At 72.5% G+C, this 57497-nt stretch carries 48 protein-coding genes and 1 pseudogene (2 of these 49 running past the window's edge); 25 read left to right on the forward strand and 24 right to left on the reverse strand.

Annotation, left to right across the window (positions count from 1 at the left end):
* The 3 genes from V1260_RS01010 to V1260_RS01020 all read right to left on the reverse strand — a co-directional run.
* Positions 1-257, reverse strand: partial view of a sugar ABC transporter permease gene (locus V1260_RS01010; RefSeq protein ID WP_329744931.1) — the beginning only. It extends 643 nt beyond the left edge of the window; only the first 257 of its 900 coding nucleotides appear in the window; the start codon lies at positions 255-257; the stop codon falls past the left edge of the window.
* Positions 258-277: 20 nt separating this feature from the next.
* Positions 278-1855 (reverse strand): ABC transporter permease subunit, encoded by a 1578-nt coding sequence (locus tag V1260_RS01015; protein ID WP_329744932.1) that lies wholly within the window; start codon positions 1853-1855, stop codon positions 278-280.
* Between the two features lie 208 nt (positions 1856-2063).
* The gene (locus V1260_RS01020; RefSeq protein WP_329744933.1) at positions 2064-3347 is read right to left on the reverse strand and encodes a sugar ABC transporter substrate-binding protein; all 1284 of its coding nucleotides are present in this window, start codon (positions 3345-3347) and stop codon (positions 2064-2066) included.
* Positions 3348-3507: 160 nt separating this feature from the next.
* On the opposite strand from V1260_RS01020, the gene V1260_RS01025 reads away from it, so the two are divergent.
* Together V1260_RS01025 and trpS are read left to right on the forward strand one after the other, a co-directional pair.
* Entirely contained in the window at positions 3508-4527 is a 1020-nt protein-coding gene (locus V1260_RS01025) for a LacI family DNA-binding transcriptional regulator (protein ID WP_329744934.1), read from the forward strand.
* Positions 4524-5600, forward strand: a complete 1077-nt coding sequence (gene trpS / locus V1260_RS01030; RefSeq protein ID WP_329744935.1) for a tryptophan--tRNA ligase — start codon at positions 4524-4526, stop codon at positions 5598-5600. The genes V1260_RS01025 and trpS overlap by 4 nt, the downstream gene beginning before the upstream one ends.
* 36 nt (positions 5601-5636) lie before the next feature.
* Here trpS and V1260_RS01035 read toward each other — a convergent pair whose 3' ends face one another.
* Positions 5637-7238 carry a DUF5129 domain-containing protein gene (locus V1260_RS01035; RefSeq protein ID WP_329744936.1) on the reverse strand — a complete coding sequence of 534 codons (1602 nt, stop codon included), beginning with the start codon at positions 7236-7238 and terminating at the stop codon, positions 5637-5639.
* Between the two features lie 193 nt (positions 7239-7431).
* On the opposite strand from V1260_RS01035, the gene cysK reads away from it, so the two are divergent.
* Both cysK and cysE read left to right on the forward strand, forming a co-directional pair.
* Positions 7432-8361: a cysteine synthase A gene (cysK, locus tag V1260_RS01040; protein ID WP_329744937.1), complete on the forward strand. Its 930-nt coding sequence runs from the start codon at positions 7432-7434 to the stop codon at positions 8359-8361.
* 66 nt (positions 8362-8427) lie between these two features.
* Complete coding sequence (cysE, locus tag V1260_RS01045) at positions 8428-8988, forward strand: serine O-acetyltransferase (protein WP_329745084.1); 561 nt, start codon at positions 8428-8430, stop codon at positions 8986-8988.
* A gap of 58 nt (positions 8989-9046) precedes the next feature.
* Here cysE and V1260_RS01050 read toward each other — a convergent pair whose 3' ends face one another.
* Genes V1260_RS01050 through V1260_RS01060 form a run of 3 tightly spaced genes read right to left on the reverse strand, consistent with a single transcriptional unit; the run spans position 9047 to position 11284 of the window.
* Complete coding sequence (locus V1260_RS01050; RefSeq protein WP_329744938.1) at positions 9047-9829, reverse strand: SIR2 family NAD-dependent protein deacylase; 783 nt, start codon at positions 9827-9829, stop codon at positions 9047-9049.
* Positions 9826-10665, reverse strand: a complete 840-nt coding sequence (locus V1260_RS01055) for an aldo/keto reductase (protein WP_329744939.1) — start codon at positions 10663-10665, stop codon at positions 9826-9828. The genes V1260_RS01050 and V1260_RS01055 overlap by 4 nt, the downstream gene beginning before the upstream one ends.
* A 43-nt stretch (positions 10666-10708) precedes the next feature.
* Positions 10709-11284, reverse strand: a complete 576-nt coding sequence (locus tag V1260_RS01060; protein WP_329744940.1) for a GNAT family N-acetyltransferase — start codon at positions 11282-11284, stop codon at positions 10709-10711.
* A gap of 209 nt (positions 11285-11493) precedes the next feature.
* Between V1260_RS01060 and gcvT the strand changes: the two genes are divergently transcribed.
* The 7 genes from gcvT to V1260_RS01095 all read left to right on the forward strand — a co-directional run bounded on the left by gcvT (position 11494) and on the right by V1260_RS01095 (position 19979).
* Complete coding sequence (gcvT, locus tag V1260_RS01065; protein WP_329744941.1) at positions 11494-12624, forward strand: glycine cleavage system aminomethyltransferase GcvT; 1131 nt, start codon at positions 11494-11496, stop codon at positions 12622-12624.
* 58 nt (positions 12625-12682) lie between these two features.
* The gene (gcvH, locus tag V1260_RS01070) at positions 12683-13054 is read left to right on the forward strand and encodes a glycine cleavage system protein GcvH (protein WP_329744942.1); all 372 of its coding nucleotides are present in this window, start codon (positions 12683-12685) and stop codon (positions 13052-13054) included.
* A gap of 119 nt (positions 13055-13173) precedes the next feature.
* Positions 13174-16134 (forward strand): aminomethyl-transferring glycine dehydrogenase, encoded by a 2961-nt coding sequence (gene gcvP / locus V1260_RS01075; protein ID WP_329744943.1) that lies wholly within the window; start codon positions 13174-13176, stop codon positions 16132-16134.
* A 96-nt stretch (positions 16135-16230) separates the two neighbouring features.
* Complete coding sequence (locus tag V1260_RS01080) at positions 16231-17442, forward strand: cobalamin-independent methionine synthase II family protein (RefSeq protein ID WP_329744944.1); 1212 nt, start codon at positions 16231-16233, stop codon at positions 17440-17442.
* 135 nt (positions 17443-17577) lie between these two features.
* Positions 17578-18723: a glycosyltransferase family 4 protein gene (locus V1260_RS01085; RefSeq protein ID WP_329744945.1), complete on the forward strand. Its 1146-nt coding sequence runs from the start codon at positions 17578-17580 to the stop codon at positions 18721-18723.
* A gap of 198 nt (positions 18724-18921) precedes the next feature.
* Positions 18922-19671: a gamma-glutamyl-gamma-aminobutyrate hydrolase family protein gene (locus tag V1260_RS01090; RefSeq protein WP_329744946.1), complete on the forward strand. Its 750-nt coding sequence runs from the start codon at positions 18922-18924 to the stop codon at positions 19669-19671.
* A gap of 65 nt (positions 19672-19736) precedes the next feature.
* Positions 19737-19979 (forward strand): hypothetical protein, encoded by a 243-nt coding sequence (locus tag V1260_RS01095; RefSeq protein WP_329744947.1) that lies wholly within the window; start codon positions 19737-19739, stop codon positions 19977-19979.
* Positions 19980-20122: 143 nt separating this feature from the next.
* Here the strand turns inward: V1260_RS01095 and deoD are convergent, their stop codons facing one another.
* Positions 20123-20848, reverse strand: a complete 726-nt coding sequence (gene deoD / locus V1260_RS01100) for a purine-nucleoside phosphorylase (protein ID WP_329744948.1) — start codon at positions 20846-20848, stop codon at positions 20123-20125.
* Positions 20849-20933: 85 nt separating this feature from the next.
* Here deoD and V1260_RS01105 point away from each other — a divergent pair, with 85 nt between their 5' ends.
* Positions 20934-22259, forward strand: a complete 1326-nt coding sequence (locus V1260_RS01105; RefSeq protein ID WP_329744949.1) for an MFS transporter — start codon at positions 20934-20936, stop codon at positions 22257-22259.
* Between the two features lie 95 nt (positions 22260-22354).
* On the opposite strand, the gene V1260_RS01110 is transcribed toward V1260_RS01105, so the two are convergent.
* Both V1260_RS01110 and V1260_RS01115 read right to left on the reverse strand, forming a co-directional pair.
* Positions 22355-22990 (reverse strand): L-threonylcarbamoyladenylate synthase, encoded by a 636-nt coding sequence (locus V1260_RS01110; protein WP_329744950.1) that lies wholly within the window; start codon positions 22988-22990, stop codon positions 22355-22357.
* A 73-nt stretch (positions 22991-23063) separates the two neighbouring features.
* A complete protein-coding gene (locus V1260_RS01115) occupies positions 23064-23429 on the reverse strand; it encodes a DUF952 domain-containing protein (RefSeq protein ID WP_329744951.1) in 366 nt (121 codons plus the stop codon).
* Positions 23430-23453: 24 nt separating this feature from the next.
* Between V1260_RS01115 and V1260_RS01120 the strand changes: the two genes are divergently transcribed.
* From V1260_RS01120 to V1260_RS01135, 4 genes are read left to right on the forward strand one after another with little or no spacing between them, the layout of a single operon-like run.
* On the forward strand, positions 23454-23813 hold the full coding sequence (locus tag V1260_RS01120) for a GNAT family N-acetyltransferase (RefSeq protein WP_329744952.1): 360 nt from the start codon (positions 23454-23456) through the stop codon (positions 23811-23813).
* Complete coding sequence (locus tag V1260_RS01125) at positions 23810-24304, forward strand: low molecular weight protein-tyrosine-phosphatase (RefSeq protein WP_329744953.1); 495 nt, start codon at positions 23810-23812, stop codon at positions 24302-24304. The genes V1260_RS01120 and V1260_RS01125 overlap by 4 nt, the downstream gene beginning before the upstream one ends.
* Positions 24301-25770 carry an amidase gene (locus V1260_RS01130; protein ID WP_329744954.1) on the forward strand — a complete coding sequence of 490 codons (1470 nt, stop codon included), beginning with the start codon at positions 24301-24303 and terminating at the stop codon, positions 25768-25770. The genes V1260_RS01125 and V1260_RS01130 overlap by 4 nt, the downstream gene beginning before the upstream one ends.
* Positions 25767-26237 carry an RNA-binding S4 domain-containing protein gene (locus V1260_RS01135; RefSeq protein ID WP_329744955.1) on the forward strand — a complete coding sequence of 157 codons (471 nt, stop codon included), beginning with the start codon at positions 25767-25769 and terminating at the stop codon, positions 26235-26237. Before V1260_RS01130 ends, V1260_RS01135 begins: the two co-directional genes overlap by 4 nt.
* 66 nt (positions 26238-26303) lie before the next feature.
* On the opposite strand, the gene V1260_RS01140 is transcribed toward V1260_RS01135, so the two are convergent.
* The gene (locus V1260_RS01140; RefSeq protein WP_329744956.1) at positions 26304-27767 is read right to left on the reverse strand and encodes a PrsW family intramembrane metalloprotease; all 1464 of its coding nucleotides are present in this window, start codon (positions 27765-27767) and stop codon (positions 26304-26306) included.
* A 305-nt stretch (positions 27768-28072) separates the two neighbouring features.
* Between V1260_RS01140 and V1260_RS01145 the strand changes: the two genes are divergently transcribed.
* The gene (locus V1260_RS01145; RefSeq protein WP_329744957.1) at positions 28073-30799 is read left to right on the forward strand and encodes an ATP-dependent Clp protease ATP-binding subunit; all 2727 of its coding nucleotides are present in this window, start codon (positions 28073-28075) and stop codon (positions 30797-30799) included.
* Between the two features lie 34 nt (positions 30800-30833).
* Here the strand turns inward: V1260_RS01145 and V1260_RS01150 are convergent, their stop codons facing one another.
* The 6 genes from V1260_RS01150 to V1260_RS01175 form a co-directional block, all read right to left on the reverse strand.
* Positions 30834-32015, reverse strand: a complete 1182-nt coding sequence (locus V1260_RS01150; RefSeq protein WP_329744958.1) for a WXG100 family type VII secretion target — start codon at positions 32013-32015, stop codon at positions 30834-30836.
* A gap of 203 nt (positions 32016-32218) precedes the next feature.
* Complete coding sequence (leuS, locus tag V1260_RS01155; RefSeq protein ID WP_329744959.1) at positions 32219-35140, reverse strand: leucine--tRNA ligase; 2922 nt, start codon at positions 35138-35140, stop codon at positions 32219-32221.
* Between the two features lie 262 nt (positions 35141-35402).
* The gene (locus V1260_RS01160; protein WP_329744960.1) at positions 35403-36815 is read right to left on the reverse strand and encodes an extracellular solute-binding protein; all 1413 of its coding nucleotides are present in this window, start codon (positions 36813-36815) and stop codon (positions 35403-35405) included.
* Positions 36812-37735: a carbohydrate ABC transporter permease gene (locus tag V1260_RS01165; RefSeq protein ID WP_329744961.1), complete on the reverse strand. Its 924-nt coding sequence runs from the start codon at positions 37733-37735 to the stop codon at positions 36812-36814. The genes V1260_RS01160 and V1260_RS01165 overlap by 4 nt, the downstream gene beginning before the upstream one ends.
* Before the next feature lie 13 nt (positions 37736-37748).
* Complete coding sequence (locus tag V1260_RS01170) at positions 37749-38762, reverse strand: carbohydrate ABC transporter permease (protein ID WP_329744962.1); 1014 nt, start codon at positions 38760-38762, stop codon at positions 37749-37751.
* A gap of 225 nt (positions 38763-38987) precedes the next feature.
* Complete coding sequence (locus tag V1260_RS01175; RefSeq protein ID WP_329744963.1) at positions 38988-39914, reverse strand: AEC family transporter; 927 nt, start codon at positions 39912-39914, stop codon at positions 38988-38990.
* A 245-nt stretch (positions 39915-40159) separates the two neighbouring features.
* Between V1260_RS01175 and V1260_RS01180 the strand changes: the two genes are divergently transcribed.
* A complete protein-coding gene (locus V1260_RS01180) occupies positions 40160-42136 on the forward strand; it encodes an oxidoreductase (RefSeq protein ID WP_329744964.1) in 1977 nt (658 codons plus the stop codon).
* Positions 42137-42242: 106 nt separating this feature from the next.
* On the opposite strand, the gene panD is transcribed toward V1260_RS01180, so the two are convergent.
* Complete coding sequence (gene panD, locus V1260_RS01185; protein ID WP_329744965.1) at positions 42243-42668, reverse strand: aspartate 1-decarboxylase; 426 nt, start codon at positions 42666-42668, stop codon at positions 42243-42245.
* Between the two features lie 69 nt (positions 42669-42737).
* On the opposite strand from panD, the gene V1260_RS01190 reads away from it, so the two are divergent.
* Positions 42738-44396: a DEAD/DEAH box helicase gene (locus V1260_RS01190; RefSeq protein ID WP_329744966.1), complete on the forward strand. Its 1659-nt coding sequence runs from the start codon at positions 42738-42740 to the stop codon at positions 44394-44396.
* On the forward strand, positions 44396-45799 hold the full coding sequence (locus V1260_RS01195; protein ID WP_329744967.1) for an L-serine ammonia-lyase: 1404 nt from the start codon (positions 44396-44398) through the stop codon (positions 45797-45799). The genes V1260_RS01190 and V1260_RS01195 overlap by 1 nt, the downstream gene beginning before the upstream one ends.
* Here V1260_RS01195 and V1260_RS01200 read toward each other — a convergent pair.
* The 3 genes and pseudogenes from V1260_RS01200 to V1260_RS01210 all read right to left on the reverse strand — a co-directional run bounded on the left by V1260_RS01200 (position 45780) and on the right by V1260_RS01210 (position 48900).
* Positions 45780-46901, reverse strand: coding sequence for an AMP-binding protein (locus V1260_RS01200; RefSeq protein ID WP_329744968.1), 1122 nt, complete (start codon positions 46899-46901; stop codon positions 45780-45782). The two genes, V1260_RS01195 and V1260_RS01200, sit on opposite strands and share 20 nt — an antisense overlap.
* Entirely contained in the window at positions 46898-47704 is an 807-nt protein-coding gene (locus V1260_RS01205) for an SDR family NAD(P)-dependent oxidoreductase (protein WP_329744969.1), read from the reverse strand. The genes V1260_RS01200 and V1260_RS01205 overlap by 4 nt, the downstream gene beginning before the upstream one ends.
* Positions 47701-48900 (reverse strand): annotated as a pseudogene (locus V1260_RS01210) (NADH:flavin oxidoreductase/NADH oxidase). The gene V1260_RS01205 and the pseudogene V1260_RS01210 overlap by 4 nt, the downstream one beginning before the upstream one ends.
* A 138-nt stretch (positions 48901-49038) precedes the next feature.
* Here V1260_RS01210 and acs point away from each other — a divergent pair.
* On the forward strand, positions 49039-51015 hold the full coding sequence (acs, locus tag V1260_RS01215) for an acetate--CoA ligase (protein WP_329744970.1): 1977 nt from the start codon (positions 49039-49041) through the stop codon (positions 51013-51015).
* A gap of 100 nt (positions 51016-51115) precedes the next feature.
* Here the strand turns inward: acs and V1260_RS01220 are convergent, their stop codons facing one another.
* The 3 genes from V1260_RS01220 to V1260_RS01230 are packed head-to-tail and all read right to left on the reverse strand — an operon-like array spanning position 51116 to position 54107.
* Positions 51116-52054, reverse strand: a complete 939-nt coding sequence (locus V1260_RS01220) for a DUF4097 family beta strand repeat-containing protein (RefSeq protein ID WP_329744971.1) — start codon at positions 52052-52054, stop codon at positions 51116-51118.
* Positions 52054-52707 (reverse strand): response regulator transcription factor, encoded by a 654-nt coding sequence (locus tag V1260_RS01225; RefSeq protein WP_329744972.1) that lies wholly within the window; start codon positions 52705-52707, stop codon positions 52054-52056. The genes V1260_RS01220 and V1260_RS01225 overlap by 1 nt, the downstream gene beginning before the upstream one ends.
* Entirely contained in the window at positions 52704-54107 is a 1404-nt protein-coding gene (locus V1260_RS01230; protein ID WP_329744973.1) for a sensor histidine kinase, read from the reverse strand. The genes V1260_RS01225 and V1260_RS01230 overlap by 4 nt, the downstream gene beginning before the upstream one ends.
* Before the next feature lie 97 nt (positions 54108-54204).
* Between V1260_RS01230 and V1260_RS01235 the strand changes: the two genes are divergently transcribed.
* The 4 genes in view from V1260_RS01235 to rlmB are tightly spaced (at most 59 nt apart) and all read left to right on the forward strand, a layout consistent with a single transcriptional unit that may run on beyond the window.
* Positions 54205-55311 carry a LacI family DNA-binding transcriptional regulator gene (locus tag V1260_RS01235; protein WP_329744974.1) on the forward strand — a complete coding sequence of 369 codons (1107 nt, stop codon included), beginning with the start codon at positions 54205-54207 and terminating at the stop codon, positions 55309-55311.
* Between the two features lie 59 nt (positions 55312-55370).
* Positions 55371-55853, forward strand: coding sequence for a phage holin family protein (locus V1260_RS01240; protein ID WP_329744975.1), 483 nt, complete (start codon positions 55371-55373; stop codon positions 55851-55853).
* Between the two features lie 29 nt (positions 55854-55882).
* Entirely contained in the window at positions 55883-57322 is a 1440-nt protein-coding gene (cysS, locus tag V1260_RS01245; RefSeq protein ID WP_329744976.1) for a cysteine--tRNA ligase, read from the forward strand.
* Between the two features lie 13 nt (positions 57323-57335).
* On the forward strand, positions 57336-57497 hold the 5' portion of the coding sequence (rlmB, locus tag V1260_RS01250) for a 23S rRNA (guanosine(2251)-2'-O)-methyltransferase RlmB (protein WP_329744977.1). The gene runs 792 nt beyond the window's last position; 162 of the gene's 954 nt are visible here — the first part of the coding sequence; the start codon lies at positions 57336-57338; its stop codon lies off the right edge, out of view.

Below are 57497 nucleotides of genomic sequence, written 5' to 3' on the forward strand. Positions count from 1 at the left end.
CAGCGCAGGAAGTTGGCGCGCTCGCCGCTGATCATGACCCAGTAGTGCTCGAGGGTCACGCCCTGGGTGGGCAGCAGCGAGGTCGAGGACAGCGAGCCGCTGGGGTTCACCGACGCCGACAGCACGAACAGGATCGGGAAGACCGCGAAAACGATCGCGAGCAGGCCGATGAGGTGACGCCAGCCGATCTCGGCGAGCCAGCGCCGCGGGGGCATGGGGCGCTGCGCGGTGACGTGGGGAGCGGTGGTGGTGCTCATGGGTGGGTCCTTCCGCGGGCTCAGTTGACGTCCTCGAGGACGTTCGTGAATCGGAACTGGATGGTGGCCAGCACGCCGGTCAGGATGAACAGGCACACGGACACCGCGGAGGCGAAGCCGAAGTCCGCCCCCGAGCCGCCGAAGGCGATGCGGTAGATCATCGAGATGAGGATGTCGGTCGCGCCGCGGGTGGAGCCGTCGGGGAACGGCCCGCCCTCGGTGAGCAGCTGGATGGCGTTGAAGTTGTTGAAGTTGAAGGCGAAGGACGAGACCAGCAGCGGGGCGACGGCCACCAGCAGCAGCGGCAGCACGATTTTCGAGGTGGTCTGGAAGCGGCTCGCGCCGTCCATGCGGGAGGCCTCCATGAGCTCGTTCGGGATCGCCTGGAGCGCCCCGGTGGAGACGATGAACATGTAGGGGAAGCCCATCCACAGGTTGGTCAGCAGCACCGCGACCTTGGCGAGGCTCGGATCTCCGAACCAGTTCAGGTCCAGTCCCAGCATCTCGTTGATCAGGCCGAAGTCGCGGTTGTAGAAGTTCGACCACACCAGCAGGGAGATGAAGCCGGGGATCGCGTACGGCATGATCAGGACCGACCGGTAGATCCGCCGACCCTTCAGCCGCTCGTCGTTGAGCACGAGCGCGAGGGCGAAGCCGACCACGAAGGTCAGCGCGACCGAGCCCGCCGCGAAGACGAGGGTCCACACGAAGGCGGCGCCGAACTGTCCGGCGATCTTCCCGTTGGAGAAGAGGCGCTCGTAGTTCGACATGCCCACGCCCTGGAGCCAGCCCTGTGAGAAGGCCTGCTTCCCGTCGGCGTCGACGAAGGCCTGCTCGGTGCCGACGGTGCCGACGGTGTAGACCTCGCCGGTCGCGGTGTCGGTGATGGTGTCGCTCGCCTCGTCGTACTGCAGCACCGTGGTGCCCACGAAGGCCTGGTTGACGCCGAGCGGCTGCACGGCGCTGGACTCGTCCACCGGGACCGCAAGCTCCATCAGCTCGTTGTAGACGGCATTGACCTGGTTCGCGTCGAGCACGGTCAGGCCGGCGACCTCGGTGACGCGGCCGTCGACGACGGTTACGTCCCCGGCGGGGACCTCCGCGAGGGGCGTCTCGGCGTCGCCGCTCAGCACGGCGCCGTCGGTCGGATCGACCAGGTAGAGGACGAAGGGCCCCTCGGTGGGGGAGCCGGCCGTCGCGACCGTCATCGCGTAGCGCGGGGCGTCGGGCGACTGCTGCACCGAGTTCGCGACGATCGAGGCGATCGCCTGCTCCTTGGAGCCGCGAGTGCCGTCCCCGTAGTTGGTGAAGGAGTACCCGACCGTCAGCGCGATCGGGATGATCAGGAAGACGGCGAGGAAGAAGGTGCCCGGGAAGAGGTACTTGCCGGGGATGTAGCGCTTCGTCGAGTAGAGGACGAAGATCGCGGCCGCGGCGAGCAGCAGCACGGCGAGCCACATCCAGGATTGCTGGGCGATCAGGACCGGGGTGATGAAGACCGTCACCGCGAGGGTCACGCCGAGGACCAGGATGCGGGCGATCACGGCCGGGACCGACGTGGACCGCGGGCGGTGCGCGGGGGCGTGCGTCGAGGTCATGAGGCGACTGTGCCTTTCGGATCAGGAAGGGGAGGCAGGACGTGCGGCGCTGCACGGCGCGCCGGGTCGAGCGGGCCGGGGGAGCGGGCCGGGTGGAGCGGGCCGGGAGGTGCGGTGGCCCGCCGCCGGGCGCGCGGAGCGCCGGGCGGCGTGTGTCGCCCTCCCCCTGTACGGCGGAAGGACGGGGGGTGGTCCCACCGACGGGGGATCAGCCGATCGCGGTGGCGATCTCCTCGCCCGCGGCCTCCATGGTCGGGTGCGGGTCCGCGCCGCCGACGATGTTGGCCTGGGCGATGCCGAGCGGGCCCCAGATGGCGGCCATCGCGGGGATGGCGGGCATCGGGTCGGCGGCCTCGGCCGCCTCGGCGAAGATCATCACGTACTCGTCGCTCGCGGCGATCTCCTCGCGCAGCTCGAGGTTCACCGGGGGCAGCGGGTTCGCCTCGTACATCGCCTTGGCGACGTCGGGGCTGCTCGCCACGTCGGTCATGAACTGCTGGGCGAAGCCGGCGTTCTTGGCCTGCGAGGCGACGTAGAAGGAGTTCACGCCGGCGAAGGGAGCGGCCGGCTGGCCGCCCTCGAAGCCGGGGATCGGGGAGACGGTGAACTCCACGCCGGAGTCGCGGACGGTCGCGAGCGCCCACGGGCCCGAGATCAGGTACGCGGACTTGCCCTCCGCGAAGAGGGTGATCGAGTTGTCGCCGGTGATCGAGTTCTTCAGCACGCCCTGCTGGCCGAGCTCGGCGATCTTGTCCGCCGCCGCGAGGGAGCCCTCTTTGCCGACGCCCAGGTCGGAGGGGTCGAGGTTGCCCTCGGCGTCCTTGCCGAACAGGTAGCCGCCCGCGGAGGTGTAGATCGGCTGCATGTGGTACGGGTCGCCGGACTCGCCCACGGGGAGGGACAGGATGTTCTCGGCGCCGCCCGCCTCGGCGGCGGTGATGAGCTCCTCGAAGGTGCCGGGGGTGGGGGCGTCGGTCAGCGCGTTGTTGGCGTACAGCGCGAGGGTCTCCACGGCGTAGGGGACGCCGTAGGTCTGGCCGTCGTAGGTGACCGCCTCGAGGCCGACCGCCGCGATGGTGTCGGAGACGTCCGCGGGCAGCTGCACCGGGGAGATGGCGCTGTTCTGCACCAGGTTCCCGATCCAGTCGTGGGCGCCCATGGTGATGTCCGGGCCGTTGCCCGCCTGGTTGGCGGTGATGAAGCTGGCCTGCAGCTCGTCGCCGGGGACGACCTGCACGGAGACCTTGAGGCCGTTCTGCTCGCCCCAGGCGAGGGCGGAGGGCTCGAGGGCGGGGGCCTTCTCCTCGTCGGCCCAGATCACCAGATCGGCATCGGCCGGGGCGGCGGGGGCGCCGCCGGCGTCCGAGGCGCCGCCGGCATCGGAGGACCCGGTGCCGGAGCTGTTCTCGTCCCCGCCGCCGCAGGCGGCGAGCAGGGCGGTGGCGGTGACGGCGCCGCTGAGGGCGAGGAAGTTCTTGCGACGAATCTGCACGTCTTCTCCTTCGAATCGTGTCGCAGCCGGCCGTCGGTGGACGGCTGCCCGATGCGGTCACTGTAGACCGGGACGGCAGGCGCGTGCAAGAATGTGCAAGTTCTTGCGAATGACGATCCGGTCACGGCGACGACGCCGACCGGGAGAGGGATGAGGTGTGATGGCGCGACTCATCGACATCGCCCAGCAGGCCGGGGTGAGCGAGGCGACCGTCTCGCGCGTGCTCAACGGCCGGGCCGGGGTCCACGAGGCGACGCGGCAGAACGTGCTGGACGTCGCCCGACGGCTGGGGCGCGGGGCGCTCCCCGGGGACCGCTCGGCCGAGCCCCTCGTCGGCGTGCTCGTCCCCGACCTCGACAACCAGGTCTTCACCGCCTGGGCCGAGCGCATCGAGGCCGAGCTCTTCGAGCGCGGGGCCTCCGCCCTCGTCGCCCTCCGGGCCCGGACCGCGGAGCGCGAGCGAGAGATCTTGCAGAGGTTCTTGCAGATCGGGGCGGAGGCGATCATCGTCATCTCCGGCCACCACGCCCAGCAGCAGGGGCCCGTGGACCACTACCGCGAGGTGACCGCCGCCGGGGTGCCGCTCGTGCTCGTCAACGGCGTCCGCGAGGATCTCGACGCCGCCTTCCTCTCCACCGACGACGAGCACGCCGTGCGCGCCGTCCTGGTGCACCTCCAGGACCTCGGCCACCGCCGGGTCGGCCTCGCCGTGGGCGACGAGCACACCTGGCCCGTGCGCGAGAAGCTCCGCGTCTTCGAGGACGTCACGGCCTCCTGGGACGAGGAGCCGCAGCCCGTGGCCTTCACCGACTTCTCCTATGCGGGCGGCTACGAGGCGGCCCGCGACCTCGTCGAGCGCGGCGTCACCGCGATCGTCTGCGGCTCCGACGTGATGGCCGCGGGCGCCCTCGAGGGCATCCGCTCCCTCGGGCGCGAGGTCCCCGGCGACGTCTCCGTGGTCGGCTACGACGACGTCTTCTGGGCCTCGCTGACCAACCCGCCGCTGACCACGGTGCGCCAGGCGGTCGGGTCGATCGCCCGGGCCGCCGTGCGCACGGCGCTGGGAGGCGGGGAGGAGAGCCGTCGGCCCGCGCGCACCGAGGTGGTCGTGCGCCCGCAGCTGGTCGTGCGCGGCTCGACCGCGGCCGCCCCCGGTGCGGCCGCTAGCATGGACCGGTGACCGCTTCGAACACCCCCCGCACCAGCTACGACACCGCCCAGGAGCGCAGCGACGCGATCTGGGAGCAGATTCGCACCGACCCCTCGGGTCTGCGCATGCTCACCGGAGACCGCCCCACCGGCGCCCTGCACATCGGGCACTACTTCGGCTCGCTGCGCAATCGCGTCCGCCTGCAGGAGGCCGGGGTCGAGACGTGGCTGATCGTCGCCGACTACCAGGTGATCACCGACCGCGAGGTGCTCGGCGACATCCGCGGCTCGGTGCGCGAGCTGCTCACCGACTACCTCGCCGCGGGCATCGACCCCGAGCGGGCCACGATCTTCACCCATTCCGCGGTCCCGGCCCTCAACCAGCTGATGCTGCCCTTCCTCTCGCTCGTCACCCAGCCCGAGCTCGAGCGGAACCCCACCGTGAAGGCCGAGCTGCAGGCCGCGGGCAAGACCGCGATGGGCGGGCTGATGCTCACCTATCCCGTGCACCAGGCCGCGGACATCCTCTTCTGCCACGGGAACCTCGTCCCGGTCGGCAAGGACCAGCTGCCCCACATCGAGCAGACCCGCGTCATCGCGCGACGCTTCAACGAGCGCTACGCCGGCGGGGAGGAGTTCTTCCCCCTGCCCGACGCCCTGCTCTCCGAGGCGCCGACGATCCTCGGCCTCGACGGTGCGGCGAAGATGAGCAAGTCCCTCGGCAACACCGTCATGCTGCGGATGACCCCCGACGAGACCCTCGCGAAGATCAAGAAGGCCAAGACGGACTCCGAGCGGCGGATCACCTTCGACCCCGAGGGCCGTCCCGAGGTCGCGAACCTGCTGACCATCGCCGGGCTGTGCACCGACCGCGACCCCGCGCAGATCGCCGAGGAGATCGGCGACGCCGGCTCCGGCACCCTGAAGATGCTCACCGCAGAGGCGCTCAACGAGCACCTCGCCCCGTTGCGGGCCCGTCGTGCGGAGATCGAGCAGAACCCCGATCACCTGTTCGCGGTCCTGCGCGCCGGCAACGAGCGGGCGAACGAGGCCGCCGAGGCGACCCTCGCGCGGGTCCGCGAGACCATGGGGATGGTCTACTGACCGCCGCCCGAGCCACCGCCCCCTGAGGCTGCCCGTTCAGAAGCGGCTCGAGCTGCCCGCCCCGGAGAAGCCGCCGGAGGACCCGGAGGAGAAGCCCGAGACGCTGCTCCCGCTCGAGCTCGCCGGTGGGTTGCGGTGCTGGTCGAGGCTCGTGTCGGCCGTGTGCTGCCAGCTGGTGTACCAGAGAACGGGATTGAGGTGCCAGGGCTGTCCCGCATCCGGGGAGGACGAGCCCTCGAGCGCATGCCGCCTCGCCCGCAGCGAGCGGTAGCGGCGGAGCTCGTGCGGCGACTCCTCGGCGCGTCGGAGCAGGTCCTCCTCGGTGTCGTCCTGCGCGAGACGGGAGATGCGGCTGCTCTGGAGCATCACCGTCGCGGCGGACAGCTCCCTCGTGAGGGTGTCGAGGCGCTCGAGCGCCTCGTCGGGCGTGGTGCGCCGCTGCTCGAGGGCCTCGGTCAGCTCGTCGATCTCGGTGCCCGCCTGCACGCCGAGCGCGTGGAGCGAGTCCGCGGCCGCCTGCTCCTCCGTCGAGGCGTCCCCGTCCGCGAGCGGTGCCTCCTCCAGGGAGGCGATGGCGTCGCGCAGCGGGGCGATCTCCCGCGCCCAGACGGTCTTCCACCCCTCGGTGCGGGTGAGCAGGTCCCGCGCCTCGACCACCAGGTCGTCCACGAGGTCCGCCTCGTCCACGGCGGCCTCCAGCTCACGGGCGAGCCGACGGTCGGCGCCGCGCAGCCCCCAGGACCAGTGCCGGGTGGTGGAGGTCGGGAGCTGCCCGCGCAGGGTGAGGGCGCGCTCGACGCTGTCCACGAAGGTCTCGTGGTCGGCGCGTGCGGCGCGCGCGTAGTCCGACGCGGTCGGCAGCGTGCGCGCGGCCTCCTCGGTGCGCAGTCGCGCCCCCTCGATCCCGGCGAGACGGGCGAGGGACTCGTCGGCCCGTCGCCGTGCCCCGCCGCGCGCTCCCAGCAGGCCGAGGCCGCCGCCGAGGGCCGAGAGGCCGGAGACCACGAGGACGCCGACGCCCGCCGGGCTCTGCCACCAGGGGCGCAGCAGGAGCTGGGCGTACCTCTCGGCGCCCGCCTCGAGGGCGCCGTCCCACGAGCTGGCGCGGGCCGGTTCCCGCATGGCGTCCTGCACGGCCTCGAACTCGGAGTCGGTGAGCTTCACGTCCTCCCCGGCGTAGGTGCCCAGGAAGCGGTTGCGGGGATCGAGGGCGAGGATGACCGTGCCCTCGGCCCAGACGTCACCGCCCGCGGCGATCAGGGACAGGTCCTGCTGTCGCGCGAAGTCCAGCACCGCGTCGTTCAGGGCCAGGTCGTCCGCCGGGTCGAAGCCGGCGTCGCTCACGTCGAGGACGAGCACCACGAGCCGCACCTCGGTGCGGAAGTCGGTGCTCGCGAGGGACTCGGTGATCCGCTCCTCGTCGAGCACGCCGACGGTGTCGTGGACGAGCACCTCGCGCGGTCCCTCGGCGCGGGCGGCGGAGAGCGGGGCCAGGAGCGCGCCGAGCAGGACGGCCAGGAGCACCGCCAGCAGGAGGAGCCCGCGCGTGTCGGCCGGAGCGGGCCGCGGCGGCGCGACCACGGCGGCAGGAGCCTCGAGCGGCGGGGCGACGGGAGCGGCGTCCAGGTGGGGAGACATGCCATGGAGCGTAGGGCGCTGGGCGGAGGTGCGCCCCCGACCTCCGTCGATCCCGGACCTGTCGATCGGGCACGGGGGAGGATGGCGGTGGACGGTCCCCGGGCAGACCCCAGGGGACGGGTTATGATCGCGCCAAGCAATGCTTTGCAGGGGCCGTGTGCCCACGGTCCTGCCCGGAATCGAGGAGGAACCCATGCCCGTGTACGAGAACGTCTCCGAGCTCGTCGGCCGCACCCCGCTGGTCAAGCTCAACAGGCTCGGCGACGACGTGAAGGCGACCGTGCTCGCCAAGCTCGAGTTCTACAACCCCGCCAACTCCGTCAAGGACCGCATCGGGGTGGCCATGATCGACGCCGCGGAGAAGTCCGGCGAGCTGCAGCCCGGCGGCACCATCGTCGAGGCCACCTCGGGCAACACCGGTATCGCGCTCGCCATGATCGGCAGCTCCCGCGGGTACACGGTGGTGCTGACCATGCCCGAGTCGATGTCCAAGGAGCGGCGCATGCTGCTGCGCGCCTACGGCGCCGAGCTCGTGCTCACCGAGGCCGCCAAGGGCATGAAGGGCGCGGTCGAGAAGGCCCAGGAGATCGCCGCCGAGCGCGGCGCCGTCCAGGTGCGCCAGTTCGACAACCCCGCCAACCTCGAGATCCACCGCACCACCACCGCCGAGGAGATCTGGGCCGACACCGAGGGTGCAGTCGATGCGCTCGTCGCGGGCATCGGCACCGGCGGCACCATCTCCGGCGTCGGCCAGGTGCTCAAGGAGCGCAAGGGCGAGGTGAAGGTCTTCGCGGTCGAGCCCGAGGAGTCCGCGATCCTCAACGGCGGCGCCCCCGGGCCCCACAAGATCCAGGGCATCGGTGCGAACTTCGTGCCCTCGATCCTGGACCGCGAGGTCTACGACGAGGTGCTCGACATCGACGCCGAGACCGCGATGGAGCGCGCGCGCTCCGTCGCGCGCACCGAGGGCCTGCTCGTCGGCATCTCCTCCGGCGCCGCGATTGAGGCCGCCGCCCGCATCGGCTCCCGCGAGGAGTTCGCCGGGAAGACCATCGTCGTGATCGTCCCGTCCTTCGGCGAGCGCTACCTCTCCACCCCGCTGTACGCGCAGTACGCGGACTGAGCCGGGGACGCCATGGCCCGCACGCGCGAGGCGAGCACGTTGCCGGGCCGGCTGACGGACCGGGTGATGGGCGTCGTCGCGACGGTCCGGGAGGACCTCGCGGCGGCGCACCGCCGGGACCCGGCGGCGACCGACGACCTGTCGATCCTGCTGACCTCACCCGGGCTGCACGCGATCTGGACCCATCGCCTCGCCCATCGGCTGTGGGCGCGGGGGGCGAGGCGCACGGCGCTCGTGATCGCCCAGGGCGCCCGCTCGGTCACCGGTGTGGAGATCCATCCCGGCGCGAGCATCGGCCGTCGCTTCTTCATCGACCACGGCATGGGCGTGGTCGTGGGGGAGACCGCCGAGGTCGGGGACGACGTCATGCTCTACCACGGGGTGACCCTCGGCGGCCGGTCGATGGAGCGGGTCAAGCGCCACCCCACCGTCGGCGACGGCGTGACCATCGGGGCGGGTGCCCGCGTGCTCGGCCCGATCCTCATCGGCAGCGGCGCCCAGATCGGCGCGAACGCCGTGGTCGTCAAGGACGTGCCCGCCGGCGCGACCGCCGTCGGCATCCCCGCGACGGTGCGCAGCGGCGCTGCGCATCCCGAGGACAACGTCGACCCGGCGATCTGGATCTGACGGGAGGTCCCGGATCCGGCGGGACGGCTCCGCGGGAGCGGTCGGGCCGCGGGACCGGTCAGAAGGGATCGAGGAACGAGGCGGTCGAGCGCCCGTTCATCGCGCGCTCCCAGGCCGGCAGCACCTCGTGGGCGTCCTCCGCGAGGACGTGGTCGAAGGCCGCGCGGAGGCCGCCGCCCGCGGGCGGGTCGATGTCGATCAGCACCGTGGTCGCCCCGTGCGTCCGGGCGAGCGGGGCGAGCTGCGCCGCGGGGAAGACGACCCCGCTCGTGCCGACGGCGACCAGCAGGTCCGCCCGCTCGGCCAGCCGCATCCCCAGCTCGAGGTCGGTCGCGGGCAGCATTTCGTCGAAGAGCACGACGTCGGGCCGGGTCCGCTCCCCGCAGCGCGGGCAGCTCCCGGGCACCCCGTGGTCCTCGGCGCGCGGGCCGTCCCCGGGGGTGAGCGGCGCCCGCCACGTGCACTCCGCGCCGAGGCACACCGCGTGCAGGGCGCTACCGTGCAGCTCGGCGACGATCTCGCTGCCCGCCGCCTGATGCAGGCCGTCGATGTTCTGCGTGATCACGGGCGCGCCCATCCGGGCGATCGCCCGATGGCCGGGCGTCGGCCCGTGATCGGTGGCGATCCGGGCCATCCGGCCCCAGACGCTCCACAGCTGCGGCAACGAGTCCGGCAGGTGCTCGGCATGCATCGCCCGCTCGGTCTCGGGCTCGAGGGCCCACAGACCCTGCGGGCCGCGGAAGGTCCCCAGGCCCGTGCGTGCGCTGAGCCCCGAGCCGGTGAGGAAGACGATCTCGCGGTGCTCCGGACCGGGGGAGAAGCGACCTCCCGGTCCGGTCACCACTCCTCGTGCTCCCGGGAATCCCAGGCGGCGTCCTCCCCGAGGTCCAGGCTCGCCAGCAGCGCGCGGTCCTCGTCGTCCAGGCGCACGTGATCCAGCGACGCGTTCTCGAGCTGGCGCTGGGCATCGCCCGACTTGGGGATCACGACGATGCCGCGGTCGATGGTCCAGCGCAGCGTGACCTGGGTGAGGGTCGCATCATGCTTCTGGGCGACCTTGCGCAGGGCGTACTGGGTGCCGAGGCCGTCGCGGCCGCCGAGCGGGCCCCAGGCCTCGGTGACGATGCCGTGCTCCTGGTGGAAGGCGACGGTGTCGTGGCGCGCGAGGGCGGGGGAGAGCTGGATCTGGTTGACCTCGGGCCACACGCCGGTCGCGTCGACCAGCTCCTGGATCTGCTCTGGGCGGAAGTTGGAGACGCCGATGTGCAGCGCCCGCCCCTCCTCCTTGAGGTCGACCAGCGTGCGCCACGTGTCGAGCGCGAGGCCGCGCGACGGGTTCGGCCAGTGGATCAGGACGAGGGCGGCGCGGTCGAGGCCGAGGCGGCGCAGCGACTCGAGATACCCCGTGCGTGCGGCCTCGCGACCCTGGTCGCCACCGGCGATCTTCGTCGTCACGAGCACCTCGTCGACGTCCAGCCCGGAGAGCCGGATCGCCTCGCCGACCGCCGCCTCGTTGCCGTACTGCGCCGCGGTGTCCAGGAGCCGGTAGCCGGCGCCGAGGGCGGTCGCGATCCGCTGCGCGCCGTCGGGGCCCTTGAGCCCTCCCGTGCCGAAGCCGATCAGCGGGAACGCGCTGCCGTCGGCGAGCGTGGTGGTGGGGATGGTCAGCGCGGTCATGGGGTCCTCCGTCGACGGGGGTGAGCGGACCCGGCCAGCCTACCTAGTGGGCGCGCGCGGGCGGCGGCGGGTCCTGCTCGGTCTGCAGGGAGTCGACGCGCTCGGGGAGCGGCTCCGCGAGGCTCCGCTCGAGCAGCAGCTGCTGCGTGCCGAACTCCTCGAGGCCCTTGCGGACGGTGAAGCCGAGCTTGCGCAGCAGGGCGACGCTGCGCTTGTTGCGGGTCTGGCTGACGGCGATGACGTGGTCGTCCTCGAGCGCCTCCCGCGCCCAGGCGAGCAGCGCGGCGCAGGCCTCCGCGGCATAGCCGCGGCCCGTCCACTCCGGCAGCAGCGCATAGGAGAGCTCGAGCTCGCCGCGGTCGTAGTCCAGGGTGATGGATCCGATCATCCGGTCGTCGTCGAGGGTCGCGAGCACCCAGCGGCCCCAGGTCAGTCCCAGGGGCGAGAGCTCGAGCGCCTGGCGGGACGCGTAGTCGACGGTGCCGCCCAGGTACTCCCGCGTGACGGGGTCGGTCATCAACCGGATCATGGCCGCGCGGTCCGCCTCGCCCGGCGCTCGGATCGCCAGCCTCTCGCTGCGGATCTCGACCGGCCAGTCGGGGGTTCCTTCACGTGTCACGGGGACCACCGTACCCGTCCCGCGGCGCTCGGCCCGGGCCGTTCGGGTCGGTTGCCGGGTGTTCCGCGGGGAACCGGCGAGAGTGCCGCCCGACCTCGCGACGGGCGGTAGGGTGACCCTGCGGCACGAGGGCGTGCTGCGGCGCCCGAAGACTCGGGAGGCGCACGGTGCGGGGCGGGAGTCCGTCCCGGTGAGGATGAAGGAGCACCATGGTCGAGGAGTCGCTGCGCAGCACGGCATTGGAGTCGGTCCACGAGGCGTCGGGGGCGACCTTCACGGACTTCGCGGGATGGCGGATGCCCGTCCGCTACGACTCGGATCTGCGCGAGCACGCCGCGGTCCGCGAGCGGGCCGGGATCTTCGACCTCAGCCACATGGGCGAGATCCACCTGCGCGGTCCGCAGGCCGGGGAGGCGCTCGACCACGCGCTCGCCGGGAAGATGTCCGCTATGGCCGTCGGCCGGGCGAAGTACTCGTTGATCCTCGCGGAGGACGGCGGCGTGATCGACGACGTCATCGCCTACCGCCTCGCGGAGGACCACTTCCTGGTGGTCGCCAACGCCTCCAACGCCGAGGTCGACGCCGGCGAGCTCATCGCCCGCGCCCACGGCTTCGACGTCGAGGTCGACGACGCCTCCGCAGCGACCGCGCTGATCGCCGTGCAGGGGCCGCTCAGCGAGGACATCCTGCTCGAGGCGCTCCTCGGTGACGAGGACGTCGCGGGGCTGACCGTCGAGGACCTCACCGCGCTGCGCTACTACCGCGTCCTCGAGGGCACTTACCGGAACGAGCAGCTGCTCGTCGCCCGCACCGGCTACACCGGGGAGGACGGCTTCGAGCTGTACGTGCCCGCCGAGCTCGCCGTCCCGCTCTGGGAGCGCCTCGTCGCCGTCGGCGGCGAGCGGCTGACCCCCTGCGGCCTCGCCTGCCGCGATACCCTCCGCCTCGAGGCCGGCATGCCGCTGTACGGGCATGAGCTGGGCCGCGCGCTGAAGCCGGTCCAGGCCGGTCTCGGCAAGGTCGTCGCCCTCGCGTCGAAGGGCGACTTCGTGGGTCGTGCCGCCCTCGAGGGTGCGGACCACGGGGACCTGCCCGTGCTCGTCGGCCTCTCCGCCGAGGGCCGGCGCGCCGCTCGCGCCGACGCGGTGGTCCGCGACGCCGACGGCGCCGAGGTCGGGGTGATCACCTCGGGGGCGCTCTCGCCGACCCTCGGGCACCCGATCGCGATGGCCCTCGTCCGCCCCGACCTGACGGAGATCGGCACCGAGCTGATCGCCGACGTGCGGGGCAAGGACCTGCCGGTCCGCGTCGTCTCCCTGCCCTTCTACTCCCGCGCCTGACGCTCCGCGCCGGACGCACCCCTCCCCGAATCCCGATCCCCTGACGGAAGGACACCCCATGACCGCAGAGCTCCTGTACAGCAAGGACCACGAGTGGGTCCGCGTCGAGTCCGAGGGCGTCGCCCTTGTCGGCGTGACCGACTACGCCGCCGAGCAGCTCGGCGACGTCGTCTACGTCGACCTGCCCGAGGAGGGCGCCGAGGTCACCGCCGGCACCGAGATGGGCGAGATCGAGTCGACCAAGTCGGTCTCGGACCTCTTCTCCCCGCTCACCGGCTCGGTCACCGAGGTGAACCAGGCCGTGGTGGACACCCCCGAGCTGGTGAACTCCTCGCCCTTCGAGGACGGCTGGCTGATCCGCGTGAGCTTCGCGGAGCTGCCCGAGGATCTGCTGTCCGCCGTGGACTACCAGGCCTTCACCGCCTCCTGAGCCGGCCGGCGGCGGCCGCCCCGTGCGGCCGCCGCCGAGCGCGCTCGCCCGCGCCGCCGCGGCGCCCGTCGGCCCCGTCGCCACCCATCCGCTCTCGCACCACCCAGGGAAGCCCGTCCATGACCTCCTCGTCCGTGTTCGCCCACGACTCCTTCGTCTCCCGCCACGTCGGCACCGATCCCGAGGCGCAGCGGCGCATGCTCGAGGTGCTCGGCTACGAGAGCCTCGACGAGATGCTGCGGTCCGCCGTGCCCTCCACGATCCTGCTCGAGGAGGACGTCGACACCGACGTCCCCGCGGCCGTGACCGAGCCTGCCGCGCTCGCCGAGCTGCGCGCCCTCGCCGATCGCAACACGGTGCGCCGCTCGCTCATCGGGCTCGGCTACCACGGCACCCACACGCCGGCGGTGATCCAGCGCAACGTGCTCGAGAACCCCGCCTGGTATACGGCCTACACCCCGTACCAGCCGGAGATCTCGCAGGGCCGCCTCGAGGCGCTCCTGACCTTCCAGACGATGATCTGCGATCTCACCGGCATGGACGTCTCCAATGCGTCCACCCTCGACGAGGCGACCTCCGCCGCCGAGGCGCTGATGCTCGCCCGCCGCACCGCGAAGCGCAACGGCGACGTCTTCCTCGTCGACACCGACGCCCTGCCCGCCACCAAGGCGGTGCTCCAGGGCCGGGCCGACGGGCTCGGCATCACGCTGCGCGAGGTCGACTTCGCCCGCGACGGCGCCCCCGAGGGCGAGTACTTCGGGGCCCTGATCCAGTACCCCGGCGCCTCGGGCCGCGTGTGGGACCCGCGCGAGGTCATCGCTGCGGTGAAGTCCACCCGGGCCGTCGCGATCGTCGCCGCGGACCTGCTCGCCCTGACCCTGCTCGCCTCCCCGGGCTCCCTCGGCGCCGACGTCACGGTCGGGACCTCCCAGCGCTTCGGCGTGCCGCTCGGCTTCGGCGGCCCCCACGCCGGCTTCGTCGCCGTCCGCAAGGGCCTCGAACGGCAGCTGCCGGGCCGTCTCGTCGGCGTCTCCCTGGACGCCGACGGCAACCCCGCCTTCCGCCTCTCGCTGCAGACCCGCGAGCAGCACATCCGCCGCGAGAAGGCCACCAGCTCGATCACCACCGCGCAGGTGCTACTCGCCGTGATGGCCGCGATGTACGCCGTCTACCACGGTCCCGAGGGCCTCACCCGGATCGGCCGACGGGTCGCGGATCGCACCACCGCCCTCGCCGACGTGCTGCGCCGCAGCGGGTACGAGCTGGTCTCGGACTCCTTCTTCGACGCCCTCGAGCTGCGCGTGACCGGGCGCGCCCGGGAGATCGCCGCCGGTGTCGCGGAGGCCGGCTATCTCGTGCACGCCGTCGACGACGACCTGGTCCATCTCGCCCTGGACGAGACGATCACCCGTTCCGATCTCGAGGACATCGCCGCCGCCTTCGCGCCCTACGCCCCGCAGCCCGGGGCCGAGCTCGCCGCCGAGCCCGCGGAAGGGGCCGACGGGGACGCCGGCGTCACCTCGGGTGCGGGCTGGGAGCGCCTGGTGCGCCAGGACGCGATCCTCCGCCACCCGGTGTTCTCCTCCTTCCGCTCGGAGACCGCGATGATGCGCTACCTGCGCCGCCTCTCGGACCGCGACTTCGCGCTCGACCGCGGCATGATCCCGCTGGGCTCCTGCACGATGAAGCTCAACGCCGCGACGGAGATGGCGGGCATCACCTGGGAGGCGTTCAACGGCGTCCATCCCTTCGCCCCGCGCGAGGACGTCGAGGGCTATCTCGAGCTGATCGGTCAGCTCGAGACCTGGCTGACCTCGCTCACCGGCTACGACACCGTCTCCCTCCAGCCCAACGCCGGCTCGCAGGGCGAGTACGCCGGCCTGCTCGCGATCCGCGCCTATCACGCCTCCCGCGGCGAGTCCGCCCGCGAGGTGTGCCTCGTGCCCTCCTCGGCGCACGGCACCAACGCCGCGAGCGCCGTCAACGCGGGTCTGCGCGTCGTGGTCGTCGACTCCGACGACCGCGGCAACATCGACCTCGACGACCTGAAGCAGAAGATCAAGGATCACGGCGACGAGCTCGCGGCGATCATGATCACCTACCCCTCGACGCACGGCGTGTACGAGGAGGAGGTGCGCACCGTGTGCCAGCTGGTGCACGACGCGGGCGGCCAGGTATACGTCGACGGCGCGAACCTCAACGCCCTGCTGCAGGTGGCGCGCCCCGGCGAGTTCGGCGGCGACGTCTCCCACCTGAACCTGCACAAGACCTTCTGCATCCCCCACGGCGGCGGCGGCCCCGGGGTCGGACCGGTCGCGGCCAAGGCGCATCTCGCGCCTTTCCTGCCCGGCCACCCGGCGATCCAGGAGGAGGAGCACCAGGTCGTGGGGCAGGGCGCGATGGTCCACGGCGGCGCCCCCGTCTCCCAGGCACCCTACGGCTCCCCGTCGATTCTGCCGATCACCTGGACCTACATCCGGCTGATGGGCCCCGATGGGCTGCGCCATGCGACCGCCTCCGCGGTCCTCGCCGCGAACTACATGGCCCGCCGCCTCTCCGAGGCCTACGAGATCCTGTACACCGGCGAGAACGGCTTGGTCGCCCACGAGTGCATCGTGGACCTCCGCCCCTTCACCGCCCGCACCGGGATCACGGTCGACGACGTCGCCAAGCGGCTCATCGACTACGGCTTCCACGCCCCGACCATGTCGTTCCCGGTCGCCGGGACGCTCATGATCGAGCCGACGGAGTCCGAGGACCTCGCGGAGATCGACCGCTTCGTCGAGGCGATGCTGATGATCGCCAAGGAGGCCGACGAGGTGCTCGCCGGCACCTGGCCCGCCGACGACAACCCGCTCGTCAACGCCCCGCACACGGCAGCGTCGATCGCGACGGGGGAGTGGACCCACCCCTACTCCCGCGAGATCGCCGTCTATCCCGGCTCCTGGACCGCGCCGGAGGACGAGTCGGTGCACGACAGCGCGCAGATGAGGATCCAGTCGAAGTACTGGCCGCCGGTGCGCCGCATCGACCAGGCCTACGGCGATCGCAACCTGGTGCCCACCTGGCCGCTGGACTGAGCCCGCGCGGCGCCTCCTCGGCCCGGGGAGGCGCCGTGTGAACGGCTGTGGCGCCGCGATTCCCGCTCTCGAGGACCGGGCTCCTACTCTCGGGGCATGACCGACATCCTCACCACCCACGCCGGCTCCCTGCCCCGCAGCCCGGAACTGATCGCCGCGAACGCCGCCCGCCCCGTCGGCGAGGACGGCCTGACCCCCGCCCCCACTGACGAGTTCCGCGAGGTGCTGCGCCAGGCCGTCGTCGACGTCGTCACGAAGCAGCGCGAGATCGGCATCTCGATCCCCAACGACGGCGAGTACGGGCACCTCATGGGCTCCGCCGTGAACTACGGCTCCTGGTGGTCGTACATCTTCGACCGCGTCAGCGGCCTCGAGATCACGGGCAGCGACATCTTCTCCTCCGAGCCGGTCCGCTCGAGCCCCGGGAACGTGCGCCTGACCACCTTCCCCGACCGCCGCGACTGGACGATCTTCGCCGACGCGTACCAGGACCCGACCTCCGGCATCACCGTCGGCTCCCAGCCGACCTTCCCGGCCGCGACCTCCCAGATCGCCTACTCGGAGACGGGCCGCGAGCTCGTCGCCCAGGACGTGGCGAACTTCCGCGCCGCCCTCGAGTCCGCCGGATACTCGGGCGGTTATCTCGCCGCGCTCTCCCCGGGCTCCGGCTCCCGCATCAACGACGACCACTACGGCGACGAGGACGCCTTCCTCGACGCCTGGGTCGAGGTGATGCGCCCCGAGTACGAGGCGATCGCCGCCGCGGGCCTCACCGTCCAGATCGACGACCCCTCGATCGCCGAGAACTGGGACCAGATCAACCCCGAGCCGTCCATCGCGGACTACGTCGAGTTCACCCGCAAGCGAGTCGACGCCGTCAATCGCGCGCTCGTGAACGTGCCGACCGAGCAGACCCGCTTCCACCTGTGCTGGGGCTCCTGGCACGGCCCGCACACGACCGACATCGAGTTCCGCCACATCGCGCCGTTGCTGCTCGAGATCGACGCGAAGTACTACTCCTTCGAGGCCGCGAACGTGCGCCACGAGCACGAATGGACCGTGTGGCAGGACCTCGAGCTGCCGGACGACAAGGTGATCGTGCCCGGCATCGTCTCCCACGCCACCAACGTCGTCGAGCACCCCGAGCTGGTCGCGCAGCGCCTCGAGCGCTTCGCCCGCATCGTCGGCCCGGAGCGCGTGATCGGCTCGACCGACTGCGGCCTCGGCGGGCGCATCCACCCGCAGATCGCCTGGGCGAAGCTCGCCTCCCTCGTCGAGGGAGCGGCGATCGCCTCGGCCCGCCTCTGAGCGGTCCCAGAACCCGTCGCGGAAGGGCTCGCCGAGCGCGGCACGACGGCCCGGTGGGCGAGAGTTCACCGGGCCGTCGTCGACTCGTCACGGGGACGTGGTCCGCGGGCGCGGCCGACGGCGCATGATCGAGGCGTGAGGATCCTTGTCGTCGCCGAGTCCTTCCTGCCGCACATGAACGGAGTCACCAACTCGGTGCTCCGCGTCGTCGACCACTTCGCCGCCGCGGGCGACGATCTGGCGATCATCGCCCCCCAGTGGCCCCGCGCGGACAAGTTCCTGCGCACGGCCTGCGGGCGCAAGATCCGGGTGCGCCGCATCGCTTCCGCGCCCCTGCCGGGCTATGCCGACGTGCGCATCGCCACCACCCGCGCGGGCACCCTGCGCCGCCGCATCGAGGACTTCCAGCCGGACGTCGTCCACCTCGCCTCGCCGACCATCCTCGGCGGGCGCGCCGTGGTCGCCGCGCAGAAGCTCGGGGTGCCGACGGTCGCCGTCTACCAGACCGACATCCCCGGCTACACGGCCCGCTACGGGATGCCCTTCCTGGAGGCCGCGTCCTGGCAGCTGCTCAAGGATGTCCACAACCGGGCGACCCTGAACCTCGCCCCGTCCACCGCGACCCGGGACCAGCTCGTCGAGCACGGCATCGAGCGGGTCTCGCTGTGGCGCCGCGGCGTCGACACCTCCCTGTTCTCGTCCTCGCTCCGCAGCGAGAGGCTTCGGGCCCGGTACGCCGATCCGGACGAGAAGCTCGTCGTGTACGTCGGCCGGCTCGCGCCCGAGAAGCAGGTCGAGGATCTCCGGGTCGTCCACGACATGCCCGGCGTACGGCTGCTGATCGTCGGCGAGGGCCCGGAGAGGGATGCCCTGCGCCGGGCCATGCCCCGGGCCCGCTTCGCCGGGTTCCGCTCCGGCACCGACCTCGCGACCCACCTCGCGAGCGCCGATCTGTTCATCCATCCGGGTGAGCTCGAGACCTTCGGGCAGACGATCCAGGAGGCCATGGCCTCGGGCCTGCCCGTCATCGCCCCCCGCCGCGGCGGCCCCGTCGACCTGGTCACTCCCAGCCGCACCGGCTGGCTCTACACCCCGGGCATGCTCGACGAGATGCGCGAGCATGCCGGGGACCTGCTCTTCGACGACGCCAAGCGCCGTGCCTTCGGGGAGGCCGCACTGGACTCCGTGCGCAAGCGCACTTGGCCGGTCCTCGCGGAGCAGCTGCGCGGCTACTACGGCCAGGCGATCGCGCAGCACGCCGCCGTGACGGCACCGAGCTGACCGCAGAGATCCGACCGCGCAGAGCCGGCCGCACCGAGCTGACCACACAGAGCTGACTGCACAGAGCGGACCGCTCAGAACTGACTGCGTCCCGTCGTCACATTCCGCCACAGAGTTCGCCCGGATCGGCCCTGCCGGGGTGGACTGGGTCCCGTCGCCGTCACCGGGCGGCAGGGATCTCCGCGGAAAGGACCACTCATGGCGCAGCGCACCACCACCCGTCGCCCGCTCATCGGCGTGACCGCAGGGACCCGCACCATGATGTCCGGCGCCTGGGCGGGCCATGACGCCGTGGTGGTCACCGAGCATTACGTCCGCGCGCTGCGCGAGGCCGGGGCCCGCCCCGTCATCATCGCGCCGCAGGACGACTGGACCGCCGAGGAGATCGCCGAGCTCGACGGCCTCGTGCTCACCGGCGGCACCGACCTGGACCCCGCGGTCTGGGGCGAGAACGCTCTTGAGACCGACATGACCCCGGACCCCGCGCGGGACGCCTTCGAGACCGCCCTGTACCGCACCGCCCGTGCGGCGGGCGTGCCGGTTCTCGGCATCTGCCGCGGCCTGCAGATCATCGTCGTCGCCGAGGGCGGCTCGCTGCACCGCCACCTCCCCGCGGACCTGCCGGCCCATCCCGTGACGGGGGAGCGGCCCACGGCCGTGACCACCGCCATCGAGGCCGCGAGCGATCTCGCGCTCGCCCTCGGAACGAGCGCGGAGGTCACCGCCTTCCACCACCAGGGGGTGCGCGAGGTCGCGGGGGATCTGCGCATCGTCGCGCGGCACGAGAGCGGTCTCCCGCTCGCCGTCGAGTCGGGGTCCGGCTCGAGCGTGCTGGGCGTCCAGTGGCATCCGGAGATCGACGGTGCCGAGGGCCTCGCCGTGTTCGGCACCCTGCTCGCCGCGGTCCGCCATCGCGCCGCGTCGGACGAGGTGCCCGCCCTGGTCTAGGATGGTGCCCGTCGCCCGCGTCCCGGACCGGACGCGATCGAGAGCCGAAGCGGAGGACACAGCAGATGAGCAACGAGCAGGTCGACGCCACGAGCGAGGCCGCCGCGCCGCGTGCGCGCAACCAGACCTCAGCGGGCAACAGCCTGCCCCTGTCGGTGGTGCTGTTCGTGCTGCTCTTCGGGCTGTTCGTCGCCGGTCTCTACGTGATGGCGATGTTCACCCCGGTGACCTTCCTGGCGGGCCTCGGCATGTGCCTCGTCGCCCTCTTCATCACCTTCGACCTGGTGCCGCGCTTTCTCACGAAGTGAGCGCCGCCCGTAGCGCGCGGGCCCTCGAACACAGCACAGTGCCCGGCACCTCGAGGTGCCGGGCACTGTGCTGTCCGGAGCCGTAGCGGCAGGGGGCGGCCGGGGGCAGCCGGTCTCCCGTCGCATCCCGCCCGCTCCGCGGGTCAGCTGGAGGAGTTCGCGTCCAGGCGGACGATCGTCTCGAGCGCCACCTCGATCATGTCCTCGAAGGACTCCTGCCGCTCGAGGGAGCTGGTCTCCTCGCCGGTGATCAGGTGGTCCGAGACGGTGCACAGGGCGAGCGCCCGGCGACCGAACTGCGCGGCGAGCGTGTACAGCGCGGCGGCCTCCATCTCCACCCCCAGGACGCCGTACCGCGCGAGGATCCCCGCGATCTCGGTGTCCGGGTTGTAGAACTGGTCCGAGGAGAACAGGCCGCCGGGGACCACCGGCAGCAGCCGCTCCTCGGCGACATCCGCCGCGAGGCGCAGCAGCTCGAAATCTGCGGCCGGCGCATAGGAGACGTGGCGGAAACGGGGCACGTTCATCGCCGAGTCGGTCGAGGCGGCGACGCCTAGGATCACGTCGCGCACCTTCACCCGCTCGGACAGGGCGCCGCAGGTGCCGACGCGGAGGATCGCCTGCACGTCGTAGTCGGAGAACAGTTCCTGGGCGTAGATGGCCATCGAGGGCTGGCCCATCCCGGAGCCCTGCGTGGAGATGCGCACTCCGGCGAAGGTGCCGGTGTAGCCCAGCATCCCCCGCACGTCGTTGTACTGGACGGGGTCCTCGAGGAAAGTCTCGGCGATCCACCGCGCACGGTAGGGGTCACCGGGAAGGAGCACGTACGGAGCGATCTGGTCGGGCGAGGCACCGATATGTGTCGACATGGCGCCAGCGTACGTCCGGGGCCGGCGCCGGCGGCGCGGACGCACCGCATGTCGCGGCCCCGGGAGTCAGGCACAATGGCGTCTCGTGAACGCTCACTCCGCGCCGTCCCGTCGGCCCGCCCCGGTGCCCGCCGATGCGCGCCGCGCGCGCTGGGCCGTGTCCCTGCTGTTCCTGCTCAACGGGGCGTCGTTCTGCGCGATCCTGCCCCGCTACCCGGAACTGGTCGAGAGCATCGGGCTGAGCAACACCGCCTTCGGGCTCGCCGTGGGCATCGGCCCGATCGGTGGGCTCGTCGCCGGTCTCGCGGCCGCGCGCCTGATGCGTCGCTGGGGGAGCGCTTCGGTCGCGGTGATCGCGCAGGTGGTCGCCTCGACCAGCCATCTGCTGGTGTACGTCGCGAGCTCCTGGCTGTGGCTCGCGGGGGCGCTGATCATCGCTATGGCGGCCGACGCGATCACCGACATCTCGATGAACTCGCACGGCATGCGGGTCGAGCGTCGCTACCGCCGCTCGATCATGAACAGCTACCACGGCTGGTGGTCCCTCGGCGCGGTGGGCGGCGGCCTGTTCGGCTCCGCCGCCGCCCAGCTGGGGGTGGCGCTGTGGCTGCAAGGCCTGGTGGGCCTCGTGGTCTTCGGCGCCGCCGCGGTGGTCTCCCGGTGGTTCATGCTCGCTGGGGACGACGCGACCGAGCGGACTGCGCCGACTCCCGCTCCCGCCGGCGCGGTCGCGGGCCCCGCCCCGGGTTCCGCGGGGGAGGTGCCCGCGGCGCCGGTCCCGGGCGGGATGCGGATCGCCGGGATGACGCTGCGCTCCCTCGGTCTGGTGTGCGCTCTGGGCACGATCCTGGTTTTCGCGGGCTCCACCGAGGACGCGGGCAGCACCTGGGGTGCGCTGTTCATGCTCGACACCTTCGAGGTGACGCCCTTCGCGGCCGGCCTCGCCTTCGTGGCGCTGCAGGGGGCGCAGACCATCGGGCGCTTCACCGGCGATGCCGTCGTCGATCGGCTCGGCGACCGCGCGACCGCTCGCCTCGGCGCGGCGGTGAGCGCCCTCGGCATGACGCTCGCCCTGCTGCTGCCCAGTCCGGCCACTGCGATCATAGGCTTCGCCGCCGCCGGCTGGGGCGTGGCGACCCTGTTTCCCGCCGCCTACCGGGCGGCCGATGACATGCCCGGGGTGCCCCAGGGCGTCGGCCTCACGGTCGTGGGCTGGTTCGCGCGCCTGGGCTTCTTCGTCTCGCCGCCGATCGTCGGTGCCCTCGCCGATGCGCTGACCCTCCGCTACGCCCTGTGGATGGTGCCGCTGTACGCGGTGGGGATCCTGGTGTTCTCGGGCGCGCTGTCGGGACGGTTCGACCGCCACGGCACCGGGTCCGAGGCGTCCGGAGACGTCGACGCCGCGCGCTGATATCGAGCGCCGAGCGCCGAGCGCCGAGCGTCGAGCGTCGACGACCGTCGCCCAGCCGCTTCTCCCGCGCGGAGAGCGCCGCGCGGGCGTCGGGCTCAGAAGCGGCTCGTGTCCCCGGCGCCCTCCCGGGCGATCACCAGCTCGTCGCCCGTGAGGTCCACGACGGTGGTCGGCTCGAGGCCCACCTCGCCCGCGTCGATGATCGCGTCGACCTGGTCGGCGAGCAGGTCCTGCACCACCCAGCCCTCCGACGGCGGATCCTCCTGGCCCGGCAGCAGCAGCGTCGAGGAGACGATCGGCTCGCCGAGCGCCTCGACCAGCGCACGGGCGACCCGGTGGTCGGGGATCCGCACGCCGACCGTGTGCTTCTTGGGGTGGGCCATCTTCCGCGGCACCTCCTTGGTGGCCGGGAGGATGAACGTGTACGGGCCCGGGGTCGCGTTCTTGACCAGGCGGAAGGTGGGGTTGGAGACGATCACGAACTGCCCCAGCTGGGCGAAGTCGGCGCACACCAGGGTGAAGTGGTGGTCCTTGCCGACCTGGCGGATGCGGCGGATGCGCTCGAGACCCTCCAGGGCGCCGAGGGAGCAGCCCAGGGCGTAGCAGGAGTCGGTCGGGTAGGCGATCAGCCCGCCGTCGCGCAGGACGGCGACGGCCTGCTCGAGCAGGCGCGGCTGCGGGTCGACGGGATGGATGTCGAGGTAGCGGGCGGAACCGGAGGATCTGGCCATGCTCGATGCTACGTCCGCGCGCGCCGCGACGCGACGGCACCGGGAGGGACGCCCGGGGAGCGCGGGGGAGCGCTCAGGCGACGACCACGAACTCGCGGCCGATCCACTTCGTCCGGCGCAGGCGCAGCACGGCGCTGACGGGCAGCGGCCCCTTGATGTGCGGATAGCCGCGGCCGCGGCCGTCGTCGTCCGCCTCGATGTCCACGGCGACCCCGGAGGCCTCGACCCGCGCCACGTCGATCTCCAGGATCACGAGGTCCGCGGGGCGGTCCGGGTACACGCGCTTGGCGACCCCGGAGACCTGCTCGGGCCAGGACGCGTGGATGTAGCCGACCTCCGAGAGGTCGCGTCCCCGGGTCGCCTGGGTGTAGATGCCCGTCCGTGCGGCCGCCTCCCAGGCGGCCAGCTCGGTGATGTGCCAGATCAGGGGCGCGGGCATGAGCGGCAGTGTACCGTGACCGGCATGGATGGGACCTCCCCGGCTCCGGGCGCGGTGCGCCTGCTCCACGACGACGACCGTGATCGGTACCAGGCGCTCGACGGCGAGGAGGTGGTGGCCGTCCTCTACTACGAGGACGAGCATCCGCCCGCGGCCGCCGCCGCGCCGGGGAGCGCCCGGGATCCGGCGCCGCCGATCCTCCGCGATCTGCGCTCGACCGTCGTCACGCCGGCCCGCTCGGGCCGCGGCCTCGGCTCCTCCCTGGTGCGCTTCGCCCTCGACGACATCCGTGCGCAGGGCCTCCGCGTCCGGGCCACCTGCTGGTTCGTGCGCGGATGGATCGAGCGCCACCCCGAGTACGCCGACCTGCTGGAGACCCCGTGACCTATCGCGTCCTCACCGTCTGCACCGGCAACATCTGCCGTTCCCCCCTGGCCGAGCACGCCCTCCGCGCCGCCGCCCGGGACGCCGGCCTCGAGGACCGGGTGGAGGTCGCCTCCGCCGGCACGACCGGCTGGGAGGAGGGCAATCCCGTCGATCCCCGGGCGGGAGCGCTGCTGGCCCGCCACGGGCTCGACGCCTCCGCCCACCGGGCCCGGGCGATCGACGCGCAGGAGCTCGCCGAGGCCGATCTGGTCCTCGCCCTGGACCACGACCACGTCGAGCCGCTGCGCCGCCTCGGCGGCGCGGGCCTCGCGGGGCGCCTGCACATGGTGCGCGACTTCGCGCCCGCGCCCGTCGAGGACACCGGCATCCGCGACCCCTGGTACGGGGACGAGAGCGACTTCGAGACCGCCTGGGAGCAGATCCAGGAGTCCGTCCCGGGGATCCTCGACCGGATCCGGGAGGATCTCGGCGTCCGGGGCGGACGATGAGCGCGGACGCCGCACCGGACGCCGACGCACCGCTCTCGGCCCTCGGCACCGCCGCCGCGCTGCGTCGCGGGGAGCTCGACGCGCGCGAGCTCGCCGAGGACGTGCTCGAGCGCGCCCGCTCCGTCGGCGCGCGCGTGGGGGCCTTCGCCCATGTGCTCGAGGACCTCACCCGGCGCCAGGCGGAGGAGGTCGCCGCCCAGCTCGAGGACGCCCGTCGCCACGGCCGCCTCGAGGAGCTCGCGGCCGAGCGGCCGCTGCTGGGCGTCCCTCTGCCGATCAAGGACCTCTCCCGCATCGCGGGGGAGCCCTTCGAGGCGGGCAGCCTCGCCCTGCGCGGCACGGTCGCCGAGGTCACGGACGGCGTCGCCCAGCGGCTGCTCGACGCCGGCACCCTGACCGTCGGCAAGACCAGCACCCCCGAGTTCGGGATGCCCTGCTACACCGAGCCCGCCACCGGCGCCCCCGCGCGCACCCCCTGGGACCTGCGGCGCACCGCCGGGGGATCCAGCGGGGGAGCGGGCGCCGCCGTCGCCTCGGGCATCGTCCCGATCGCGCACGGTTCCGACGGGGGCGGCTCGGTCCGGATCCCGGCCGCCTGCTGCGGCGTGCTGGGTCTGAAGCCCTCGCGCGGCCTCGTCTCGCCCGGACCCTTCGGCGCCGAGGGCATGGGGCTGGTGACCGACGGGATTCTCGCCCGCACCGTCGCCGACGTCGCCGCCGGACTCGACGTGATCGCCGAGCAGCTCCCGGGGGACGCCGCTCCGCTCCGGCCGGAGCCCGGCGGCTATCTCGCCGGGCTCGGCGGCCCGCTGCGCCCGCTGCGGATCGGGGTGTTGCGCGAGCCGCTCGCCGCCGAGACCGTGATCCATCCCGCCGCGCTGCGCGGCGTCGACCGCGCGGTGGGGCTGCTGCACGAGCTCGGCCACGAGCTGATCGAGGTGCCCGCCCCGTTCACCGCCGAGGAGTGGACCCCGTTCATGCCCCTGTGGACCGTCGGCGCGGCGACCCTGCCGCTCGCCGCGGAGCAGGAGGCGCAGCTGCTCGAGCTGACCCGTTGGCTGCGGGAGCGCGGGCGGGCATACTCCGGGGCGGAGCTCGCCCTCGCCCTCTCCGGGGTGCAGTCGCTCGCGCGTCGCACCGGGGAGGCCTTCGCCCCCTTCGACGTGATCCTCTCGCCGGCGCTCGCCGGACCGCCGGCCCTGCCCGAGACCCTGCAGCTGGACCGCGGCGAGGACGACTTCGACGCGCAGCGCGCGTTCACCCCGTTCACGAGCACCTGGAACATGACCGGCAGGGCCGCCCTCGCCGTGCCGCTGCACCGGGAGCGGATCGACGGGGTCGAGCTCCCGCTCGGGGTGCTGCTCGGGGCGACCCGCGCCGGGGACGATCTGCTCCTGCTGCGGCTCGCGGCCCAGCTCGAGGCCCATGACCCGTGGCCGCTCGTGCGCGAGCCCGTCGACGCATGACCGGGGACGGGACGACCTCCGAGGCGGACGCCTCCCGGCCGCTGCCCCCTCCCGGGGCGACCGGGCCGTCGTCGGTGCGCCTGGACGTCTGGCTGTGGAGCGCCCGGCTGATGCCCACCCGCTCCGCGGCGACGGCCACCTGCCGCGCCGGGCACGTGCGCCGCAACGGCGAGCCGGTCAAGGCCGCTCAGCGCATCGTCGTCGGGGACGAGCTGCGGATCCGCTCCGCGGGCCGGGAGCGGATCATGGTGGTCACGACGATCCTCGTCAAGCGGGTCGGGGCGCCCGTGGCCCGCACCGCCTACGAGGACCACAGCCCCGAGCCGCCCCCGCAGCTCGCCGCGGCGCCGCCCCGCCGTGACCGAGGCAGCGGGCGTCCCACCAAGCGGGAGCGTCGCGCCCTGGATCGGCTGCGCGGCCGCGACGAGCGGCTGCGCCTGCTCGAGGACGACCTCGAGGACGACTGAGGGCGGGCACCCCGATCGGGATCCGTCGGATCCGTCCCGGAGCGCCCGCCCTCGTCGCCCGCGCGCTCAGCCGGAGTGCGAGAGCAGTTCCTGGCGGTTGGCGGTCAGGCGCTGCAGCAGCATCGACTCGGTCGCGACCACCTTCGGGTTCGCGCCGTCGGCGAGCAGCCGCTGGCGGATCGAGGCGAGATCCGCGCTCTCGCGGATGAACCGCTTCATGACCTTCCGGGCGCCGATCTGGCTCGCCCAGTTCTTGCCCTCGCGACGTCCCTTCCAGGTGGCGAGCATCGCGACCTCCTCATGGGTGAGCCAGCCCTGGTTCGCGTAGTCGCCGAGGCGCACCTTGGTCAGCCGCGCCTCGTCCCAGATGAGCACCACGATGAAGATCAGCCAGACGAGGGAGAGCAGCATCTCGGCGCCGAACATGACCACGAGCATGCCGAGGCCGCCGCCCAGGGAGGCGAAGAAGTTCCACGCGGCGTGCAGCAGCATGCCGGGGATCAGCGCGGGCAGGAACACCAGGAAGCCGGTGATGGTGCCCCACTTGCGGACCACGAAGCCCACAGTCACACCGGTCAGCGAGGTGTAGATGGCGTGACCGAAGATGTTCAGGACGCCGCGCAGCACGAAGGTGAACAGCACGCCGATCTCGCCGCCGGACTCCACGCTGCGGGTGTAGTAGAGGATGTTCTCGGTGAAGGCGAAGCCCGCGCCGAGAAGGGTCCCGTAGATCATGCCGTCGAGCGGGCCGTTGAAGTAGCGGCGGGCGAGGATCAGCAGCAGCAGCAGGCCCAGGCCCTTGGTGAGCTCCTCGACGATCGGCGCGCTGATCACCGCCCCGACCCAGCTCGCGAGCTCCCCGTTGCCCGTGACGGTGTAGACGATGTTGCTGTTCAGCGTGTTGAAGATGTAGCTCAGGCCCGCGGCGATCGCGGCACCCCAGAACACCGCGATGAACAGCAGCGGGATGGGCTGGGGGTCCCAGCGATCGGCGAGGAGGATCATCCCCAGGATCACCACGAGCGAGATCAGGGCGAGAAAGGCGCTGATCGGCCACCAGATCGGGTTCGAGCTCGAGCCGACGACGAACTGGAGGAAGAAGTAGCCGAGCACGACCAGGGCGAGGAAGCCGAGGATCACGAGCGCCAGCCACACCACGATCGAGGTCGCCGGCGGCTGCACCGGCGCCTGGGCGACCTCCTGGACGCGGCGGGTCTGGGTGGCCCAGGCGGACTGCGGCTGGGCCTGCTGGGGTCGCTGGATCTGCGCCGGAGCGAAGCGGGCGGCGGTCAGCCCCGAGGCGGGGCGCACCGAGGTGTCGTAGGCGCGCGGGTTGCCGTAGTCGACGTAGCGCGGCTGGGACTGGAAGGACGGCGCGCCGGGGGCCGACGATGTCGCGCCGGGCCGGGGCCGGCCGTTGGGCATGTACTGGCCGCCCTGCGGCGGGTACGGGGACTGGGACATGAGGGCCTCGGTTTCGACGTCGAGCAGGTCAGGGATGATCCCGGGGACGAGGTCGGCGTAGTGCACCCCCACACGACACGCACCGGGCTCCGGTGCGATGCTACAGGCCGGGAGGTCGCCATCCGTGATCCACGGCACCAGGGAGGAGGCCGGCTGCGGTCGGCGCAGGTCGGGAGGTCCGCCCGGCGCGGCGGGGCGCAGTGCGCGGGCCGACGGGCGAACCGCCCGAGGTTGAGCGGAATAGACTCAACTCTGGGGTCGTTGCAGGGACCGGGAGGCGACCGGACCCGGGGCCTCCGGACCGGTCCCCGGCACCCCGCCGGCAGGACTGCCGTCCCCGCACAGGACCGCACCGTCGAGGAAGGAGCGCCGTGGAGTTCCAGTTCACCCACCGTTCGCAGGAGGCCGTGACCGCGGCCGCCCAGAGAGCCGTCGAGCTCGGCAACCCCCAGATCAGCTCGCTGCACCTGCTGTGGGCCCTGACCGCGCAGGCCGACGGCATCGGCCGTGCCGCCCTCGAGGAGGTCGGCGCCGATCCCGCGCAGGTCCTCGCCCGCGCCGAGTCCGCGATCGCCGACCTCCCGCGGGTCAGCGGCTCGACCACGGCCTCGCCCACCTTCGTCGGCACCGGGTTCGACGCCCTCGAGGCCGCGCGCCACGAGGCCGACCGGGCCGGACGCACCTACCTGTCCACCGAGCACCTGATGATCGGCATCGCGCTCGGCAAGGACGCCGCCGCCCGCCTGCTGGGCTCCCTCGGCGCGAGCCCCGCCGCCCTCCGCGATGCCGTGACCCGCCTTTCCCCAGGAGATGACCGCATGAACCAGATGGACTCCCAGAACCCCGAGGGCACCTTCCAGAGCCTCGAGAAGTTCGGCATCGACCTCACCGAGCAGGCCCGCGAGGGCCGCCTCGACCCGGTGATCGGTCGCGACGCCGAGATCCGCCGCGTGATCCAGGTGCTGAGCCGGCGCACCAAGAACAACCCCGTGCTGATCGGCGAGCCGGGGGTCGGCAAGACCGCCGTCGTCGAGGGGCTCGCCCAGCGCATCGTGGCCGGGGACGTCCCCGACTCCCTGCGGGGCAAGCGCCTGATCTCGCTCGACCTCTCCTCGATGGTCGCGGGATCCAAGTACCGCGGCGAGTTCGAGGAGCGGATGAAGGCGGTGCTCGACGAGATCCGCACCAGCAACGGGCAGATCATCACCTTCATCGACGAGCTGCACACCGTGGTCGGGGCCGGCGGCTCGGGCGACGGCGCGATGGACGCCGGCAACATGCTCAAGCCCATGCTCGCCCGCGGCGAGCTGCGGATGGTCGGCGCGACCACGCTCGACGAGTACCGCGAGAACATCGAGAAGGATCCCGCGCTCGAGCGCCGCTTCCAGCAGGTCTTCGTGGGGGAGCCGAGCGTCGAGGACACCATCACGATCCTGCGCGGCCTCAAGGACAAGTACGAGGCGCACCACAAGGTCTCCATCACCGATGCGGCGCTGGTCGCCGCCGCGACCCTCTCCAACCGCTACATCTCCGGGCGCCAGCTGCCGGACAAGGCCATCGACCTGGTCGACGAGGCGGCGTCCCGGCAGCGCATGGAGCTGGACTCCTCGCCGGAGCAGCTCGACATCCTGCGCCGTCAGGTGGACCGGTTGAAGATGGAGGAGCTGGCGCTCGCCGGCAGCGACGACCCCGGCAGCGTGGCGCAGCTGGAGTCGGTGCGCGCCCAGCTCGCCGACCGCACCGAGGCGATGACCGAGCTCTCCGCCCGCTGGGAGCGGGAGAAGGCCGGGCTGAACCTCGTGGGCGATCTCAAGGCGCAGCTCGAGCAGCTGCGCATGCAGGCCGACCGCGCCCAGCGCGAGGGCGATCTGACCGCGGCCTCGAAGATCCTCTACGGCGACATCCCCGCGCTCAAGGCGCAGCTCGTCGAGGCCGAGGAGGACGAGGCCGCCGGCGCCTCGGAGCAATCGCGGCCGCTGGTCTCCGAGCGCGTGGGGCCCGATGACATCGCCGACGTGGTCGGCAGCTGGACCGGCATCCCCGCCGGTCGGCTCCTGCAGGCCGAGAGCGAGAAGCTGCTCGAGATGGAGGACATCATCGGGCAGCGGCTGATCGGTCAGCGGCGCGCCGTCCAGGAGGTCTCCGATGCGGTGCGGCGGGCCCGGGCGGGGATCGCCGACCCGAACCGGCCCACCGGCTCCTTCCTGTTCCTGGGCCCGACGGGCGTGGGCAAGACCGAGCTCGCCAAGGCGCTCGCCGACTTCCTCTTCGACGACGAGCGGGCGATGGTCCGCATCGACATGTCGGAGTACGGCGAGAAGCACACCGTCTCCCGACTGGTCGGAGCGCCTCCGGGATACGTCGGCTACGACGAGGGCGGCCAGCTGACCGAGGCGGTCCGGCGCCGGCCCTACTCGGTGGTGCTGCTGGACGAGATCGAGAAGGCGCACCCCGATGTCTTCGACGTGCTGCTGCAGGTGCTCGACGACGGCCGCCTCACCGACGGCCAGGGGCGGACCGTGGACTTCCGCTCCTCGATCCTCATCCTGACCTCCAACCTCGGGGCGCATCTCCTGCAGGACCCGCAGCTCGGGGAGGCGGAGAAGCACGAGAAGGTGATGCAGGTGGTGCGGGCCTCCTTCAAGCCCGAGTTCCTCAACCGCCTGGATGACGTGGTGATGTTCGAGTCGCTCTCGCGCGAGCAGCTCTCCTCGATCGTCACGCTGCAGATCCAGGAGGTGGCCGGGCGGCTGAGCGATCGTCGGATCCGGCTCGAGGTCGACGGGGCGGCGACCGCCTGGCTCGCCGAGGCCGGCTTCGACCCGCTGTACGGGGCGCGCCCCCTCAAGCGGCTCGTGCAGAAGGAGATCGGCGACGCCCTCGCCCGGCTCATCCTGCGCGGTGCCGTCCATGACGGCGAGCTCGTGCGCGTCACCGTCGCGGAGGACCGCAGCGGGCTGCGGCTCGACGTGGTCGGCGAGGGCGAGCCGGGAGCAGAGGGCGAGGCGCTTTCCGCCGAGCAGCCGCAGGCCGCCGAGCCCGCCCCGTCCGCCGAGCCGGCCCCGCCCGCTCCGGAGGCACCGGGCGACGAGGACTGATCCTCGCCGATCGACGCCGCGGCCGCGGTGCGGATCACCGGGGATCCCAGGGCATCCGCACCGCGGAGCGGCGTCGGTCGTACCAGGTCTCGGCATCGATCGCGGCCTGCCAGCGCGCCTCGTCCCGCTCGAGCCGCGCCATGGTGCTCTGCTCGAACTGCTCGAGGCGGGCGGAGGTCTCGGGGCTGAACGGTGCGATCCCCTCCGCGAGGTGCCCGCTCGAGGCGGCCACGGCCTCCACCGCGGAGGGGACGGGATTCGCGGTGACGGTGTCCAGCGCGATCTCCGCGTGGCGGAAGCCGCCCCGCTCGACCGCACGCACCACGCCCCCGAGGTCCCGGTCGCCGATCGCCGTGGAGACGTCCGCCGTGGTCTGGGAGACGTTGGCGATCCCGCGGTCCACCCCGTCGATGTACTGGGCGAGCATCGAGCGCTCGCCGAGGGCGGCGCCGCCGAGATCGTGCCCGATCTGCACCAGCGAGATGCCCCCGGTGTAGCCGCCGAGCCCCGCCTCCTCCATCCGATGACGGGCCGCGTCGTAGTACCCCTCTCCCGCCTCGTAGAACGTCGGCAGGGAGGCGACGTCGCCGACCACCGGGATCTTGCTCAGCCACAGACGGCGATCGGCCTCCGCCTCCTCGAGCCGGCTCCCGTCGGGGGCGAACGACTCGCCCTCGGGGAGCTCGCCCGGACCGTAGGCGCCGTGCAGCGCCCCCGGGTCGAGAGGTGCCGCGAAGGGCCCTCCGACCAGGGGACCGAGCGGCCCGTGCTCCGCCTCGTACTCCTGCACCCGGTCCTCAAGGTCGCGGAAGAGCCCGACCGGGTCGGGATGGGCCATCGGCCCGCCGACCTCCGGCACGAAGGGATTCGAGCCCGGGGGCGACGGCGGGATGCTCCCGCCCCGCGGCGGGAAACCGGCGCGGACGCCCGCGAGCGGGTCGCCGGCGCCGTCGGCGGCGGAGGCCCGCTCCTGCTCAGCGGCCTCGTCCTGGATCTGCGCACCCCTCGCGTCGAGCGCTCGGCAGGCGGCGAGGAGATCGCCGTCGACCTTGCCGAAGCGCGCGCGATGGGCCTCGGCATCAGGGCCCTCCCAGCGGAGGGCGGCGGTGCGCTCGCGAAGTCGCTCGAACAACTCGCGCAGCTGCTCGGCCCTCTCGAGGATGGTCTCGGCGAGTTCGTCCATGGCGGTGGGATCGGATCCCCAGATGCTGGTCATGTCGCGACCGTAGGAGCCGGGACGGCTGCGTGTCCGCCCGTCTCCCGCCGTTGTGGATACCGGGGCATTGGGGAGGAACGGTTCCGCGCGCTCGGCGTCCCGCCCCGCCGACATGCCGACGGGCCCGGGACCCCTCGGTCCCGGGCCCGGCCGGTCACCCGTCGCGGAGGACGGATTCAGGTGCGTCGGTGCAGGTCAGCGACTCACACGACGATGTTGACGATCTTCGGGGCGCGGACGATGACCTTGCGCACCGTCTGCCCCTCGAGCAGCTCCTGCACCCGCGGCTCGGCCAGGACCAGTGCCTCGAGGTCCGCCTCGGAGATCTCCGGATCGACCTCGACGCGGTGGCGCACCTTGCCCTTCACCTGCACCACGCAGGTGACCGCGTCGGCCTTCAGCAGCTCCGGGTCCGCGGTCGGGAAGGGCTCGCGCGAGATGCCGCCCGTGTGGCCGAGCCGCGCCCACAGCTCCTCCGCGAGGTGCGGGGCGAGCGGGGCGACCATCAGCACGAGCGGCTCGATCGCCCCGCGCGGGGAGACGCCCGCCTTGGTGAGGTGGTTGACCAGCTCGATCAGCTTGGCGATGGCGGTGTTGAACTGCATGCCGGCCATGTCCCGGCCCACGCCGTCGATCGCCCGATGGGTGGCCCGCAGGGTGTCGCGGTCCGCGGGATCCTCGGAGACCAGCAGCTCGCCGCTCTCCTCGTCGACCACGAGGCGCCACAGCCGCTGCAGGAAGCGCTGCGAGCCGACCACGGAGCGGGTCTCCCACGGACGGGACAGGTCCAGCGGGCCCATCGACATCTCGTAGACGCGCAGCGTGTCCGCCCCGTACTCCTCGTACATGTCGTCCGGGGTCACCGAGTTCTTCAGCGACTTGCCCATCTTCCCGTACTCCTGGGTGACCGGCTCGCCCCGGTAGGTGAAGGTGCCGTCCTCCTCCGCGACGACCTCCTCCGCGGGCACGTGCACCCCGCGGGAGTCGGTGTAGGCGAAGGCCTGGATGTAGCCCTGGTTGAACAGGCGGTGGAAGGGCTCCTGGCTCGAGACGTCACCGCGGTCGAAGAGCACCTTGTGCCAGAAGCGCGCGTACAGCAGGTGCAGCACGGCGTGCTCGACGCCGCCGACGTACAGGTCGACGCCGCCGACCGCGCCCTCGCCCTGCGGGCCGAGCCAGTACTCCTCGTTCTCGGGCCGCACCAGGACCGAGTCCTCGGTGGGGTCGATGTAGCGCAGGTGGTACCAGGAGGAGCCCGCCCACTGCGGCATCGTGTTGGTCTCGCGCAGGTAGGTCTTCGGGCCCTCGCCGAGGTCGAGCTCGACCTCCACCCAGTCCTCCGCCCGGGACAGCGGGGTCTGCGGCTCGGTGTCGCGGTCCTCGGGGTCGAAGGTCTTCGGGGAGAAGTCCGCGACCTCCGGCAGGTCCACGGGCAGCAGCGACTCCGGCAGCGGGATCGGGGTCTGCGGATCCGCGGGGTCGTAGACGATCGGGAAGGGCTCGCCCCAGTAGCGCTGGCGCGAGAACAGCCAGTCGCGCAGGCGGTAGGTGGTCCGGGCCCGGCCGAAGCCGCGCTCGGTCGCGAAGGTGGTCGCCCGGGCCTTGGCCTCCTCCTTGCCGAGGCCGTTCAGGTCCAGATCGGCGGAGGCGGAGTTGATCTTCTCGCCGTCGCCGGTCCAGGCGCCGCCGGCGAAGTCCTCGGGCGGGCGCACGGTGCGGATGACCGGCAGCTCGAAGCGCTCGGCGAAGGCGAAGTCGCGCTCGTCCTCGGCGGGCACGGCCATGATCGCGCCGGTGCCGTAGCCGGTCAGCACGTAGTCGGCGGTGAACACCGGGATCTCGCGGCCGTCCATGGGGTTCACCGCGAACCAGCCGGTGAACACGCCGGTCTTCTCGCGGTCCTCGGCGGTGCGCTCCTCGGCGCCCAGCGCCGCGGCGCGCTCCTGGTAGGCGGTGACGGCCTCGCGGGGGGTCGCGGCGCCGCCGGTCCAGGCGTCCTTCGTGCTCTCGGGCCAGGCTGCGGGCAGGGCGGAGGTGTCCTCGAGCAGGGGGTGCTCGGGGGACAGGACGGTGAAAGTCGCGCCGAACAGGGTGTCCACGCGGGTGGTGAAGACGTCGAAGGAGCCCTCCGCGGAGCCGGCGAGGGCGAAGCGGACCTCGGCGCCCTCGGAGCGGCCGATCCAGTTGCGCTGCATGGCGCGGATCGACTCGGGCCAGTCCACGCGGTCCAGGTCGTCGATCAGACGGTCCGCATAGGCGGTGATGCGCATGTTCCACTGTCGCAGGCGCCGCGTGAACACGGGGAAGTTCCCGCGCTCGGAGCGGCCGTCGGCCGTGACCTCCTCGTTGGCCAGCACCGTGCCGAGGCCCGGGCACCAGTTCACCGGGGTCTCGGAGATGTAGGTCAGGCGGAAGGCGTCGGCCAGGCGCGAGATCTCCGCGTCGCTCGCGGCGGGGACCTCCGCGGCCGAGCGGCCGGCCCACTCCTCGGGCAGCTCCAGGCCCTGGCGCGCGGCGAGCGCGAAGGGATCGACGGCGCCGGTGCGCAGCTCCTCGCGCAGCTCGGCGATGGGACGGGCGCGGCCGGTCACGCCGTCGGCGTTGGGGGCCTCCGGGTCGTACCAGGAATCGAAGATGCGCAGGAAGATCCACTGCGTCCACTTCACGAAGGCCGGGTCGGTGGTGGCGAGCGAGCGGCGGGCGTCATGGGACAGGCCCAGGCGGTGCAGCTGGCGGCGCATGTTCGCGACGTTCGCCTCGGTGGTCACCCGCGGGTGGGTCCCGGTCTGGACGGCGTACTGCTCGGCGGGCAGGCCGAAGGCGTCGTACCCCATCGTGTACAGCACGTTGCGGCCCAGCATGCGGTGGTGGCGGGCCACGACGTCCGTCGCGATGTAGCCCAGCGGGTGGCCGACGTGGAGCCCCGAGCCCGAGGGATACGGGAACATGTCCATGATGTACGACTTGGCGCTCGCGTCGGCCGGAGCCGCGGACTCCGCGCCGTCGTGCAGCGCGCCGACGGGGTTGTCGGCGTGGAAGGTGCCCTCCTCGTCCCAGCGCCGCTGCCAGCGGCGCTCGATCTCGTCGGCCAGCGCGGCGGTGTAGCGGTAGGGGGCCTCGCTCATGGGTGTTCGTCCTCCACAGGGTCGATGCGGCTGTTCTCCGAGGGGCGGCGGCCGCGGGTCGGTCGTGACATGAAAAAACCCTCGCGCAGGCGAGGGGAGCCGCGTCGGTGCCCGCGGGCGGCCGGTCGCTCAGAGGAGCGGTCCGGGCGCGGGCTCTGGCCGACGCGGCCGCATAAGCAGCTGCCGGTGAGTCACCCGGTCATGGTACAGCGCCCCGGCCTCCCCACGCGGGGGCGACCGGGGCGCGGTGACCGGGGGCGCGTCAGGTGGTGCCGACGTCGGAGATGTCGAAGTTCGGATCCGGCTCCCCGAAGCCCTCCGGGAGGGTGATCGGGCAGAACTGCTGCATCGTCGGATCCACGTACTGCTGGGCCTCCTTGACCAGGTTCTCAGGGGTGTCGGACTGCTGGTTGAGGCTGCCCTGCATCGTGAACATCGCGTCCCACAGCTTGGTGCCGACCGGCAGCGGGGGACGGGACTTGGCGTAGGCCATCAGCTCCACGAAGAAGGCGATGTCCTTGTTCCAGCCCTCGGGATCCTTGACCGTCTCGATGTTCGTGGGAATGCGGCTGATCTGCGGCATCATGATCTTCTGTCCCTCGTAGCCCGCGTAGAACGTGAAGAACTTCCACGCCGCTTCGGACATGCTCGCCCCCTTGGGCATCGTCAGTGCGAAGCCGCCGGCCCAGGTGAACGGGTCGTCGCCCTCGTTCGGGACGGGCAGGTGGGTGACCGAGTACTCCATGTCCGGCTTGTAGTCCGCCTGGCCCTGCACCCCCCAGGGCCCGGTGATCTGGAACAGCTGCCGGTCCGAGAAGAAGGACGTCTGGGTGGGCGGGGCGTTCGGCGGCTGGTACGTCGCCTTGAAGGCGTCCAGGCGCGGGAAGTCCAGACGCTCGATCCAGCCCTCATACATGGTGGCGACGTCGAGCATCTCCTGGGAGTCCAGCAGCACGTGGCAGGTCTCGTTGGAGAACATCGGCACATCGTTGGCCATCGCCCACATCAGCAGCGAGGCCTGGTCGTCCCAGGGGATCCAGGTGACCCGCTCGTACGTCCCGCGCTCGTCCTGGACGTTGAACTGGTCGTTGATCTCCCACATCTGGTCGTAGGACATCGGGCCGTTCGCGGGATCGAGCAGCTTCGGGTCGATCCCGGCCTCCTTGGCTAGGCCCATGTTGACGTACATGCCGCGTGTGTCGGTATCCATCGGCAGCCCGTAGTACTGGCCGTCGTAGAACAGCTCGTCCGTGGCGAACTTGACCCAGCCGGACATGAACTCCTCCGGCGAGACCCCCTCGTACTCCTCGATCAGGGGATCGATCGGCTCGAGCAGTCCGAGCGAGGCGAACTGCGCGCCGTTGAACCGGTCCATGAAGTAGACGTCCGGGCCGGTGCGTCCGCGCACGGCGGTGATGACGCTGGAGGCGTCGCCCTGACCGTTGGACGGAACCTGGGAGATCTCGACCTTCACGTCGGGGTTCTGCTCCGTGAAGGCCTCGACGACCTGGGCCTCCTTCTCGGCGTCCGAGGCCCAGATACCCCAGACACGCACCGTGTTCGGATCACGCTCCTCGCCGACGGGACGATTCGTGCAGCCCACGATGGAACCGCCTGCGACCGTGACGGACGCGCCCGCACCGAGTGCCTTCAGCAGGGTTCGACGATCGATCACTTGAAACCTCCGAGGGTGATGCCGCTGATGAAGTAGCGCTGGAAGAGGAAGAACAGGATGACCAGCGGCAGCAGCACCAGGAAGGACGCGGCCATGAGCAGGTTGAACTGGATGTCCTGCGAGTTCACGGAGCGGAACACCTGCATACCGATGGAGAGCGTCTGCTTGCTCTGGTCCTGCAGGTAGATCAGCGGGCCCATGAAGTCGTTCCAGGTGCCGACGGCGGAGAAGATCGCGATCACGGTCACCGCGGGACGGGCCGTCGGGAACACGATCCGCCAGGCGATCGTCCATTCGCTCGCGCCGTCCACCCGGGCCGCGTCGAGCATGTCGCGCGGGGTCTGCAGCATGAACTGCCGCAGCAGGAAGGTGAAGAACCCGCCGGCGAAGAGTGCCGGGGCGATGAGCGGGACGAAGGTGTTCACGAAGCCCAGGCCGGCCCACATGTCGAACATGGGGATCAGGGTCACGGGGAAGGGGAGGAACAGGGTCGCGAGGACGATGAAGAAGACCTTGTTGCGTCCCGGCCAGTCGATGCAGGCGAAGCCGTAGGCGACGATGAAGTTCGAGACGACGCTGAAGACGACCACGCAGATCGTGATGAAGGCGGTGTTCCGGAAGAAGGTCCAGAACGGCATGATCGTGACGGCGTCGGAGAAGTTCTGCCAGCGCAGCTCCGTGGGGAACAGCGTGGGCGGGAACTGCGCGAGCTCCTCGGGGGTCTTCAGCGCCGAGATGAGCATCCAGTAGAGCGGCAGCGAGAAGAGCAGCAGCACGATGAGCATCACGAGGCGCGAGATCCAGGCGCTGAGCGCGCTGGGCCGCGAGCCGTCGGGGTTGCGCCCGTAGTTCGAGCGGGACTTGAGCGGGGCACCGGAGCCGAGGTTCTGCGTTCCGGTGCTGACGGTGTTGATGGCCATGTCGGGGTCCTCCTCAGCCGGCCGAGACGTCGTAGTTCACGAACCGGCGGGAGAGCCAGTAGATGAGTCCGGCGAGCACCATGCCGAACAGGAACAGCAGCACCGCGAGCGCCGAGGCGAAGCCGAGCTGGCCGTAGGAGAAGGCGTTCCGGTAGAGGTACAGCATGTAGAACAGCGTCGAGTTGTCGGGACCGCCGTTGGTCATGATGTAGGCCTCGGTGAACACCATCATCGCGCCGGAGACACCTGTGATCAGGTTGAACAGGATCGTCGGGGTGAGCAGCGGCAGCGTGATCGCGGTGAACTGACGGAAGCGGGAGGCGCCGTCGATGCGGGCCGCCTCGTAGAGGGTGTCGGGGATGTTGCGCAGGCCCGCGAGGTAGATCAGGGCGGCGTTGCCCGCACCCAGCTGGGCCATCACGATCATCACGATCTTCGCGTACCGCGGCTCGCCCAGCAGGTTCGTGTCGGGCATGCCGAACAGGCCCAGGAACTGGTTGACGATGCCGAACTGCGGGTTGACGAAGACGATGAAGATGAACGACATGGCGAACATCGGGATGAGCGAGGGCAGGTACAGCAGCGTCCGGTAGATCGCCACCTCCCGCACGTTGCGGTTCATCGCGATCGCGAGCAGCAGGGCCACGACCATGCCCACCGGCACGGCCAGCAGCATGTAGTAGACGGTGTTGCCGACCGAGGTGCGGACCATCGGGTCCATGAAGGCCGAGATGTAGTTCTGCAGGCCGATGAAGGTCGGCGTCTGCATCCCGGAGTACTGGGTGAGGCTGATCACGAAGGAGTAGATCAGCGGATAGATCACGAACACTGCGACGCCGATGATCCACGGCGAGATGAACAGCAGTCCGTTGCGGAGGTTGCGCTTCTCCCGTCCGGTGAGGGGCCGGCGCTTGGGCCGCCCGCCTCCGGAGGGGGCCCGCGCCCCCGTCCCTGTGCTCTGGTCGCCGACGGCTGCGGTGCCCGGAGTGCCCGGTCCGCCCGTCGCGACGGCGTTGCTCGCGCTCATCGCTCTCCCTTCGCTGGGCCGCCGCACCCTCGTTGGTGCGGTGGAGGGATCAGGGCCGACCGGCCCCCGGCCGCCCGCGATCACGGGACGGCCGAACCCTGTGACGGAGGTTACTCACAACGATGGACTAATGCAATGGTGCGCGCGCGCATGCGGACGCGTGTCGAGACGCGTCGGACGCGACGACGTCCACGTGGGAATCGCGAGGGGGCGCGGCGCGCCCGCTCAGATGCCGGCGACGCCGGCGATCAGCAGCAGCACCACCACGGTGCCGATCGTCGTGATCAGCACCGTGTCGCGAGCGAGATTCTCCGCCGCGCGATACCGGGAGGCGGCGACGAAGACGTTCTGCGCCGTCGGCAGCGCGGCCATGACGACCACCTCGTAGAGGCTGTGCCCCTGAAGGCCCAGCAGCAGGCCCACGCCGAGCGCGATGACGGGCATCGCGAGCAGCTTCGCGCCGGAGGCGAGCGCGATCAGGCCGCGATAGCCGTCGGCCTTCGCGAGCGGCTTCGAGCCGTGCAGCGACAGGCCGTAGGCGAGCAGCATCGCGGGGATCGCCATGTCGCCGAGCGACTGGAACGGATCGAGGACCACCTGCGGGACCCGCACATGCAGCAGGGCGAGGGCCACGCCGACGGCCGCCGCGATGATGGTCGGGTTCGCGCTGATGCTGCGCAGGATCCCGGTGGGGCCCATCGAGCCCTTCCGGGTCACGTGATGCAGGGCGAAGAGGTACAGCGGCGTGTAGATCGCCTGCTGGAAGAGGATCACGGGGAGGGCGTGCGAGATGTCGCCGAGCACGTACGCCGCGATCGGGAAACCCATGTTCGCGCCGTTGACCACCGAGCCGCTGATCGCCGTGACCACGAGCTCCGCGCCGCGCCGCTTCGTGGTCAGCCGCAGCACGAGCATCAGCAGCGCGCCGGTCGTCAGCCCCGAGATGCCGGCGACCGCCATCGGCGCCGAGAAGATCTCCTCGAGGTCCGAGTCGAGCAGGCCCACGAGCACGAGCGCGGGGGAGCAGAGGAAGAAGGTCGAGCGGTTCAGCACGTAGCGGCCGTGCGGCCCGAGGATCCCGGCGCGGCCGGCGATCCACCCGACCGCGATGATCGACCAGACGATGAAGAACCCGGCGAGGACCCCGCTCATCGGCGGCGGAGGGGCTGGGTGCGGGTCACCCGCGAAATCCTATCCGGTTCACCGCGGGAGAACGCTTCCCTACCGGGACTCGGACGCCCGCTCCGCCGTCCCGGTCCCGCGGCGAGCCTCCGCGACGCGCCCCTCGGAGCACCCGGAGGCTGCGACATCCTCCCGCGCGGGGACCTTCGCCGGATCGGCGCGGGCGGCGCGTTCCTATCGTGAGGAGCATCACCACACCCCGAGGAGGAGCCCCGATGACCGCCCCGACCATAGCCCCCACCCCCGAGCGCCCCGCCGACCCGACGTTCGAGCACCTGCTCGCGCCGCTCCGCGTGGGGCCGCTCACCCTCCCCAACCGCGTGATCATGTCGCCGATGGGCACGGAGATGGGCACCGAGGACGGCCGCTCCACCCCGCGCGAGGCCGCTTACTACGCGGCCCGCGCCGCGGGCGGCACCGCGCTCGTGATGACCGGCGTGAACTTCCTGCAGTCCGATCTCGAGCCGATCGCCCCCGGCCTCGCCCGCGCCGACACCGACGAGCACACCCCGGGGCTGCGCGGCATCGCCGACGCGGTCCACGCCGCCGGCGGGCTCGCCGCCCTCCAGCTCACCCCAGGCCTCGGCCGCAACAACCAGTACTACGACCAGATGGGCATGGAGCCTGTCTCCTCGAGCGAGAACCCGTACTTCTTCGACCCCTCGCGGACCTGCCGGGCGCTGAGGACCGAGGAGATCCGCCTCATCGTGCAGCGCACCGGGGAGGCCGCCCGCCGCGCCTTCGAGGCCGGATTCGACGTGATCGACCTCCATGGCCACACCGGCTACCTCATCGACCAGTTCATGTCCTCGGTGTGGAACTCCCGCACCGACGAGTACGGCGGCAGCCCCGCGAACCGGGCCCGCTTCGCCGTCGAGTGCCTGCGGGCCGTCAGGGAGAACGCCCCAGGCGTCGTCGTGTCCTTCCGCATCTCCGTCGACCACCGCTTCCCGGGAGGCCGCACCTGGCAGGAGACCCAGCAGCTGGTCGTCGAGCTCGAGGCCGCGGGACTCGACATGATCCTCGCGGACGACGGCTCCTACGAGGCGATGGACTACGTGTTCCCGCCCTACTACCTGGGCGACGACTGCATGGTCTCCGCCGCCCAACGCCTCAAGGACGTGCTCACGATCCCCGTCGCCGCGTGCGGCAACATCACCCCGGAGAACGGCGAGCGGATCCTCGCCCGCGGCGACGCGGACCTCATCGCGATCGGCCGCGGGCTCATCGCCGACCCCGACATCGTCCGCAAGCTCCGCGCCGGCCGCCCCCAGGACGTCCGCCCCTGCATCCGCTGCAACCAGCTGTGCACCGGCAACGCGTTCTTCGGCAAGGCCATCGGCTGCGCCGTGAACCCCGAGGTCGGCTACGAGGGCGTGCGGGTCATCGAGCCCACCGACGCCCCGCGCCGGATCGCCGTCCTCGGCGCCGGCCCCGCGGGACTCGAGCTCGCCCGCGTCGCCGGCGCCCGCGGCCACCGGGTCGACGTCTACGAGCAGCGGGAGCGGATCGGCGGCGTGCTGCTGCCCGCCGCGACCCCCGACTTCAAGCGCGAGCTGCGCCGCATGATCCCATGGTGGGAGGAACAGTTCGCCCAGCTCGACACCGTGCGGCTCCACCTCGGGGAGCGGGTCGAGCCGGACGATCCGCGGCTCGCCGAGACCGACGAGGTCGTCGTCGCCGTCGGCACCACCGCCCTGCTCCCCGCGAGCATCGGCGGGCTCGACCGCGAGGACGTGCTGGACGTGCTCGCGTTCCACGAGGGCGCGCCCGTCGGCGACCGCGTCGTGGTATGCGGCGGCGGGCTCTCCGGCGCCGATGCCGCGCTCGAGCTGGCCCAGGACGGCCACCGGGTGACCGTCGTCGAGGCGGCCGACGAGATCGCGCGCGACATGCTGATGCTCAACCGCACCTCGCTCCTGCGCCGCCTCGAGGAGACCGGCGTCGAGCTGCTCACCTCGACGACCGTGCAGGAGGTCACCGACGACGGGGTGCGCGTCGCGACGGCCGACGGCGAGCGGGTCCTCCCCGCGGACACCGTCATCGCCGCCTTCGGCCTGCGCCCGGCGACCGCACAGGTCGAGGCGCTCGAGGCGCAGGGGCTGAGCGTCCGTGCCGTCGGCGACTGCGTCGCTCCGCGCAAGGTGGGCGATGCGATCAACGACGCGCACGTGCTGGGGCTCGAGCTCTGAGCCGCCCGGGAGGGCGCTGAGCCGCGCCCGACGGCAGAGCGCTCCCGGACCGTTCGGTCCAGGAGCGCTCTGCTCGATGACGTCTCGCGCGGACGCCCGCGGGGGCTCAGTGCCGGCCGACGCTCGTGCGGCCGTTGATCTGATCGGGCATGCCGGGGACCGGCTCGGCGCCGTCGTCGCCGATCGCGACGATGCGGTTCTCGCCGTCGACGTGCACCACGCGCGGGTGGTGCCCGGGGATCTCGGCGGCCTCGAGCTGCCCATAGGCCATGATGATCACCAGGTCGCCGGGGCTGACGAGGTGGGCGGCCGCGCCGTTGATCCCGATCACACCGCTGCCGCGCTCGCCGGCGATCACATAGGTGACGAGCCGGGCGCCGGAGGTGATGTCGGCGATGGTGACCTGCTCGTGCTCGACCAGGCCCGCGGCCTCGACGAGGTCGGCATCGATCGTCACCGAACCGACGTAGTGCAGGTCAGCCTGCGTGACCGTGGCCCGGTGGATCTTCGAGGTCATGAGAGTGCGCATCATCAGGACCAGTCTCCCACGCCCCGTCCATGCGCGATGATGGACACTGCCCGCTTCGTCAGGAGGATCACCATGCCCAAGGCCCGCCGCCGCTCGGCGCACAGCTCCGAGCGCTTCGAGGACATGGCGCTGCCGGACGAGCTGCTCGGCGTGCTCGCCGAGCAGGGACTCTCGCGCGCCTTCGAGATCCAGGCCGCGATCCTTCCCGACGCCCTCGCCGGACGCGACGTCCTGGCCCGGGCAGAGACCGGATCCGGCAAGACCCTCGCCTTCACCCTCGCCATGACCAGCCGGTTCCGGGGGCGCAAGCAGCACCGTCGGCGCCCGCTCGGCGTCGTGCTGGTGCCCACCCGCGAGCTCGCGGTGCAGGTGGTCGACACCATCCATCCCTTCGCGCGCGCGGTGGGGCTGCGGGCCCAGCTGGTCGCCGGCGGCATGAACATCGAGAAGCAGGCCGAGGCGGTCGCCCGCGGCGTCGCGATCGTGGTCGCCACTCCGGGACGGCTCATCGACCTCGCCGAGCGCGGCGCGCTCCAGCTCGACCTCGTCGAGACCACCGTGATCGACGAGGCCGATCACATGGCCGACCTCGGGTTCCTGCCGGCGGTGCGCGACATCCTCGCCGCGACCACGATGGGCACCCAGAAGATGCTGTTCTCCGCGACGCTCGACGGCCAGGTCGAGGAGCTCGTGGACAGCTTCCTCGTGGATCCGATCAGCCACGAGACCACCCCCGTCGCCGCGGCTGTGAAGACCATGACCCACGAGGTGCTCGCGATCTCCCCTGCCGCGAAGCGCGAGGTCACCGCCCAGCTCGCCGCCCGGAAGGGCCGCACCCTGATGTTCACCCGCACCCAGCTCGGCGCCGAGCGCGTCGCCCAGGAGCTCGTCGAGGTGGGCGTGCGTGCCGCGGCGCTGCACGGCAACAAGCAGCAGGGCCTGCGCACCAACGTGCTCGCCGGCTTCCGCGAGGGCGCCTATCCGGTGCTCGTCGCGACCGACGTCGCCGCCCGCGGCCTGCACATCGACGACGTGACGATGGTGGTCCACGTCGATCCGGCCGATGACGTCAAGGAGTACGTGCACCGCTCGGGCCGCACCGCCCGCGCCGGGGCGCAGGGCACCGTGGTGACCCTCGCGCTGCCGCACCAGACCGGCTCGACGCGGCAGATCCTCGAGGCCGCCGAGGTCGAGGGCGTGTGGTCCGATGTCGCCGAGGCCGCGGATCCCGCGCTCGAGCGGCTCGGCGGCCGTGCCCCGAGCGGCGAGCCCGCGGAGGACCCCGCGCTCGAGAAGCACAAGGGCGCCCCGCGCAAGCTCGACCTCAAGCGCGGCGGCGCGAACCGGCGCCTCGCCGAGGAGCGCCGCGCCAACGAGGAGCGGCGCGCCTCCTGGGAGGAGGAGCCCGAGGCCGCACCCGGGGATCGCCGCGGCGGCCGGTCCGGGCAGAGCGGCGGCCGCGGTACTGCCTCGCGCGGCGCCTCCCGCGGCACGGGCGGCTCCCGTGGCGCGGGCGCCTCGCGCGGAGCGACAGGCCGGTCCGCCGGGTCCCGCGGTGCCGGCACCCGTGGAGAGACTCCCCGTGACGGCGGCTCGCGCGGCGACGGGGGTCGCGGAGCCGGCGGCGCACGCGGATCTGGTGGCGCGCGCGGAGCCGGGGGTCGCGGAGCAGGCGGCACCGGCGGGCGTGGCTCCTCGGGCCGCGGCGGCGGACGGGGCGGTGGCCGCTGATGAGCATCAGCACCTTCGACCTGTTCAAGATCGGGATCGGACCCTCGAGCTCCCACACCGTCGGTCCCATGCGCGCGGCCGCGACCTTCGCGCGTGAGGTGCTCGCCGATCCCGCGATCGGACCGCGCGTCGCCGACGTCTCGGTGCACCTCTACGGCTCGCTCGCCGCGACCGGTGCGGGGCACGGCACCCTCGACGCCGTGGTGATGGGGCTCGAGGGCGCCGACCCGCAGACCGTCGATCCGGTCGCCGGGCGGGAGCGGGTCGCACGGATCGAGGCCGAGGGCGGTCTGCTCCTCGACGGGCGGGTGCCGGTCTCCCTGCGGCCCTCGACGATCGTGCTGCATCCCCTGACCTTCCTGCCGCAGCACTCCAACGGCATGACCTTCGTGGCCCTGGACGCCGCGGGCGACGAGGTCGCACGCCGGCCCATGTTCTCCGTGGGCGGCGGCTTCGTGGTGGACGAGGCGGACATGGACCAGTCCATCGCCGAGGTCGCCGCCGAGGAGGAGGGGCGCACCATCTTCACCACCGGCGCCGAGCTGCTGCGCGTGTGCGAGGAACGGGGGATCTCGATCTCCGAGGCGATGCTGCTGCGCGAGCGGCAGTGGCGCAGCGACGAGGAGATCCGTTCCGGGCTGCTGGGCATCTGGCGCACCATGCACGACTGCATCGAGCGGGGGATCCGCACCACCGGGATCCTCCCCGGCGGGCTCGAGGTGCGCCGTCGCGCCGCCTCCTGGTACGACTCCCTCTCCGCCGAGGACCCGGTGCGTCTGCCGATGAACTCCTTCGAGTGGGTCTCCCTCGCCGCACTCGCCGTGAACGAGGAGAACGCGGCGGGCGGCCGCGTGGTCACCGCGCCCACCAACGGCGCGGCCGGGATCATCCCGGCGGTGCTGTTCTTCGCCACCACCTACATCGAGGGCGTCGACCCCGACGAGATCGCCGTGCGCTTCCTGCTCACGGCCGGGGCAATCGGCTCGCTGTACAAGGAGCATGCGTCGATCTCGGGCGCCGAGGTGGGCTGCCAGGGCGAGGTCGGGTCGGCCTGCTCGATGGCCGCCGCCGCCCTCTGCGAGGCGATGGGCGGCAAGCCCGCCCAGGTGGAGAACGCCGCCGAGATCGCGATGGAGCACAACCTGGGCCTGACCTGCGACCCCGTCGGCGGGCTGGTGCAGGTGCCGTGCATCGAGCGCAACGCCATGGCGGCGGTCAAGGCGATCACCGCGGCGCGCTTCGCCCTGCGCGGCACGGGCGAGCACTTCGTCTCGCTCGACACGGTCATCGAGACGATGCGGCAGACCGGCAAGGACATGAACGAGCGGTACAAGGAGACGGCGATGGGCGGCCTCGCGATCACCGTCGGCCAGGGCGTCCCGGTCAGCGTCCCGGACTGCTGAATCGCACCTCGCGGGGTACCGCGGCCGTCCCGAGCCGGTCCCGCACCAGCGCCCGCAGCGCGGCGGGCGACAGGGCGTCGGCCTGCAGCGCCGCGGCGTCCTCGGGGCTCAGCGAGGGATCGAGGGTCACCTCGGCGACGGTCCGGGCGCCGAGGCGGGCGTCCTCCACGACCCGCAGCACGACCGCGTCGACGCCCCGCTGGGCGCGCAGCAGGCGCACCACCTCGGCCGGGTGATGGATCATCCCGCCCGAGGCGATCGCGCCGTCCGCCCGTCCCAGCACCCGTACCCGGCCGCGCGCATCGACCGTGCCGCGGTCGGTCACCAGCTCCCTGCCCGCGGTGAACGGCGTGCGCGCCCGGAGCAGGCCGTCGGCGGCGCGGATCCTCACGCCGGCGAGCGGTCTGCCGTCCACAGCGAGCGATCCGGTCTCGGTGGTGCCGTAGACGTCGTGCACCCGGGCCCGGAACCGCCGCGCGAGGTCGGCCCGCAGGGCGGGGGAGAGGACGTCGGATCCGGAGACCACCCGCGGGATCCGCAGTGCCCGGTTCCCGCCCCAGGTCCCCTCCGCCTCGAGCAGGTCGTGCAGGTGCACGGGCAGCCCGGTGAGCAGGTGCGGCCCGGTGCGCTGCAGCAGCTCGATCCGGCGTCGGGGCGGCAGATGGGTGAGGTCCACGAGCGGGCAGCGCAGAGCGAGGGCGCCCAGGGCGATCAGGAGGCCGTGCCCGTGCACGCCCGGGGCGAGGGAGGCGACCACCCGCCCGGGGCGCAGTCCGATCCGACGCGAGAGATCGAGCAGCTGGGCCAGCTGGGCGGGGCTCAGCGGACCCCGGCGCAGGGTGCGCGGGGTGCCGGTGGACCCCGAGGAGCGGGGCTCGAGGGTGCCGTCCCCGGCCAGCACGGTGAGCAGCACCTCGCGCAGCGGCGCCTGAGGCGGCAGATCGGCCAGGCGCACCGGGGCGGCTCCCCGCCGCGTGCGCAGGTGGACCTGCCCGAGGAGGTCCCCGGCGCGCAGCTCCCCGCGGTCATCGAGGAGCACGAGGGCCCGGGGATGCGTGGCGGCGCGCAGCCGCAGCGCCGTGCCGGCCTGCAGCAGCCTCATCGTCGGCCGTCCCGGCGCAGACCGTGCTCGACGAGCCGGCCGACGATGGCGGTGCCCCGGGCGGACAGCGTGGGGGCGGCCTGGGCGAGCACCGCGCCGAGCCGGGCCCAGGCGGGGGAGGCGAGGTCGGTGCCGCGGTCCAGGCTGCGCAGCACCCGCTCGGCGGCCTGCTCCGGGCGGAGCGCCCCGCGCGGAGCGGTGCCGTAGACGGGCTCCGCCATCGCGGTCGCGACCAGCGGCAGCTCGAGGATCGAGATGCCGACCCCGGCCGCGGCGGCCTCGGGCCGGATGGCGCGCAGCCAGGCGTCCAGGCCCGCCTTGGACGCGCCGTAGGCGGCCCAGCCGGGGGAGGGGATGCGCGCCGTCGCACTCGTGACGGCGAGGATCCTGCCGCGTCCGGCCGTGAGCATGGGCCCCAGCAGCCCGAGGATCAGCGTGGCCGGCCCGAGCAGGTTCGTGCCCGTGAGCCGCACCAGGTCGTGGGGACGGCCGAGGGTGTCGGCGAGGGGGCGACGGATCGAGTGCCCCGCGAGGGAGAGCACCGCGGCGGGCGCGCCGAGCTCGGCGGGGATCCGCGCGGCGAGCTCCTCGACCGCGTGCTGGTCCCGCAGGTCGCAGGGGCGCACCACGGCGCTCCCGCCGCGAGCCCGTACCCGGTCCGCGAGCGCCTCGAGCCGCGTCCCGTCGCGGGCGGTGAGCACCAGGAACTCGCCGCGCTCGGCGAGGCGCAGCGCGAGCGCGGTCCCTACGCCACCGGTCGCCCCGGTCAGCACGATCGGCGCCCGCACGCCCGGGGAGCTCACCACGAGCCGCGTCGGTAGGCGCCGGGGTAGAGGGCGGCGTCGCGCACCCCGAGCTCGTGGGCGGCGCGCAGCGGCCAGCCGGGCTCGCGCAGGGCCGCGCGGCCGATCGCCACGAAGTCCGCGTCGCCCCGGTCGAGGACCGCCTGCGCGCCCGTCGGATCGGTGATCAGCCCGACGGCGGCGACCGGCAGGGACACCGCCTCGCGCAGGGTGCGGGCGAAGCCCACCTGGTACTCGGGGCCCACGGCGATGTCGGCGATGACCGCCCCGCCGGTGGAGACGTGAAGGGCGTCGACGCCGACCGCCTCGAGCTCCCGGGCGAGCTCGGCGGACTGCTCGACGTCCCAGCCGCCGTCGATCCAGTCCGTCGCGCTGAGGCGCACGATGAGCGGGCGATCGGCGGGCCAGCGCTCCCGCACCGCGACGGCGATCTCCCGGGCGAGGCGGCGTCGGCCCGGCCCGTCGCCCCCGTACTCGTCGGTGCGGGTGTTCACGAGCGGGGAGAGGAACTCGTGCACCAGGTAGCCGTGGGCGAAGTGCAGCTCGAGGGCGTCGAAGCCGGCCTCCTCGGCACGCCCGGCGGCGGCCACGAAGTCCGCGACGACCCCGGCGATCTCCTCCCGGCTGAGGGCATCGGGGGCGTCGAGCCCCGGGAAGGGGTCCGTGGTCGGGCCGACGGTCCGCCAGCCGGCGGCGAACTCTGGCACAGTGCCGCGGCGGCGGGAGTAGGCGGGCAGCGCCGGCCAGGTCGAGGCCTTCCGGCCCGCGTGCGCGAGCTGCACGGCGATGCGGGATCCCTGCTCCTGGCAGAAACGGACGATGCGAGCCCAGGCGCGCGCCTGCTCGTCGCTCCACAGTCCCGTGTCGCGCGGGCTGATCCTCCCCTCGGGGGTGGGGGAGGGTGGATTAGTTATGGAGAGGAGGAAGAAAGCCTACTCCTCTCCCCATGCTCCCGGGTCGAGCGGGCTTCCCCTCCCTTCGGGGGAGACGGCCGTCGCCTCGGTGATGACGAGGCCGAAGCCGCCGGCGGCGCGGGAGCCGAGGTGCACCAGGTGCCAGTCCGTGGGCACCCCGTCCTCGGCCTCGACCATGTACTGGCACATCGGGGCGAGCCAGATCCGGTTGCGCAACGGGAGCTCGCCGAGTCGGACCGGCGCGAGGAGCGAGGGGGAGGGGGCGCCGGGGGAGAGCTGCATGGCCCCACGGTAGTCGCCCGGGCGCCGCGGGCCCCGGGGTGCCCGGCGGCGGACGACAGGCGTGACGTGCATCTCCTGCGATACGGTGACCCCGTCCATCCCGCCCCGCACGTCGGGGCCCGTCCAGCAGGAGAGCCGATGTCCGACGCAGCCCCCGGGATCGAGAACCTCAGCCAGGAGAACCGCACCTTCTCCCCGACCTCCGAGTTCGTGCAGAACGCGGTCGCGCGTCCCTCGCTCTACGCCGAGGCCGAGCGCGACCGCCTCGCCTTCTGGCGTTCGCGGGCGAGCCTGCTGAGCTGGCGGACCCCCTTCACCGAGACCCTGGACTGGTCCAACCCGCCCTTCGCCCGCTGGTTCGGCGACGGCACCCTCAACGCCGCCTACAACTGCGTGGACCGCCACGTCGAGTCCGGGCACGGCGGCCAGGTCGCCCTGCTCGCCGAGTACGAGGACGGCTCCGACGCCCGCTTCACCTACGCCGACGTCAAGGACGAGATCTCCCGCATGGCCAATGTGCTCGCCGACCTCGGCGTGCGCACCGGTGACCGGGTCGCGATCTACCTGCCCATGGTCCCCGAGGCCGTCTTCGCGATGCTCGCGTGCGCGCGGCTCGGCGCCCCGCACTCGGTGGTCTTCGGCGGCTTCAGCGCCGAGGCGCTGCGCAGCCGCATCGAGGACGCCGAGGCGCGCGTGGTGATCACCGCCGACGGGCAGAACCGCCGCGGCAAGCAGATGCCCCTCAAGCCCGCCGTCGACGAAGCGCTCGCCGGGGGCGCCTCCTCGGTGCAGAAGGTGCTCGTGGTGCGCCGCACCGGCGGCGAGGTCGACTGGACCGAGGGTCGGGACGTGTGGTGGCACGAGGCGCGCGAGACCGCCTCGACCGAGCACGAGCCGGTGTGGGTCGAGGCCGAGCACCCGCTGTTCATCCTCTACACCTCGGGAACCACCGGGAAGCCCAAGGGCATCGTCCACACCACCGGCGGCTATCTCACCCAGGCGGCCTACACCCATCGCAACGTCTTCGACCTCAAGCCGTCCTCGGACGTCTACTGGTGCACCGCGGACGTCGGCTGGATCACCGGTCACTCGTACGTGGTGTACGGGCCGATGGCCAACCGCAGCACCCAGGTGATCTACGAGGGCACCCCGGACACCCCGCACCAGGGCCGCTGGTGGGAGATCGTGGAGAAGTACGGCGTCTCGCTGTTCTACTCCTCGCCCACCGCGATCCGCACCGCCATGAAGTGGGGCGAGGACATCCCGGCGAACCACGACCTCTCCTCCCTGCGCCTGCTCGGCAGCGTCGGGGAGGCCATCAACCCCGAGGCCTGGATGTGGTACCGCCGCGTCATCGGCCAGGACCGCTGCCCGATCGTCGACACCTGGTGGCAGACGGAGACCGGCGGCATCATGATCTCGCCGCTGCCCGGCATCACCGCCGCCAAGCCCGGCTCGGCCCAGGTGCCGCTGCCCGGCATCAGCGCCGACGTCATCAACGACGCGGGCGAGTCGGTCGCCAACGGCGAGGGCGGCTACCTCGTCCTCGACCAGCCGTGGCCGGGCATGCTGCGCGGCATCTGGGGCGACCCGGAGCGGTTCAAGGAGACCTACTGGTCGCGCTTCCCCGGCTACTACTTCGCCGGTGACGGGGCGAAGCGCGACGAGGACGGCGACATCTGGCTGCTGGGCCGGGTCGACGACGTCATGAACGTCTCCGGGCACCGCCTCTCCACCATGGAGATCGAGTCGGCGCTGGTCAGCCACGAGTGGGTGGCCGAGGCCGCGGTCGTCGGTGCGGCCGACGACACGACCGGCCAGGCTCCGGTCGCCTTCGTGATCCTCCGCTCCGGGAACGATGCGGCGATCGAGGCGGCGGGCGGCGAGGAGAAGGTCCCCGAGCTGCTGCGCGCCCATGTCGGCAAGGAGATCGGCCCCATCGCGAAGCCGAAGAAGGTCCTCCTGGTCACCGAGCTGCCGAAGACCCGCTCCGGCAAGATCATGCGGCGCCTGCTCCGCGACGTCGCGGAAAACCGCCAGGTCGGCGACACCCAGACCCTCGCCGACGCCTCGGTGATGGATCTGATCCAGCAGGGACTCCAGCCCAAGGGCTGACCCCTCCCGCAACCGAGAGGACCCCGGGCCGCACGCACGGCCCGGGGTCCTCTGCCATCCGGTGCGGGTCATCCGGTACCCCGTCGTGCGGGGCTCGGGCTCAGCGGGTGACGATGACGTCCCCCACGGAGGAGTCCACGCGCAGGGTCCCGACGATCTCGCCGGCGGCGCCGGTGATGCGGGAGTCGATACGGGTCGCGCCCGCCTCCGCGGTGACCTCGACCTGCCGACGTGCCGAGCCGGGCACCTGGACCGTGACGTCCCCGGTCTCCGCGGTGATGTCGGCATCACCCTCCGCATCGGGGGCGAGGCGCAGTGTCACGTCGCCGATCGAGGTCGACAGGTCGATGCCGCCGGGCACGGGGCCGGCGAGGGAGACGTCGATCCCGCCGACCTCGGCGCGGATCCCGAGGCCGTCGGGGGCGGTGACCTGATCGAGGGTCACGTCGCCGATTCCCGCCTCGACGGTGAGCGAGGAGAAGTCCCCGGTCAGGTCGATGTCGCCGACGTCCGCGGTCAGCGTGAGCGCGGGCGCGAGGGCCGCGGGGACGACCACGAGCAGATCGTGGTTCTGCCGCTCCCAGGGGAGTGCGGAGTCGCGCAGCGGCTCCCGCACCGTGACGCTCCGCGAGGTCCCTTCCGTCTCGACGGCCAGCTCGGCCCGGACCGTGGTCCCCTCGGGCGGGATGGTGCTCGCCCCCGTCTCGACCAGCGACACCGTCACCTCCGTGGCATCGTCGCTGCGGATCACGCGGACGTCGTTCACCTCGCTGTCGATCTGCAGCGCGGTGGGGGAGCCGAGATGCGCGGTCGCCGGGACGTCGGAGTAGGTGCGGGCGTCGAGCCGCGGGGCGAGCGACCAGCCGGCGAGACCGACCAGCAGGAGGAGGACGATCAGCGCCGCGCCGATCGCGGCGGCCACGCGCCACAGCGCGTCCAGTCCGGGGTCGGGGCGGAGCCTGCGGGCGGGATCCAGGCGGGTCCCGCGCTGGTCGTCCGGTGCGGTGCGGGGATCGGGGGCGAGATCTGTGGGGGTCATCATCGGTCCTCGGACTCCAGGTAGCGCAGCACGGCCATGACGCGTCGGTTCTCGCCGTCGACCGGCGGGAGATCGAGTTTGGTGAGCAGCGAGGAGATGTGCTTCTCGACGCTGCCGGCAGAGACGAACAGGGTGTCGGCGATGGCCTGGTTGGATCGGCCCTGCGCCATGAGGGAGAGCACCTCCCGCTCGCGCGGGGTGAGCGCCTCGAGCACGCGCCGCCGCCGGGATCGGATGAAGATCTGCTGGACCACCTCGGGGTCCAGCCAGGTGCCACCGGCCCCGACCTCGTCGACCACGCCGAGGAAGTCCTCGACGTCGGCGACGCGGTCCTTGAGCACGTAGCCGAGCGAGCGCGGCGAGTCGGCGATCAGCTCCGAGGCGTACCGCTCCTCGACGTACTGGGAGAGCACCAGGAGCGCGACGTCGGGGTCCTGGCGACGGATGAGCGTCGCCGCGCGCACCCCCTCGTCGGTGAACGTGGGCGGCATGCGCACGTCGATCACGGCGAGGTCCGGGTGGTGCTCGGTCACCGCGGAGAGCAGCGCGGTCGCATCGCCGACGGCGGCGAGCACCTCGTGCCCGGCCTCGGTCAGCAGGCGCTCGAGCCCTGCCCGCAGCAGCACGGCGTCATCGGCGATCACGATCCTCATCGGGGGTCCTCCTGGGCGGGGGTGTGGGCGGAAGCGGCAGCGGGCACAGCAGCGGGCACTGCGGCGGGCACCGGGGCGGGGCCCGCGACACGCACGGCGGCGGGCAGCGCGCGGGGACGATCCGAAGCGGACGCGGCGGTCGACGGGGGCGTCGTGGGGATCTCGGCGAGAAGGACGGTGCCGCCGCTCGCGGGGCTCGTCACCTCGAGCCGGCCGCCGGTGGCGCGCACGCGGTCGGTGAGCCCGGCGAGCCCGGTGGAGACCCCGTCGCGGCGCACCTGGGCGCCGCCGCGGCCGTCGTCCTCGATGCGCACTCGCAACGTCGACGGATCCTGGGTCACGCTGACCCGAGCCCGCTGGGCACCGGCGTGCTTGGCGATGTTCGTCAGCGCCTCGGAGACCACGAAGTAGGCGACGGCCTCCCATTCGGCGTCGAGGGGACCGTGCAGCTGCACCTCGAGGTCCACAGGGGTGACGGAGCGGGCGGCGAGGGCGGAGAGCGCCGCGTCCAGACCGCGGTCGGTGAGCACGGCCGGGTGGATGCCGCGCGCCAGCTGGCGCAGATCGGTGATGACGGCCTTCGCCTCGGAGTGCGCCTCGGTGACCAGCTCGGTGGCCCGATCGGGGTCGGTGCGGATCGCGGAGCGGGCCATGCCCAGGGTCATCGCGAGGGCGACGAGCCGCGGCTGGACCCCGTCGTGCAGATCGCGCTCGATCCGCAGCCGCTCCTGGGCGGCGGCGTCGACTGCGCCCTGTCGCCGGGTGGCGAGCTCGGCCACCTGGCTCCGCAGGTCCTCCTCGTTGCCCGAGATCAGGCCGCGGGCGAGGCCGCGGTCGGCGAGTCCGCCGAGGACCAGCGCCAGGATCGCCAGCAAGATGCTCCCCCCGCCGATCAGACCCAGACCCCAGCGCGGCAGGGTGGCGGACCCGAGCTCGAGCGCGCCGTGGCGCAGCGCGATGTCGGTCGCGGTCCAGCCCGTCCAGGCCAGGACGAGGGCGAGTCCGGCGAAGACCGCGGCGACCAGCAGGGACAGGTGATGGTGCAGGACCCCGCGCCAGTACGGGCCGGAGGAGATCTCGAGCCAGGCGTCGTGGATCCAGCCACCGAGACCGGTGCGCCGGCTCCGGCGGCGCTGCGGGACGATGACCTCCATGCGGTGCACGGCGACCACTCGTCGGCGCTCCAAGCGCACGACCACGCGCATCAGCAGCAGCCAGGGCACGAGCAGCAGCACGCCGGCGCCGAGGGCGGCGAGGCCGCCGAGACCGGACAGCAGCAGGGTGATGCTCACGACCCCCCAGGTCCAGGCGAGGAGCGAGGCGGGGAGCACGCCGAGCACGGCGGTGAAGGTGAGCCGCGGTGGGCGCGAGCGGGGCGGCGCGGCGGAGGTGTCGTCCATGGCATCGACAGTATGGCCGGGCGGGGCGCCGACCCACCGGGAGCGCCCGCCGCTCCGCCGGGGGATATCCCCCGCAGGGATGCGGTTCAATGGACCCATGAGCACCCAGGACAGCACCTCCGCCGACGAGCCCCAGTCTTCCGCCGAGCCGTCCGGCTCCCGCGCGACCCTCCGCGACGTCGCGGACTCGGTCGGCATCTCGAGCGCCGTGGCACTGCGCGCCCTGCGCGGCTCGGACGAGATCAAGCCGGTCATGGCCCGGCGCGTGCGCGAGGCCGCCGAGCGGCTCCGCTTCCCGCTCGAGGAGCTCAGCGACGCGGACGACCACCGCGGCGTCGTCGCGGTGCTCGTCAACACCATGCGCAATACCTGGATCTCCGATCTCGTGCGCGCGATCCGCATCGAGCTCGCCGCGACCGGCCGCTCGGCCGTGGTCGTCCCCACCCGGCGTCGGCTCCCCGAGTACCCGATCGCCGCGGACACCGAGGCGATCGAGTCGCTCGTGAGCCTCGGCGTCGACGGCTTCCTGATGATCTCGGACCTCGCGGACATGGACGGCGTGCTCGCCGCGACCGGGGACCGCCCCTTCGTCGGCATTGGCTGCTCCCAGGAGTTCGTGGGGCGCTTCGACACGGTCCGCATCGACGACGAGGTCGGGCAGGGGCTGCTGGTCGATCACCTGGTGGGCCTCGGGCATCGCGAGATCGCCCACGTCGGCGGGGTCGGTGCGGCCGTGGCCCGCGAGCGCGCCGACGCCTTCCGCAAGGCGATGGCCCGCCACGGCCTCGAGGACACCGCCCGCGTGGAGCCGGGCGACTTCACGGAGCAGGTGGGGCAGACCGCCGGCTCGATGCTGCTGCGCGGCAGCCGCGTCCCCACGGCCGTCACCTGCGCGAACGACGTGACCGCCCTCGGCGTCCTCTCCGCCGCGCGCGACGCCGGCTACTCGGTGCCGGATCAGCTGGCGGTCGCCGGCTACGGCAACACCTCCCTCGCCGACTCCGGGATCTCGCAGCTCACCAGCGTCGATCCCAACTCCGACCGGCTCGGCGCGATCGCCGCGCAGTTCCTCGTCGAGCGCGTCTCCGGCCACGAGGTCGCCCCCCGCGATCTCGCGGTCGCCCCCTCCGTGGTGGTGCGCCGCTCGACCTCGGCCGGCCCCCGTCCCGAGTCCACCAAGCGCAAGCGGATCTCGGTCGACTGACCCGTCGGCCCCGCCGTCCCACCCCCGTCACCTGCTCATCCCTGCGATAGGCTCCGACCATGATCAACACCACGAACGACCCGAGCACGCCGCCCACCCAGCGGTCCATCGGCGAGCTCGTCCAGTCCATCCGCGACGAGGCCCTCGGCGTCGTCCACCACGAGATCGACATCGCCAAGAAGGAGCTCACCGCTCTCGGCATCAAGGTCGGCATCATCGCCGCCTGCGCCGCGGTGCTGCTCTTCCTGCTGCTCTCGGCGTGGGTGATGCTGCTGTTCGCCGCGGCGAGCGGGCTCGAGGCCGCCGGGATCCCCGCCTGGGGCGCCTACCTGATCGTCGCGGGCGTGTTCATCCTCCTCGGCGCGATCGCCGGCCTCATCGCGTTCCTCGTCGTGCGGCGGCTCAAGGCCCCCGAGACCACGATCGAGACCGCGCAGTCCGCGGTCCAGGCCGTCCAGGGCAAGCGCCGCACCGCGGCGGTGTCCTACGACGACACCTTCGAGGAGCTCTACGGCAAGCAGGTCAGCGCGCGCTCCGAGTGAGCCCCCACCAGGGCAGTACCCTGGTCCCTGTGACTCTCCATCTGCACGACACCGCCACCCGCACCACTGCACCGTTCACCCCGGTGTGCGAGGGGGCGGTGTCGCTGTATGTCTGCGGTCCCACCACGCAGGGCGCCCCGCACCTCGGCCACCTGCGCACCTTCCTCGCCTTCGACGTGCTGGTGCGCTGGCTCGAGCGCAGCGGGTACGCGGTCACGCACGTCCGCAACGTCACCGACATCGAGGACAAGATCCTCGCGAAGTCGGCGGAGGCCGACACGCCCTGGTGGGCGTGGTCGCTGCGTTTCGAGCGCGAGTTCCAGGACGTGCTGGACCGCATCGGCAACCGTCGCCCCACCTACGAGCCGCGCGCGACCGGGCACGTCCCGGAGATGATCGAGCTGATGCAGCGCCTCATCGAACGGGGCCATGCCTACGCCGACGGGGAAGGCTCGGTCTACTTCGACGTCGCCTCCTTCGCGGACTACGGCGCGCTGACCCGTCAGTCCCTCGAGGACATGCAGGACGCCGGCGAGGAGATGGAGCCCGGCAAGCGCGACCGGCGCGACTTCGCCCTCTGGAAGGCCGCGAAGGCCACCGAGCCCGAGACCGCCTCGTGGGACACCCCCTTCGGACGCGGCCGACCCGGCTGGCACCTCGAGTGCTCCGCCATGAGCCGCAAGTACCTCGGGGAGACCTTCGACATCCACGCGGGCGGTCTCGACCTGCGCTTCCCCCACCACGAGAACGAGCAGGCCCAGTCGCGCGCCGCGGGCTACGGCTTCGCCCAGCGCTGGATGCACTCGGGCGTGCTCACCGTGGACGGGCTGAAGATGGGCAAGAGCCTCGACAACTTCGTCACCGCCGCCCGCGCCCTCGCCGACCACCCCACCCCCGCCGTGCGCCTGGCGCTGGTCAGCGGGCACTACCGGGCGACCGTCGAGTACAACGACCGCGCCATGGCCGAGGCGGAGGTGGTGTGGGAGCGGTTCACGCAGACCGCCCGCCGTGCCGCCGAGCTGCTGGCCGGGCACCCCCTGGCCGCCGTCGACGCCCCGCTCGCGGAGGTCGAGCTCCCGGCCGCTTTCGTGGCCGCGATGGACGACGACCTCGCGGTCCCCGAGGCGCTCGCGGTGATCCACCGGGAGCAGTCCGCCCTGAACACGCTGCTCTCCGAGGGATGGGCCCAGGACTCCGTCGCCGCGGGCCTCGGCCGGCTGCGTGCGATGCTCGACGTGCTGGGGCTGGACCCGCTCGGGGCCCGCTGGGCCGCGGCCGCGGGGGCCTCCGGCGCCGAGCACGCCGCGCTCGACGCCCTCGTCACCACCCAGCTCGCCGCCCGCGAGCAGGCCCGCGCCGCGAAGGACTGGGCCCGCGCCGATGCCCTCCGCGATGCGCTGGTCGCCGCGGGGATCCGCATCGAGGACGGTCAGGGCGGCGCCCGCTGGACTCTCGAGACCACCCACTGAGGAGAATCACCCCATGGCAGGAAACAGCTCGCGCCGCGGCGCCATGCGCCACAGCAAGAAGGGCGCGACCGTCGGCTCCGGCGGCGTGCGCCGTCGCGCCCTCGAGGGGAAGGGCCCGACCCCCAAGGCCGAGGACCGGCCCTACCACAAGGCCTACAAGGGGCCCGCCAAGGGC

Source organism: Brachybacterium sp. J144, from assembly GCF_036321705.1.
In the GTDB taxonomy this organism is placed as follows: Bacteria; Actinomycetota; Actinomycetes; order Actinomycetales; family Dermabacteraceae; genus Brachybacterium.

Bases quoted from the DNA above. Each gene is read 5' to 3' on its own strand.
- V1260_RS01080 (WP_329744944.1), top strand. From the start codon at position 16,231: ATGACCGACATCCTCACCACCCACGCCGGCTCCCTGCCCCGCAGCCCG.
- cysK (WP_329744937.1), top strand. From the start codon at position 7,432: ATGCCCGTGTACGAGAACGTCTCCGAGCTCGTCGGCCGCACCCCGCTG.
- V1260_RS01115 (WP_329744951.1), bottom strand. From the start codon at position 23,429: ATGCCCGCGCCCCTGATCTGGCACATCACCGAGCTGGCCGCCTGGGAG.
- V1260_RS01130 (WP_329744954.1), top strand. From the start codon at position 24,301: ATGAGCGCGGACGCCGCACCGGACGCCGACGCACCGCTCTCGGCCCTC.
- leuS (WP_329744959.1), bottom strand. From the start codon at position 35,140: ATGAGCGAGGCCCCCTACCGCTACACCGCCGCGCTGGCCGACGAGATC.
- V1260_RS01090 (WP_329744946.1), top strand. From the start codon at position 18,922: ATGGCGCAGCGCACCACCACCCGTCGCCCGCTCATCGGCGTGACCGCA.
- V1260_RS01235 (WP_329744974.1), top strand. From the start codon at position 54,205: ATGAGCACCCAGGACAGCACCTCCGCCGACGAGCCCCAGTCTTCCGCC.
- gcvH (WP_329744942.1), top strand. From the start codon at position 12,683: ATGACCGCAGAGCTCCTGTACAGCAAGGACCACGAGTGGGTCCGCGTC.
- deoD (WP_329744948.1), bottom strand. From the start codon at position 20,848: ATGTCGACACATATCGGTGCCTCGCCCGACCAGATCGCTCCGTACGTG.
- V1260_RS01230 (WP_329744973.1), bottom strand. From the start codon at position 54,107: ATGGACGACACCTCCGCCGCGCCGCCCCGCTCGCGCCCACCGCGGCTC.
- V1260_RS01150 (WP_329744958.1), bottom strand. From the start codon at position 32,015: ATGACCAGCATCTGGGGATCCGATCCCACCGCCATGGACGAACTCGCC.
- V1260_RS01175 (WP_329744963.1), bottom strand. From the start codon at position 39,914: ATGAGCGGGGTCCTCGCCGGGTTCTTCATCGTCTGGTCGATCATCGCG.
- V1260_RS01190 (WP_329744966.1), top strand. From the start codon at position 42,738: ATGCCCAAGGCCCGCCGCCGCTCGGCGCACAGCTCCGAGCGCTTCGAG.
- V1260_RS01180 (WP_329744964.1), top strand. From the start codon at position 40,160: ATGACCGCCCCGACCATAGCCCCCACCCCCGAGCGCCCCGCCGACCCG.
- V1260_RS01225 (WP_329744972.1), bottom strand. From the start codon at position 52,707: ATGAGGATCGTGATCGCCGATGACGCCGTGCTGCTGCGGGCAGGGCTC.
- V1260_RS01120 (WP_329744952.1), top strand. From the start codon at position 23,454: ATGGATGGGACCTCCCCGGCTCCGGGCGCGGTGCGCCTGCTCCACGAC.
- V1260_RS01055 (WP_329744939.1), bottom strand. From the start codon at position 10,665: ATGACCGCGCTGACCATCCCCACCACCACGCTCGCCGACGGCAGCGCG.
- V1260_RS01025 (WP_329744934.1), top strand. From the start codon at position 3,508: ATGGCGCGACTCATCGACATCGCCCAGCAGGCCGGGGTGAGCGAGGCG.
- V1260_RS01165 (WP_329744961.1), bottom strand. From the start codon at position 37,735: ATGGCCATCAACACCGTCAGCACCGGAACGCAGAACCTCGGCTCCGGT.
- gcvP (WP_329744943.1), top strand. From the start codon at position 13,174: ATGACCTCCTCGTCCGTGTTCGCCCACGACTCCTTCGTCTCCCGCCAC.
- panD (WP_329744965.1), bottom strand. From the start codon at position 42,668: ATGATGCGCACTCTCATGACCTCGAAGATCCACCGGGCCACGGTCACG.
- V1260_RS01015 (WP_329744932.1), bottom strand. From the start codon at position 1,855: ATGACCTCGACGCACGCCCCCGCGCACCGCCCGCGGTCCACGTCGGTC.
- V1260_RS01035 (WP_329744936.1), bottom strand. From the start codon at position 7,238: ATGTCTCCCCACCTGGACGCCGCTCCCGTCGCCCCGCCGCTCGAGGCT.
- V1260_RS01110 (WP_329744950.1), bottom strand. From the start codon at position 22,990: ATGGCCAGATCCTCCGGTTCCGCCCGCTACCTCGACATCCATCCCGTC.
- V1260_RS01170 (WP_329744962.1), bottom strand. From the start codon at position 38,762: ATGAGCGCGAGCAACGCCGTCGCGACGGGCGGACCGGGCACTCCGGGC.
- acs (WP_329744970.1), top strand. From the start codon at position 49,039: ATGTCCGACGCAGCCCCCGGGATCGAGAACCTCAGCCAGGAGAACCGC.
- V1260_RS01220 (WP_329744971.1), bottom strand. From the start codon at position 52,054: ATGACCCCCACAGATCTCGCCCCCGATCCCCGCACCGCACCGGACGAC.
- V1260_RS01240 (WP_329744975.1), top strand. From the start codon at position 55,371: ATGATCAACACCACGAACGACCCGAGCACGCCGCCCACCCAGCGGTCC.
- gcvT (WP_329744941.1), top strand. From the start codon at position 11,494: ATGGTCGAGGAGTCGCTGCGCAGCACGGCATTGGAGTCGGTCCACGAG.
- cysE (WP_329745084.1), top strand. From the start codon at position 8,428: ATGGGCGTCGTCGCGACGGTCCGGGAGGACCTCGCGGCGGCGCACCGC.
- V1260_RS01200 (WP_329744968.1), bottom strand. From the start codon at position 46,901: ATGAGGCTGCTGCAGGCCGGCACGGCGCTGCGGCTGCGCGCCGCCACG.
- V1260_RS01195 (WP_329744967.1), top strand. From the start codon at position 44,396: ATGAGCATCAGCACCTTCGACCTGTTCAAGATCGGGATCGGACCCTCG.
- V1260_RS01095 (WP_329744947.1), top strand. From the start codon at position 19,737: ATGAGCAACGAGCAGGTCGACGCCACGAGCGAGGCCGCCGCGCCGCGT.
- V1260_RS01135 (WP_329744955.1), top strand. From the start codon at position 25,767: ATGACCGGGGACGGGACGACCTCCGAGGCGGACGCCTCCCGGCCGCTG.